The sequence below is a fragment of the Haladaptatus sp. SPP-AMP-3 genome (assembly GCF_049568665.1).
Taxonomy (GTDB): domain Archaea; phylum Halobacteriota; class Halobacteria; order Halobacteriales; family Haladaptataceae; genus Haladaptatus; species Haladaptatus paucihalophilus.
Map to the genome: position 1 here is coordinate 346029 of NZ_CP145902.1, position 57671 is coordinate 403699.

Annotated in this window: 50 protein-coding genes and 1 pseudogene (2 of these 51 cut by a window edge); 28 read left to right on the top strand and 23 right to left on the bottom strand. The window is 59.9% G+C overall.

Annotated elements, in window-relative coordinates; translation table 11 throughout:
- Nucleotides 1–2149: the 3' portion of a glycoside hydrolase family 3 N-terminal domain-containing protein gene (locus tag V5735_RS24500; RefSeq protein ID WP_423747353.1), read on the top strand. It extends 38 nt beyond the left edge of the window; the window shows 2149 of its 2187 coding nt (coding positions 39–2187); the start codon falls outside the window, past its left edge; the stop codon is at nucleotides 2147–2149.
- A 29-nt stretch (nucleotides 2150–2178) separates the two neighbouring features.
- Here V5735_RS24500 and V5735_RS24505 read toward each other — a convergent pair whose 3' ends face one another.
- Nucleotides 2179–3264 carry a TrmB family transcriptional regulator gene (locus V5735_RS24505; RefSeq protein ID WP_423747354.1) on the bottom strand — a complete coding sequence of 362 codons (1086 nt, stop codon included), beginning with the start codon at nucleotides 3262–3264 and terminating at the stop codon, nucleotides 2179–2181.
- Nucleotides 3265–3964: 700 nt separating this feature from the next.
- Here V5735_RS24505 and V5735_RS24510 point away from each other — a divergent pair.
- Nucleotides 3965–4348, top strand: coding sequence for a HalOD1 output domain-containing protein (locus V5735_RS24510; protein ID WP_423747355.1), 384 nt, complete (start codon nucleotides 3965–3967; stop codon nucleotides 4346–4348).
- Nucleotides 4349–4367: 19 nt separating this feature from the next.
- Here the strand turns inward: V5735_RS24510 and V5735_RS24515 are convergent, their stop codons facing one another.
- Nucleotides 4368–4601 (bottom strand): hypothetical protein, encoded by a 234-nt coding sequence (locus V5735_RS24515; protein WP_423747356.1) that lies wholly within the window; start codon nucleotides 4599–4601, stop codon nucleotides 4368–4370.
- 135 nt (nucleotides 4602–4736) lie between these two features.
- Here V5735_RS24515 and V5735_RS24520 point away from each other — a divergent pair, with 135 nt between their 5' ends.
- The 6 genes from V5735_RS24520 (at nucleotide 4737) to V5735_RS24545 (ending at nucleotide 11344) form a co-directional block, all read left to right on the top strand.
- Nucleotides 4737–5528: a hypothetical protein gene (locus V5735_RS24520; protein ID WP_423747357.1), complete on the top strand. Its 792-nt coding sequence runs from the start codon at nucleotides 4737–4739 to the stop codon at nucleotides 5526–5528.
- A gap of 330 nt (nucleotides 5529–5858) precedes the next feature.
- Nucleotides 5859–7043, top strand: a complete 1185-nt coding sequence (locus V5735_RS24525; RefSeq protein WP_423747358.1) for a cytochrome P450 — start codon at nucleotides 5859–5861, stop codon at nucleotides 7041–7043.
- Nucleotides 7044–7397: 354 nt separating this feature from the next.
- Nucleotides 7398–8003 carry a TetR/AcrR family transcriptional regulator gene (locus V5735_RS24530; protein WP_423747359.1) on the top strand — a complete coding sequence of 202 codons (606 nt, stop codon included), beginning with the start codon at nucleotides 7398–7400 and terminating at the stop codon, nucleotides 8001–8003.
- A gap of 169 nt (nucleotides 8004–8172) precedes the next feature.
- Nucleotides 8173–8412 (top strand): hypothetical protein, encoded by a 240-nt coding sequence (locus V5735_RS24535; RefSeq protein WP_423747360.1) that lies wholly within the window; start codon nucleotides 8173–8175, stop codon nucleotides 8410–8412.
- Nucleotides 8409–9182, top strand: a complete 774-nt coding sequence (locus V5735_RS24540; protein WP_423747361.1) for an SDR family NAD(P)-dependent oxidoreductase — start codon at nucleotides 8409–8411, stop codon at nucleotides 9180–9182. Before V5735_RS24535 ends, V5735_RS24540 begins: the two co-directional genes overlap by 4 nt.
- Before the next feature lie 305 nt (nucleotides 9183–9487).
- Nucleotides 9488–11344, top strand: a complete 1857-nt coding sequence (locus V5735_RS24545; protein WP_423747362.1) for a cation:proton antiporter — start codon at nucleotides 9488–9490, stop codon at nucleotides 11342–11344.
- Nucleotides 11345–11545: 201 nt separating this feature from the next.
- On the opposite strand, the gene V5735_RS24550 is transcribed toward V5735_RS24545, so the two are convergent.
- The 6 genes from V5735_RS24550 to V5735_RS24575 all read right to left on the bottom strand — a co-directional run bounded on the left by V5735_RS24550 (nucleotide 11546) and on the right by V5735_RS24575 (nucleotide 17679).
- Nucleotides 11546–11752: a hypothetical protein gene (locus tag V5735_RS24550; protein WP_423747363.1), complete on the bottom strand. Its 207-nt coding sequence runs from the start codon at nucleotides 11750–11752 to the stop codon at nucleotides 11546–11548.
- Entirely contained in the window at nucleotides 11749–12855 is a 1107-nt protein-coding gene (locus V5735_RS24555) for an ABC transporter ATP-binding protein (RefSeq protein ID WP_423747364.1), read from the bottom strand. Before V5735_RS24555 ends, V5735_RS24550 begins: the two co-directional genes overlap by 4 nt.
- Nucleotides 12848–13891 carry an ABC transporter ATP-binding protein gene (locus V5735_RS24560; protein WP_423747365.1) on the bottom strand — a complete coding sequence of 348 codons (1044 nt, stop codon included), beginning with the start codon at nucleotides 13889–13891 and terminating at the stop codon, nucleotides 12848–12850. Before V5735_RS24560 ends, V5735_RS24555 begins: the two co-directional genes overlap by 8 nt.
- A complete protein-coding gene (locus V5735_RS24565) occupies nucleotides 13888–14898 on the bottom strand; it encodes an ABC transporter permease (RefSeq protein WP_423747366.1) in 1011 nt (336 codons plus the stop codon). Before V5735_RS24565 ends, V5735_RS24560 begins: the two co-directional genes overlap by 4 nt.
- Before the next feature lies 1 nt (nucleotide 14899).
- Nucleotides 14900–15862 (bottom strand): ABC transporter permease, encoded by a 963-nt coding sequence (locus tag V5735_RS24570; protein ID WP_423747586.1) that lies wholly within the window; start codon nucleotides 15860–15862, stop codon nucleotides 14900–14902.
- Nucleotides 15863–15948: 86 nt separating this feature from the next.
- On the bottom strand, nucleotides 15949–17679 hold the full coding sequence (locus V5735_RS24575; protein WP_423747367.1) for an ABC transporter substrate-binding protein: 1731 nt from the start codon (nucleotides 17677–17679) through the stop codon (nucleotides 15949–15951).
- Between the two features lie 166 nt (nucleotides 17680–17845).
- Here V5735_RS24575 and V5735_RS24580 point away from each other — a divergent pair, with 166 nt between their 5' ends.
- The 6 genes from V5735_RS24580 (at nucleotide 17846) to V5735_RS24605 (ending at nucleotide 25631) form a co-directional block, all read left to right on the top strand.
- Nucleotides 17846–19114 (top strand): amidohydrolase, encoded by a 1269-nt coding sequence (locus V5735_RS24580; RefSeq protein ID WP_423747368.1) that lies wholly within the window; start codon nucleotides 17846–17848, stop codon nucleotides 19112–19114.
- A gap of 158 nt (nucleotides 19115–19272) precedes the next feature.
- Nucleotides 19273–20520 carry a M20 family metallo-hydrolase gene (locus V5735_RS24585; protein ID WP_423747369.1) on the top strand — a complete coding sequence of 416 codons (1248 nt, stop codon included), beginning with the start codon at nucleotides 19273–19275 and terminating at the stop codon, nucleotides 20518–20520.
- 333 nt (nucleotides 20521–20853) lie between these two features.
- Nucleotides 20854–21672 (top strand): IclR family transcriptional regulator, encoded by an 819-nt coding sequence (locus V5735_RS24590; protein WP_423747370.1) that lies wholly within the window; start codon nucleotides 20854–20856, stop codon nucleotides 21670–21672.
- Between the two features lie 745 nt (nucleotides 21673–22417).
- Nucleotides 22418–23389 carry a M48 family metallopeptidase gene (locus V5735_RS24595; protein ID WP_423747371.1) on the top strand — a complete coding sequence of 324 codons (972 nt, stop codon included), beginning with the start codon at nucleotides 22418–22420 and terminating at the stop codon, nucleotides 23387–23389.
- Between the two features lie 186 nt (nucleotides 23390–23575).
- Nucleotides 23576–24916 (top strand): M28 family peptidase, encoded by a 1341-nt coding sequence (locus tag V5735_RS24600; RefSeq protein ID WP_423747372.1) that lies wholly within the window; start codon nucleotides 23576–23578, stop codon nucleotides 24914–24916.
- 379 nt (nucleotides 24917–25295) lie between these two features.
- Nucleotides 25296–25631: a hypothetical protein gene (locus tag V5735_RS24605; RefSeq protein WP_423747373.1), complete on the top strand. Its 336-nt coding sequence runs from the start codon at nucleotides 25296–25298 to the stop codon at nucleotides 25629–25631.
- Between the two features lie 491 nt (nucleotides 25632–26122).
- Here V5735_RS24605 and V5735_RS24610 read toward each other — a convergent pair whose 3' ends face one another.
- Nucleotides 26123–27337 carry a cytochrome P450 gene (locus V5735_RS24610; protein WP_423747374.1) on the bottom strand — a complete coding sequence of 405 codons (1215 nt, stop codon included), beginning with the start codon at nucleotides 27335–27337 and terminating at the stop codon, nucleotides 26123–26125.
- 473 nt (nucleotides 27338–27810) lie between these two features.
- On the opposite strand from V5735_RS24610, the gene V5735_RS24615 reads away from it, so the two are divergent.
- The 3 genes from V5735_RS24615 (at nucleotide 27811) to V5735_RS24625 (ending at nucleotide 30863) form a co-directional block, all read left to right on the top strand.
- The gene (locus tag V5735_RS24615; protein ID WP_423747375.1) at nucleotides 27811–28422 is read left to right on the top strand and encodes a TetR/AcrR family transcriptional regulator; all 612 of its coding nucleotides are present in this window, start codon (nucleotides 27811–27813) and stop codon (nucleotides 28420–28422) included.
- A 352-nt stretch (nucleotides 28423–28774) separates the two neighbouring features.
- Nucleotides 28775–30193, top strand: coding sequence for a sugar porter family MFS transporter (locus tag V5735_RS24620; protein ID WP_423747376.1), 1419 nt, complete (start codon nucleotides 28775–28777; stop codon nucleotides 30191–30193).
- Between the two features lie 223 nt (nucleotides 30194–30416).
- A complete protein-coding gene (locus V5735_RS24625; RefSeq protein WP_423747377.1) occupies nucleotides 30417–30863 on the top strand; it encodes a universal stress protein in 447 nt (148 codons plus the stop codon).
- A gap of 122 nt (nucleotides 30864–30985) precedes the next feature.
- On the opposite strand, the gene V5735_RS24630 is transcribed toward V5735_RS24625, so the two are convergent.
- Nucleotides 30986–33517 (bottom strand): beta-glucosidase family protein, encoded by a 2532-nt coding sequence (locus tag V5735_RS24630; protein ID WP_423747378.1) that lies wholly within the window; start codon nucleotides 33515–33517, stop codon nucleotides 30986–30988.
- A 296-nt stretch (nucleotides 33518–33813) separates the two neighbouring features.
- Here V5735_RS24630 and V5735_RS24635 point away from each other — a divergent pair, with 296 nt between their 5' ends.
- Nucleotides 33814–35142 carry a PQQ-dependent sugar dehydrogenase gene (locus tag V5735_RS24635; RefSeq protein ID WP_423747379.1) on the top strand — a complete coding sequence of 443 codons (1329 nt, stop codon included), beginning with the start codon at nucleotides 33814–33816 and terminating at the stop codon, nucleotides 35140–35142.
- A gap of 510 nt (nucleotides 35143–35652) precedes the next feature.
- Here the strand turns inward: V5735_RS24635 and V5735_RS24640 are convergent.
- Nucleotides 35653–36075 carry a GtrA family protein gene (locus tag V5735_RS24640; protein ID WP_423747380.1) on the bottom strand — a complete coding sequence of 141 codons (423 nt, stop codon included), beginning with the start codon at nucleotides 36073–36075 and terminating at the stop codon, nucleotides 35653–35655.
- A gap of 154 nt (nucleotides 36076–36229) precedes the next feature.
- On the opposite strand from V5735_RS24640, the gene V5735_RS24645 reads away from it, so the two are divergent.
- Nucleotides 36230–36547 (top strand): thiamine-binding protein, encoded by a 318-nt coding sequence (locus V5735_RS24645; RefSeq protein ID WP_423747381.1) that lies wholly within the window; start codon nucleotides 36230–36232, stop codon nucleotides 36545–36547.
- 107 nt (nucleotides 36548–36654) lie between these two features.
- Nucleotides 36655–37512, top strand: a pseudogene (locus V5735_RS24650) (hypothetical protein).
- 219 nt (nucleotides 37513–37731) lie between these two features.
- On the opposite strand, the gene V5735_RS24655 reads toward V5735_RS24650, so the two are convergent.
- From V5735_RS24655 to V5735_RS24665, 3 genes are all read right to left on the bottom strand, one after another.
- Nucleotides 37732–38394, bottom strand: a complete 663-nt coding sequence (locus tag V5735_RS24655) for a hypothetical protein (RefSeq protein ID WP_423747382.1) — start codon at nucleotides 38392–38394, stop codon at nucleotides 37732–37734.
- Nucleotides 38391–38987, bottom strand: a complete 597-nt coding sequence (locus V5735_RS24660) for a hypothetical protein (protein WP_423747383.1) — start codon at nucleotides 38985–38987, stop codon at nucleotides 38391–38393. Before V5735_RS24660 ends, V5735_RS24655 begins: the two co-directional genes overlap by 4 nt.
- Before the next feature lie 435 nt (nucleotides 38988–39422).
- Nucleotides 39423–40973: an Ig-like domain-containing protein gene (locus tag V5735_RS24665; protein WP_423747384.1), complete on the bottom strand. Its 1551-nt coding sequence runs from the start codon at nucleotides 40971–40973 to the stop codon at nucleotides 39423–39425.
- 265 nt (nucleotides 40974–41238) lie between these two features.
- On the opposite strand from V5735_RS24665, the gene V5735_RS24670 reads away from it, so the two are divergent.
- Nucleotides 41239–41811 carry a hypothetical protein gene (locus V5735_RS24670; protein WP_423747385.1) on the top strand — a complete coding sequence of 191 codons (573 nt, stop codon included), beginning with the start codon at nucleotides 41239–41241 and terminating at the stop codon, nucleotides 41809–41811.
- 137 nt (nucleotides 41812–41948) lie between these two features.
- Here V5735_RS24670 and V5735_RS24675 read toward each other — a convergent pair whose 3' ends face one another.
- The 6 genes from V5735_RS24675 to V5735_RS24700 form a co-directional block, all read right to left on the bottom strand.
- Nucleotides 41949–42653 carry an ABC transporter ATP-binding protein gene (locus tag V5735_RS24675; RefSeq protein ID WP_423747386.1) on the bottom strand — a complete coding sequence of 235 codons (705 nt, stop codon included), beginning with the start codon at nucleotides 42651–42653 and terminating at the stop codon, nucleotides 41949–41951.
- Nucleotides 42650–43408 carry an ABC transporter ATP-binding protein gene (locus tag V5735_RS24680; protein WP_423747387.1) on the bottom strand — a complete coding sequence of 253 codons (759 nt, stop codon included), beginning with the start codon at nucleotides 43406–43408 and terminating at the stop codon, nucleotides 42650–42652. The genes V5735_RS24675 and V5735_RS24680 overlap by 4 nt, the downstream gene beginning before the upstream one ends.
- Nucleotides 43398–44540 carry a branched-chain amino acid ABC transporter permease gene (locus tag V5735_RS24685; protein ID WP_423747388.1) on the bottom strand — a complete coding sequence of 381 codons (1143 nt, stop codon included), beginning with the start codon at nucleotides 44538–44540 and terminating at the stop codon, nucleotides 43398–43400. Before V5735_RS24685 ends, V5735_RS24680 begins: the two co-directional genes overlap by 11 nt.
- A gap of 4 nt (nucleotides 44541–44544) precedes the next feature.
- Nucleotides 44545–45405, bottom strand: a complete 861-nt coding sequence (locus tag V5735_RS24690; protein WP_423747389.1) for a branched-chain amino acid ABC transporter permease — start codon at nucleotides 45403–45405, stop codon at nucleotides 44545–44547.
- Between the two features lie 9 nt (nucleotides 45406–45414).
- On the bottom strand, nucleotides 45415–46692 hold the full coding sequence (locus V5735_RS24695) for an ABC transporter substrate-binding protein (protein WP_423747390.1): 1278 nt from the start codon (nucleotides 46690–46692) through the stop codon (nucleotides 45415–45417).
- Between the two features lie 264 nt (nucleotides 46693–46956).
- Nucleotides 46957–47505, bottom strand: coding sequence for a hypothetical protein (locus V5735_RS24700; protein ID WP_423747391.1), 549 nt, complete (start codon nucleotides 47503–47505; stop codon nucleotides 46957–46959).
- 127 nt (nucleotides 47506–47632) lie between these two features.
- Between V5735_RS24700 and V5735_RS24705 the strand changes: the two genes are divergently transcribed.
- From V5735_RS24705 to V5735_RS24720, 4 genes are all read left to right on the top strand, one after another.
- Nucleotides 47633–48046, top strand: a complete 414-nt coding sequence (locus V5735_RS24705; protein WP_423747392.1) for a PadR family transcriptional regulator — start codon at nucleotides 47633–47635, stop codon at nucleotides 48044–48046.
- Nucleotides 48047–48244: 198 nt separating this feature from the next.
- Nucleotides 48245–49606, top strand: a complete 1362-nt coding sequence (locus tag V5735_RS24710) for an NAD-dependent succinate-semialdehyde dehydrogenase (RefSeq protein ID WP_423747393.1) — start codon at nucleotides 48245–48247, stop codon at nucleotides 49604–49606.
- 253 nt (nucleotides 49607–49859) lie between these two features.
- Nucleotides 49860–51242 (top strand): aspartate aminotransferase family protein, encoded by a 1383-nt coding sequence (locus tag V5735_RS24715; RefSeq protein ID WP_423747394.1) that lies wholly within the window; start codon nucleotides 49860–49862, stop codon nucleotides 51240–51242.
- Nucleotides 51243–51273: 31 nt separating this feature from the next.
- Nucleotides 51274–51663 (top strand): Rid family detoxifying hydrolase, encoded by a 390-nt coding sequence (locus tag V5735_RS24720; RefSeq protein ID WP_423747395.1) that lies wholly within the window; start codon nucleotides 51274–51276, stop codon nucleotides 51661–51663.
- A 68-nt stretch (nucleotides 51664–51731) separates the two neighbouring features.
- Here V5735_RS24720 and V5735_RS24725 read toward each other — a convergent pair whose 3' ends face one another.
- Both V5735_RS24725 and V5735_RS24730 read right to left on the bottom strand, forming a co-directional pair.
- Nucleotides 51732–52316 (bottom strand): hypothetical protein, encoded by a 585-nt coding sequence (locus V5735_RS24725; protein ID WP_423747396.1) that lies wholly within the window; start codon nucleotides 52314–52316, stop codon nucleotides 51732–51734.
- Between the two features lie 70 nt (nucleotides 52317–52386).
- A complete protein-coding gene (locus V5735_RS24730) occupies nucleotides 52387–53040 on the bottom strand; it encodes a hypothetical protein (protein WP_007980825.1) in 654 nt (217 codons plus the stop codon).
- Between the two features lie 387 nt (nucleotides 53041–53427).
- Between V5735_RS24730 and V5735_RS24735 the strand changes: the two genes are divergently transcribed.
- From V5735_RS24735 to V5735_RS24745, 3 genes are all read left to right on the top strand, one after another.
- Entirely contained in the window at nucleotides 53428–53571 is a 144-nt protein-coding gene (locus V5735_RS24735) for a hypothetical protein (protein ID WP_423747397.1), read from the top strand.
- On the top strand, nucleotides 53568–55202 hold the full coding sequence (locus V5735_RS24740) for a BCCT family transporter (RefSeq protein ID WP_423747398.1): 1635 nt from the start codon (nucleotides 53568–53570) through the stop codon (nucleotides 55200–55202). The genes V5735_RS24735 and V5735_RS24740 overlap by 4 nt, the downstream gene beginning before the upstream one ends.
- A 78-nt stretch (nucleotides 55203–55280) precedes the next feature.
- On the top strand, nucleotides 55281–56654 hold the full coding sequence (locus tag V5735_RS24745) for an aminotransferase class III-fold pyridoxal phosphate-dependent enzyme (protein WP_423747399.1): 1374 nt from the start codon (nucleotides 55281–55283) through the stop codon (nucleotides 56652–56654).
- 59 nt (nucleotides 56655–56713) lie between these two features.
- Here the strand turns inward: V5735_RS24745 and ilvA are convergent, their stop codons facing one another.
- A protein-coding gene (gene ilvA / locus V5735_RS24750; RefSeq protein ID WP_423747400.1) for a threonine ammonia-lyase crosses the window boundary here: on the bottom strand, nucleotides 56714–57671 show its 3' portion. 317 nt of this gene lie beyond the right edge of the window; only the last 958 of its 1275 coding nucleotides appear in the window; its start codon lies beyond the right edge, outside the window; it ends in the stop codon at nucleotides 56714–56716.

Here is a 57671-nt window from a genome sequence, read left to right on the forward strand (position 1 = left end):
GGAAATGACGCTCCACGAGAAGGCCGCCCAACTCGCCGGCACCTACGTCGGGACGATGGACGAAACCCGGACCGTCGACGACGCCGAAGAGATGGTCCGCGAGCACGGTATCGGATTCGTTACCCCGTTTGGGTACGGTGCATCACCACATCGAGACTCAGCGCGAGTCGTGGAAATCGCAAACGAACTCCAACGAGTCGCCCGCGAGGAAACCCGGCTGGGAATCCCGATTCTCATTCCTGTCGACGCCATCCACGGCCACGCCTACGTCGAGGACACCACCGTGTTCCCGCATAATATGGCCATCGCGGCCGCCCGTGACCGTGGTCTCGCAGAACAGGTCGGAACCGTCACCGCGACCGAAGTCGCCGCCACCGGGTCGAATCTTACCTACGGCCCCACCTGCGACGTCGCCCGCGACCCTCGTTGGGGACGGACGTTCGAGACCTTCGGTGAGTCACCGTACCTCACCGGCGAACTCGCGTCGGCGAAAGCCCGTGGTATCCACGACGCACCAGTGGATGTCGCCGCCATGGCGAAGCACTTCCCGGCCTACGGCGAACCGGAACGCGGCGAGGACGCGTCCCCGGTCGATAAATCGGTCTCATCGCTGTACCGCGACTTCCTCCCCCCGTTCGAGACGGTGCTTGCCGAAGGCGTCGAAGGGGTAATGCCGAGCTATAACTCCATCAACGGCGAGCCCTCACACGGCTCTCACTACTGGCTCTCGGAGGTTCTCCGAGACGAACTCGGTTTCGAGGGCTACGTCGCTTCCGACTGGAACGGCATCAACATGCTCCATCAGAACCACGGCGTCGCCGAAAACCAGAAGGATTCCGTCAAGCGGTCGTTCACCGCCGGCGTCGACGTCCACTCACTCGGCGAGGTCGACCATATCGACCACCTCGTCTCGCTCGTCGAATCAGGTGCAGTCGACGAGTCAGCCGTTGACGAGTCCGTCCGGCGCGTCCTCCAACTCAAGTCCGACCTTGGGCTGTTCGAGGACCCCTTCGTCGACGCCGAAGAGTCCGCAGAGACGCTCAACAGCGATAGACAACACGGAATTGCCCTCGACGCGGCTCGGGAGTCGATGACGCTTCTGAAGAACGACGGTGACTGCCTTCCGTTCGACCCAGATACCGATGAGATACTCATCACTGGTCCGAACGCCGACAGTCTCGTCAATCAGGTAGGTGGCTGGAGCCTCAAGGAGGAGCACGAACTTGACGGCACGACTGTCCGTGAGGGAATCGAAGGACTCGTCTCTGCCGGGACGACCGTGACCTACGAGCGTGGGTCGGGTATCGACGAACCGGACGACATCGACGCGGCAGTCGCCGCCGCGAGAGACGCCGACGAAGCCGTAGTTGTCCTCGGCGAAAACTGGTATCTCCACGAGTTCGGCCCGCAGGGCGTGAACGGCCCGACCGAGCGGTTTCCCAACCGAGCACAACTCTCCCTGCCGGACGCCCAGCGCAAGTTGCTCGAAGCCGTCTTGGAAACTGGGACACCGACGGCGCTCGTGCTCGTCACCGGCCGCCCGCTCGCGATTTCGTGGGCGGCCGAACACGTCGATGCCATCCTCCAGGCGTACTATCCCGGTGCTGAGGGCGGACAAGCCGTCGCCGAGACGCTCTTCGGCGAGCACAACCCCAGTGGGAAGCTCCCTATTTCGGTTCCGCGTTCGGAGGGCCAACTGCCAGTCCGTCACAACTACCTCCCGCATCCGTACCCCATCGGCCCCGACGAACACCTGCCGTCGTACGACCCGCTGTTCGCGTTCGGCCACGGGCTTAGTTATTCCCACTTCGAGTACCGTGACCTCTCGGTTGCCAGCGAAACAGTCCGCGAAGACTCCTCGGTGCGCGTCTCAGTGACGCTCGCCAACACCGGAGGTCGTACAGGAGAGGAGGTCGTCCAACTATTCGGCGGTCGAGATTACTCCTCGGTGGTCACGCCGGTCGAGGAACTCGTCGGGTTCCAGCGCGTCGCGCTCGACGAAGGCGAAGAGACGACCGTAGAGTTCGAGGTCTCGTCTGACGTCTTCGATGTCGTCCGTCCGGACGGGACCAGTCGCTTCGAGGCGGGCCCGATTTCGCTGCGGTGTGAGTTGCTGGAGACGTCGCTTGTCGCGGTCAACGGCAACTGAGTACACCATACACTTCTTTTTTCGAGCGGTCACTCGATGGGCGGCGTCTCCCCCGTCTGGAGACCGACCAGTGAGGCCGTTCGTAACTCGACATCCTCGAAGACGGCACCCCAGCCACCGACGACGACGGTTTCCTCGCCCATATCGAGCGTGACGGTTGCGTGCGACCCGAGGTCAGAGAGCGTTAGTCGCGTCGGCTGTCGCTCGTCACCGAGAAACGAGATATCCGTCACGGTTCCTTCGAGCGTCGTCTCTACCTCTGTCCCGAGATCGACTCCGTCAACGACCACCTGCAGATCGTAGCCATCCTCGTACAGCCGATAACAGTCGCGAATGAACTCTTCAATGGTGACGTAGGTAAACTGCTCCGATTCGTCGATGTAGATCCGGTGATAGGGGTTCCAGAGACAGGTGAGGTAATACCAGTGAAAAACGAACGGGAGAATACGATCGTTGACAAGGACGCCATACGCCTCGTCTGACCGCGTATTTGGTGCGAAACAAGTTCGGTGGCGATCGATGACGACGAGAAACGGTCCGGGGATAGAACAAACCCGAAGTTCAGAGAGCGCGCCGGTCGGGTCGAAGTCCTTCGGTGCCGTCTGTCCATCGTGGACGTAGGCGACAGCGCGGACGACAACGCCACGGTCGCGAGCCGCTTGAAATGTCGGAAGGAGTTGCTGTAGTTGTTCGTAGGTTCCCGCGACTTCGATGACGGTGTCGGCATCGTCGATAAGTATCTGGGCGTTCTCGACGGCAGTCTCCACGCGCTTCGTGACACCGATTCGAGCATCGACGCGTTTGGGCTGACGATATCGCTCACGTATCTCTTCGGCAGCATCGTGAAGGAGTTCGCCTCTGGCCTCCAAATCCGTCATCGATACGTCGGGGTCACAGGGACGGATATAGAGCTTCTCACGTTCGATCGTTTCGACGTACCCCTTCGACTCGAGGTCACGGAGGACTTCGTAGACCTGAGAGACAGGAACGCCACTCTCACGCCCGATTTCGATAGCCGGTGAGACACCCATCTCGAGTAGTGTGAGATAGGCATCCGCCTGGTAAGAGGTCAAATCCGCATATTCGAGTGCCTGTGTGAGTGTCTCACAGTCCATAGCCAGAAACAGAGGGTACAATTATTTGAATGTGTATGTGACGCGGTCGTGTATGAAAGTATACCATCTCGCGAAGGCCATCGACGCCCTCAAGGCGTTCGACGTCACCTACGAGACCACTCCGATGGGGACCATCCTGGAAGTCGACTGAAAGTAGGTGCGCATGCTCGAAGTCGTGCCGAAAACTTACGCGTTCATCAACGATAGCAACCCGGATAATGGCAGGATGGTCACCGAGAGCAGCACGTGCTGTCGAAAAAATCCCATCACCATGCATTGCCACAGAAGGTAGTTTCCCTCCGAGAAGACCGATTGCGACGATAGAATTCTTCATACTTTGTCTGCTTCCGATTCTACTATCCAAAAATCAGCACCTCCACCATAGAAACCACTGACCGAAGTAGCTAGGAGACAGGCGATGCGAAGAAAAATCGGGCGGAGTGCGGGGCGTGCGTTCACAGGCAGTCGGTATGGAAGGTTGTCTGTGTGATGGCGCCAGACAATGTGTGTCTGTGGGAGGCCGTGCGAACGCATCTAGACCAACGGTCGGGAGGATAAAGCAAGTACCGGAAGCACAAAAATTGATTTTAGTATTCGATCGATGCTCCCTTGGGTATCCAATTCGGGGCGATGAACCAGTCTCAAGCGGTTTTGAAGGTAAGCAGGTGTTACTCAAATAGGTCGAGCACGAATAGAAAGTATGTCGAGCAACCCAGCGCCCGTCGAAACGACACACTGGTTCGAAAACGAAAGCACATCTGTAGACTCAACTACTCCACCACAATACGCGTTGATAGCGACTCGGTCGATTGATCCAGAGCAATCGTTGACAGTGAGTTTGATCGAAACGATTGTTGATACGCTGAAGCCACCCGACGGCCAGACCTCACTCAGTCTGTACCAGCACGTGAATCCGGATGCGCTCGAAGAGATTATCGAGGCAAGTAAAACAAAAGAAAGTGGTGTCGAGGTCCGATTCACGATCGAAAACTATCTCGTTACCGTTCGCAGCAACAATACCGTCCTCGTTTACGAACCACTCGGACCACACCGCAACGGTAGTCGAAACCCCATCCGCAACTAGAGCGAAGACTATATCGTGTTCACTCTTCCTCGTAATCGGTGAGTCGGAGTTTCCCCTCGACTGAGTAAAGGTGGCCCTTACTGTACAGCCGTTCGATGATATCTTCGGTAGCAGGCCGCTCGAGGGCTTCTTTCGCAGCTAGAACGGCATACGCTTGCTCGGAGGCGGATTCATCACCGGTGGGATCGCTCCCGGGTGCTTCAAGTGCATCTTGCACAAGTGAGATGAGTGGCGACGTCTCGTCTGGACCCATTCGTACTATCAAATTTGGGACGCGATAGGTGAGACCAAGATTTCGCGCGATGTTCTGTATCATTCAGTGAATCTCATCCGGTCGTCGGAGCTCGATTCGCCCACCTATTTTATCCGCTAGACGTGAGACCTTCGTATGGACGAGAAGAAACAGGCCACGTTCGGCTCGGATGGGGAGTTGCGAACCGACGACGAAGCGACAAACGAGACTGACGACCGGACGGGAGCGACGACGAACGATTTCGGCGACGAGTGCGGCGAGAACGAGACCAAGTCCGGGGTGAACCGATATACCGTTTCCAGCTTGCTTCAGAAGGCGGTCAGACGTTCTGACGAGGAGACCGCGGCGTGGGCTGCCTGGGAGCTTGTGCGGTCCGGCTACGCATGGAATTTTTGGGATCGTATCAACTTGTACGTGGTCGAGGACCTACGGGCCGGTCACGAAGTGGCACTCACGATAGACCGGTACGAGGAATTGGCGCGTGAGCGCTGGACGGAAGATTCTTGGCGGGGGCGGCTGTGTGCGGTGCACGCTGCGCTAGCGGCGGCTAGGGCGACCTCTTCGCGCGAGTCCGCACATGTGGACGATTACTTTAGCGAGCTATCGGCCGAACGAGCCACCGCGTACGAAGAGGGACGCGAACCGCGATTTGACCATCCAGCGGACGATCTCGAAATAGATGGGAAGTACGACGTCGCGTTCGACCAGCATACGTACGAAGGAAAGAAACGGGGGCGCGGCGGTGCCTTCTTCAGAACGCACGGGGCCCGGGTCGGCCCTGAAGTGGAACCGGAACTCAGTCGCCGATGGCGTCTCCGGAGTATGAAGTTGGAGGATCACGACTATACTGACGAGCAACTGGCCCGTGCTATTGCTCCGGTCAAGGCCGAGGACAGGTGGTCGGACGGCGAATCTTGCAACGAGTGAAAGGCCTACCGGTCACCCCTAGGTGATGTGAGTCAAAATCCTGAAACTAATACAACACGAGGAGAAAAGAAGCTCAATTGTGTGTTATATTCGTCGCTCAGTGTGGCCACGACACCGTGACAGTAGAACTGTTTCACCGAGGTAGGACTGCGACGACGCCGTTTCTGAAGAGAATGCTCGTGTCCCACCACGAAAACCCGCAACCAGAGAGTAGAACTCGTTATGAACGGGTCGTCTGATCTACGTGTCCGGTAAATCGTCGCCCGATTAGTTAGTTAACTGTTAGATTAGCCAACAGATTAATATTCTACCGAACGTTCAGTAAATAATATGGCGTCCTCAGACCAAGACGGTGTGATTCAAGATCCACTACATCAGCCACTCCCCGAAGAACTGTCCACTGATGAGGCACAGCTCCATCGACCTAGTTGGTACGCCGAGATGCGTCGAGAGCAACCCGTGCGATACGATGAAGAGCGTAACCGATGGGATGTATTCCGCTACGAAGATGTCAACTCCATCCTTCGCGACCATGATACGTACACTACTACTTTTGGCAGTAACACTGAAGGGAAGTCGATGTTTACAGAGAACCCGCCCGAACACGGTCGTCTCCGCAATTTCGCGAGTAGTTGGTTCTCCCCTCGCACGCTGAGAGAAAAACGAACACGTTTCGAAGAAATCGCTGACAAACTTATCGACGATATCGAGCCGGGAAATGTCGATATTATCTCGGAGTTCGCGCACCCGTATCCAGTCACTGTTATCGCGGAGTCGCTTGGACTCCCTATAGAAGACTACGAACAGTTCATCGAATGGTCCGATGCTTCCTTGCGTGTACCTCCCCGAACTGAGGGGGAGGACGAGATAACTCCTGAAGAGCAGGAGACGGCGATCCGAGAGATGAACCAATATTTCTCGGAACTAATTACGGAACGTACCGACGGGGACGGTAACGACCTAATTACTATTGCCGCGACAAATGACGACCTGAGTCACAAAGAGAAAGTTACATTTTGCCATGGCATTCTCGTCGCGGGGAACGTCACGACGATCAACCTCATCACGAACGCCCTCTGGTGTTTCGAAGAGTTCGATCTATTCGATGATATCCGTTCGGGGGCAATTGATCGAAAACAAGCGATCGAGGAGGTCCTTCGCTACCGGTCGCCCGCACAGTCACTCACGCGAAGAACGACGCGACCCGTGGAGATCGGCGGCAAGGAAATCGGGGAAGGTGAAATGGTCGTCGCGTGGAACGGATCTGCAAATCATGACCCAGCAACGTTCGATGCACCTGAGGAGTTCCGCCCCGAGCGAAAACCGAACCGTCATATCGCATTCGGAGGGGGAATCCATATCTGCTTAGGGGCACCCCTCGCTCGGCTAGAAGCAGATATTGCACTCGAGAGGCTTCTTAATCGATTCGAAGTCATCGAACCGGATCTCTCGGATCTGTCTCCCCAAGCTACTCCGTTCGGTCTCAAATCCCTCCCCTGCTATCTCGAGAGATAGAACCTAACAGCGGGTTTGGAGACCTGTTACGCCAGTGTTCACTCGACACACTGTCGTTCAACTGATCCACGGCCGCTTGGAATTCGCATGTTGGATTCGGAATTCCGATTTTTCAGAGGTTATTTACCGAGCGTTCAGTGAAAGTGCCACCCGAAATCCGCTTTCAGCGTGCTGACAAACGCGGATACATCGTTGAATCGAACGGTACGGATTTCTCCTCGAGTTCATGAACAGCAGTTGCAGATCATCGATAAATAATCTCCCTCGCGCCCTTTCAGCGAAGTATTTTTGCCACCAAATGCCCATTCAGTAGATAGAGGAAAAAGTGATGCCGATGAAAGCGTGGGCGAAATGATGACAACGGATTCATCTGAAAGAGAGTGGAGTACATCCGAAGAACGAATTATGGAAGCAACGCACCGTGCACTCCTTCGATATGGATACGCACAGCTCTCTATTTCGCGGATAGCCTCCGAATTGGACCAGTCGAAAGCCTCTCTGTATTATCATTACGACTCGAAAGAGGATCTCTTGCTATCGTTTCTGGAGTACGTAACCGATCAGTTAGAATCGAACATCTATACGAATAATGACGAAGGCCCTAGCCAAGAGCTTGAACAATTCATAGAGACCCTTCTTCCGTTTCGACTTGGTGACGATGAAAGCCAGTTACGAGCCGCAATGGTTGAGCTTCGTTCACAAGCAGTGATGGACGAGAAGTTCCGTAAGCAGTTTACGGAAATCGATAACCGAATTGTAGACCACCTCGAAAGGATAATCAATCGAGGGATTGACGAAGGTGAGTTTCGGAACGTCGATTCTACGCGTGTTGCGGAACACATATTTGCTACTATTAGCGGCGTAATGTATAATCGGGCAACGACCAATCGAGAAAACGCACCCGCAGCAGTTCGCGTTGCATTATCTTCATACCTCAATACGGATCTGATGAAGCGATGATGGTAAACTGCATTGAGGGTTACGCCCTGTAACACTCGCCTTTTTTCCACCGATAGAGATACGCTCGCTCCGCGATCATTCCAGAGAATCGACATTACCGGCGCGAATGAACCAAAAAGCCTATAGCTTACCGAACGTTCATTCAACTATGTCGTTATCAGATTCGACCGTGGAAAATGGCAAGCTTCCGAAAGCGATGCCGAGCCAAAGCGGGCGACCGGAGCCGTTCGAACGGTACGTTGAAATGCGACACAACTCCCCCGTCCATTTCAACGAAGAGCGACAGCGTTGGGGCCTCTTTCGGGACGAGGACATCGATTGCGTGCTCGGCGACCACGAGGTGTTCACCTCGGATAGGGCCGCACTCGTGGACGATTCGTTCACGTCTAACTACGGAGGTGACCTATGAACGGATTAGACGGGAAAACGGCCGTCGTAACGGGGGCCGGGTCCGGAATCGGGCGCGCCTCGGCACGGCGTCTCGCGGAGGAGGGAGCAAACGTCGTTATCGCGGACGTGGTCGAAGAGACCGGACGTGAGACAGTCGATCTGATCGAAGACGATGGCGGTGACGCGACGTTTGTCGAAGTGGATGTCTCCGACGTCGAGTCAGTTGAGCAGATGGTCGATGTGGCGGTCGATACGTACGGCAGCCTCGACATCGCCCACAATAATGCGGGAATCCTCACCGGTTTCGTGGGAATAACCGACATCGAAGAGAAACACTGGGATAAACTCCTCGACATCAATCTAAAAGGCATTTGGGCGTGCATGAAAGCCGAACTTCCGGTCATGGAAGAACAGGGAAGCGGTGTAATCGTAAATACCGCTTCCGAGGCAGGGCTGGTTGGAATGGGCGGACTCGCTAGCTATTCTGCTAGCAAACACGGTGTCGTCGGGTTAACGAAAACAGCCGCCCTTGAGTATGCTACTCGAGGCATTCGAGTCAATGCGATTGCACCGGGTCCGACGAAAACGAACATTCAGGCCAACTCGGTGGAAAGCGGTAGTGACCCGACATCGATGCCGTTCGACACGTCAGCGATGACCGACGTTCCGATGGGACGGGTTGCAGAGCCAGAGGAGATGGCCAGCGTAGTGGCATTCCTCTGCTCGTCCGATGCTTCGTACATCACAGGATACACCCTCCCCGTCGATGGGGGCCAAGCAGCCGACTAAACACCGCCGATCCTGTAAATTAACGTGGATAGCGAAAGTGGCCAGAGCTTCTCCGGTGCGACTACACACCTTCTCGAAGCCACTATCGATATCTACATTCTAAAATCGCTCATGCTTACCGAACGACCATTCAGTACCATGCCCAATTAGAACCGGATTACTATGATGCTCTTATCGGAGACAACACCTGTCGTCAAGGCGGTACTCTCGAACAGCAACGATGTCCACTTCTTGACTGGAAATGCCATCATCGATTCGCGTTTCGCATTGTGTATCCAAGCATCACCGAGAGGGAGGTACTGACCGTGGCCTCGGAACTATTGCTGGTAGCGGCGCTCGTGATCGGCCTCGGTGTCGCCTCGAAGTTAATCGGTGATCGCTACAGCATCCCCAGCGTGGTATTTCTACTCGGTGCCGGTATTCTCTTTGGCCCTGAAGGGTTCGGACTGATAGATCCCCAACTGTTCGGCGGTTCGCTCTCGACACTCGTTTCCCTCTCCGTAGCGATAATCGTCTTTGAAGGAGCGTTCAACCTCGACGTCGATACGTTACGGCAAGCCCCCGCATCGACGCTTCGACTCGTGACTATCGGCTCCGCAATCACGCTCGTAGGGCTCGGCGTTGCAATACACATCTTCCTCGGCCTGCAGTGGAGTCTTTCGCTCGTTATTTCGGCCCTGCTTGTAGCAACTGGTCCGACGGTAATTACACCGATTCTCGACCAAGTGGACGTGCGGGAGAACGTTCGCGCAATTCTCGAAATCGAAGGTATCGTCAACGATGTCGTCGCGGCTGTTCTCGCGGCCGTACTGTTCGAGGTTGTGGCGCTTGGACACGGTTTCCCGCTAGTTGGAGGATCGGTTCAGCAGTCCGTCCTCACCGAGTTCCTCTCGCGAATCGGACTCGGTGTCATCGTCGGCACCGCCATAGCAGCGTTGTCAGCGTACGTGCTGCGCTATTTGAGTGAATCCCCACAACACTCCCGTATTACGGCATTGGCGACGGCTCTGCTATCATTCGCCATCGCTGACAGCCTCGCCTCGGAAGCAGGCATCGTGTCGGTCGCCGTTGCTGGAATCCTCCTTGGAAACGCAAACATCCCGTACCACGAGGCTGTTTCCGAGTTTAAAGACGACATCACAGTCGTCGTATTGGGGGTGGTCTACCTGTTGCTCGCTGCGCTGCTCACGATTGAGGATCTATTCGCGCTTGGCATCGGAGGATTAGCCGTGGTTCTCGTCACAGCGTACATCGTGCGCCCGCTCGGGGTCTGGCTCGCCACGCGGCGGGCATCGTTCACACCCAACGAACGGTTGTTCATCTCTTTCGTCGGGCCCCGTGGAATCGTCCCAGCATCCGTAGCAACGCTATTCTCGCTCGAGCTGGCAGCTGAGGGCGTTCCAAACGCGAGCAGTGTCGTCAGTGTTGTGTTCCTCGTCATCCTCGTGACTGTCGTCGTCCAAGCGGGGAGTGCTCGATTTCTTGCCGAACGTCTCGATATCATTCCAATGAAAATACTCATCATCGGTGGCGGCCGTACCGGCCGCACGTTAGCAGACAGACTCGAACAGCGCGGCGAAAACCCCGTCATTGTCGAACGCGATGATGCAACGGTTGCGGAGCTTCGGCGAGATGGCTACTCGGTAGTCCACGGCAACGGAACGAAAGCCGCCATCCTCAAGGAGGCGGGCATCGAGAACGCAACGAAAGTCGCTGCGACAACAGGTAGCGACGACCAGAACATCTTGACGTGCCAAACCGCCCGAACCCGGTTTGGGGTCGACGATCTCGTTGCACAGGTGAACGATCCCGAAAACCGTGACGCCTTCGAGGATCTCGGAGTTCGGACGGTTTCGCCGATTCTAGCGACGGCGTACACGATGGACAACATGATGATACGACCCGGGATGTTCCCGTGGCTGTCCGAGTTCGCCGACGACAGGGACGTCTCCGATGTGACTGTGAGCGATCAAGCGGCGATTGGAACTACCATCGCAGAGCTCGATCTACCCGAGGGATGTATTGTCGGACTGCTCAAGAAAAACGGAGAGCGACTCGTTCCGATGCCGGATACTACCCTCGAACGTGGTGATGTGGTAACCCTCCTTGGCCGAGTAGATGCGATTGATGAGGCTCGATCCCACCTCACTGAAGTCATATGATCGAGGGATTTTGTGTTGCAAACATAGCAAATACCACACTCGGAGCAGAATACCGAACTCGCGAACTTCCGTGAGAAACGAGTTCCGAGCCAGCGTTCGACGACGGGAACTATGCAGTGCCACTCGGACGGGATTTTCATCGTGTAAGTAGTAGCGCGACGATTTCCCCTGACCCGAACGGCCGTTCGGGTCTGTTTCCGGTCACTTCGCGTCGCGGCGGAACCGGAACGGTGACCAGTCGTCGTCCGCGAAGAGCGCCCGACTCACGACGAGCCACGTCGGGATGGCGAGCACGACGATGGCGATGAAACGAAGCCCGGCATCGAGTGGCGTGAGCAAGGCGCTGTAGAACCACACGATGGCGAACGTGACGGCGAGCCGAATCAACGGCTTCAGCGCGACGTTCATCCGTTATCCGACCGGCCGCCGTCCGCGACCGGTTCGTCGGCGTGGTCGAAACCTTCGATACTGAATCGCTCGTCCACGACCGCTTCCTCGGCGACGAATCCCGTTCCGTACTCGAACTCGTCGACGTGGATGCAGGCCGCTTCGTGGCCGTCGTTCGCCCCGGAGATCGCCTCCAGCGGCGGGTCAGTCGCCATGCACTCCTCGGTAGCGTTCGGACAGCGGGAGTGGAACGAACAGCCACTCGGGGGGTCGAGCGGCGAGGGGACCTCTCCCTCCAGTGCGGTTCGCGTGCGGGCGAGGGCCGGATCCGGTTCCGGAATCGCGCGAAGGAGCGATTTCGTGTACGGGTGTTGCGGACTCTCGAAGAGGTCCGCTCCGTCCGCCACCTCCACGATTTTGCCGAGGTACATGACCGCCACGCGGTCACAGAAGTGGCGGATGACGCTCAGGTCGTGGGCGATGAACAGGATGGTCAAGTCCAACTCGTCTTGGAGGTCCATCAGCAAGTTGAGTATCTGGGCCTGGATGGAGACGTCGAGCGCCGAAACGGGTTCGTCGGCGACGATGAACTCCGGGTCGACCGCGAGCGCGCGGGCGATACCGACGCGCTGGCGCTGACCGCCCGAGAACTCGTGCGGATACCGATTGGAGAACTGTGGCGGGAGACCGACCGTTTCCATCAGTTCGTCTACGCGCTCGTCGCGCTCGCCCTCGTACAGTCCGTGGATCTCCATCGGCTGTTTGAGGAGCTGCGAGATGGTCTTTCGACGGTTGAGACTCGACGCCGGGTCCTGAAACACCATCTGAATTCGCTTTCGCATCGCCTTCATTTCGCCCGCGGACAGCTCGGTGAGGTCGGTTCCGTCGTAGCGAACCGTCCCCGCCGTCGGCTCGTCGAGGCGCAGGAGCGACCGCGCCGTCGTGGACTTTCCGCTTCCGGATTCGCCGACGAGACCGAGCGTCTCGCCGCGTTCGATTTCGAAATCGACGCCATCGACGGCCTTGATGCGCTCCTCTGCGCCCATCAGGCGGTCGATAAGTCCGTCGTTCTGGACGAAGTGCTTGCGCAGGCCGCTCACTTCCACCAGCGGGGCGTCAGTCATCGATCACCCCTCCATCGGTGGCGGCCTCGGTACGTGGAGCGGTTCCCGTCTCTTTCGATATCGGGCCGTATCCGCGGGCGTGGATGCAGGCGGCCTCGCGGTTCGGTTCGACCGACCGCAGTTCCGGGTCGTACTCGCGACACGCGTCCGTCGCGTGCGGACATCGCGGATGGAACGAACACCCGGACGGCAGGGCGGCGAGGTTCGGCACGTCGCCCTTGACGGGGACCAGTCGGTCCATCTCTCCCCGCAGCGTCGGCAGCGAACGCATCAGCCCGCGCGTGTAGGGGTGACGCGGGTTCTCGAAGAGGTCGTCCACGTCCGCGCGCTCGACGATTCGACCGCCGTACGCGACCGCAACCCGGTCGCACGTCCCGGCGACGACGCCGAGGTCGTGCGTGATGAGGATGATGCTCATCCCGTACTTCTCCTGGAGGTCGTCGAGCACCTCGAATATCTGTGCCTCGATGGTCACGTCGAGCGCCGTCGTCGGTTCGTCCGCGATGAGTATGTCCGGTTCGCAGGAGATGGCCATCGCGAGCAGCGCGCGCTGGCGCATCCCGCCGGAGAACTGGTGCGGATAGCTGTCGACGCGAGCCTCCGGTTCCGGGATGCCCACGTCCGTCATGAGCGAGATGGTCCGCTCGTGTGCTTCTTGCTTCGAGACGTCCTGATGCCGCAGAATGACGCGACGGATCTGTTCGCCGATGGTGAACACCGGGTTCAAACTCGTCATCGGGTCCTGGAACATCATTGATATCTCGTTGCCGCGTATCGCGCGCATCTCCGCTTCGCTCTTCTCCAACAGGTCGTCGCCGTTGTAGCGGACGCTTCCGTTCTCGATGCGGCCGGGGTCGTCGATGAGTCGCATCACGGAGAGCGCGGTGACGCTCTTTCCGGACCCGCTCTCGCCGACGATGCCGAGGGTTTCGCCCTCGTGGAGGTCGAACGAGGAGCCGTCGACGGCTTTCACCGTTCCCTCGTCCGTGTAGAACCGAGTGACGAGGTTGCGAACCGATAGTATCGGGTCGCTCATTCTCTCGTCTCCTCCGTGTATCGCGGGTCGAGTGCGTCGCGGAGTCCGTCACCGAGCAGGTTGAAGCCGAGGATGGTGAGCACGATGACCGCACCCGGGAACACCGAGTACCACCACTCGCCGCTGTAGAGGTAGCCGCGGGCGTTCGACAGCATCAACCCGAGACTCGCCTTCGGGGGTTGGATACCGAGGCCGAGGAACGACAGCGCGGCGCTCGCCAGCACGGCCGTTCCCATGTACAGCGTGCCCTGGACGACGACGGTGGGCAGCGTGTTCACCGCGATGTCCTTCACGAGGATGTGTCGGTCGCTCGCCCCGAGCGCCTTGGCGGCGTCGATGTAATCCTCTTCCATCTCCTTGAGCACGGAGCCGCGCATGACGCGGGCGAAACTCGGAATGTAGACGACGCCGATGACGATGATTATCTTCAGCAGATTCGGGAGCACGAACGACCCGTACTCCGTCTCCCCGACGCCCAACACGCCCAGCACCGCGATGGCGAGGATGAGGCTCGGGAACGAGAAGAGGATATCCATGAACCGCATGATTATCTCGTCGATCCACGAGTTCCGGTAGTACCCGGCTATCGCACCCGCGCTCACGCCGATGAGCATGGCGAAGAAGACGACGCCGAGCGACACCGTCATCAGGGTACGCAAACCGTAGAGGATGCGCGACAGGATGTCGCGGCCGTGATGGTCCGTCCCGAGGTACGCGGTCATCGTTCCGACCGCGTCGCCGTTGTCGTTTTCGACGATCATCGTGGTACCCATCGGCATCGGGTTGTGCTCGCCCTCGGGGGCCTCGAACTGTACGGTCGGGTCGTGCGGGGCGACGTAGGGAGCGAACAACGCGAGGAGAACCATCGTGCCGATTATCGCACCGCCGATCATCGACAGCTTGTTGCGCCGAAACTCCTTCCAGAACATCTGGAACTGCGAGTGGTGCGTTCCGGGGGCCGACCCAGCGTCGAGCGTGTCCGTCTCTGCGTGGTCTTTCGTTGCCATATCAGTTCCTCCCGTCGTATCGGATTCGGGGGTCGAGGTAGGCGTACAGTACGTCGACCGCGAGGTTCGCGAAGACGAACACCATCGAGATGAACAGGATGAGCGCCTGGATGACGCGGTAATCCCGCCGGTCGATGGCGAGTATCAGGAGCTTTCCGACGCCCGGCAGATTGAACACGGTCTCCGTCAGAATCGCCCCGTTCATCAGCTGTCCGAGACCGACGCCGATGACGGTGACGACCGGGATGAGCGCGTTCTTGGAGGCGTCTTTCAGTATCACTTCGCGGCCGCTGATTCCCATTGCCTTCGCGGTTTTGATGTAGTCTTGGTTGAGCGTATCGAGCATCTCGGAGCGCATCATCCGCGCGATGAGCGCGGAGTAGGCCGTCCCGAGCGTGATAACGGGCAGTATCAACTGCTGAAGGTTCGCTACCGGGTCGACCCACGGCGGCGTCCACCCGCCCGTCGCCCACGGGAAGGAAAACTGGACCGCGAACACCATGATGAGGATGATCCCCAGCCAGAAATCGGGGATGGAGATGCCGGTCAACGCGGCGATGCGCGCCGCGTGGTCCTCGATTCGGTCCTGGCGAACGGCGCTGATGATGCCGGTCGGAATGGCGATGAGTATCGCCATTATCATGCTGAGTATCGACAGTTCGACCGTCAGCGGCAGTCGTTCCACGATGAGGTCCGTCACCGGCGCTCCCTGTTGGACGGTCCAGGACGTTCCGAAGTCTCCCTGTACGGCATCGACCATCCACAACCCGTACTGGACGTACACCGGTTTATCCAGTCCCATATCGTGTCGAATCTGGTTGACGAGCTTTTCGTTTTGGAGCGGCCCGAGCATCACGCGAACGGGGCCGCCCGGCGCGAGGTGAACCAGCGCGAACACCACGACGCTGACGCCGAGCAGGACTGGTATCGTCAGCAGCAGGCGTTTTGCGACGTAGCGTCCCATGCTCATCGCCCGATCACCTCCGTGGCAGTTCTATGTGGATTCATTCATTCACTTCCTCTGAATCGGATATCATGGTTGGTGTGCGTTTACTCGCCGACCTCGATGTTCCGGTACTCGTCGACGAACGTGCCGATGTCGTAGTTGCTGACCGAGTTGCGCCACGCTTCGAGCTTGTTCACGTACGCGATGTCGATCTGAATCGCGTGCTCGACGAGGTACTCCTGGAGCCGGTAGACGATCTCTTTCTGCGTTTCTTTGTCCGTCGCGGCCTGCGCCTCGCGCAGCTGTGCGACGTACCACTCGTGTCCGTTCGAGTAGTCGCCTTTGGCGTCCGCTGGCGGTTCGGGTCCGCTCGGAGCGTAGATGTCCATCAGGTCGTCCGACGGGTGGTGCCAGTTGTTGTGGTTGTGGTTGTTGTCCGCGTAGCCGGACTCCAGCCAGGACGTCACGACCGGAATCGACTGGCCCCAGTCTTCCATGGCGGCGTGCCACTTGTTCGTGCCGTAGACTTGGTCGAACAGGGTCGACTTGTCCACGGCGGTGACGCTCACGTCGATGCCGATGTTGGACAACTGCTCCTGGATGACGATCGCTTCGTCCTTGAACCACGAGCCCTTGGTGGCGATGATGTCCAACTCGAATCCGTCGGCGTTTCCGGCCTTCTCGAGTTCCGTGCGGGCCTTCTTCGGGTCGTAGAGCTCCATCTTCTTGAGCTTCGGCGACGTCCACTCGCTGTCGGGGTACCACGGCCCCTTCTGGACGACGCCCTGTCCGTGGAAGATTTCGTCCAGAATCTCGTCGCCGTCGATGCCGTACAGCACCGCGCGTCGGTTGTGGACGTTGCTCATCGGGTTGCCCTCCGCTTCCATGAGGTTCACGTAGAGCACCTGCGTGAGGTTGCCGGGAACCGACTCCGCCGTGATGTCGGGCTGGCCTTTCAGCCCCGAGAAGTCCTTCGGCGGAACCTTGTCCGTGAGGTCTATCGTGCCCGAGCGAAGGTTGGCGAGGCGCGTGGAGTTCTCTCCGATGAAGTTGAACTTGACCTCGTCGACCGACGGGATGCCGTCCTTCCAGTAGTTCTCGTTTTTCTTCAACAGGACGTGACTCCCGCTCTTCCACTCGACGAACTCGTACGGTCCAGTGCCCGCACCGCCCGGGTCGTTCGTGAGATTCGTCGAGAGACCGCTCGGACCCTTTCCGTCTTTGGTCTCGCCGCGCGACCCCTTCGGGACGATTCCTTCGAGACTCCGGGTGAGCCACCAGTTGAGCGTGCCGAACGATTTCGACGTGTTCAGCCTGAGCGTCCGGTCGCCGACGATTTCGCTGCTCTCCACGAACGGCATCCGGCTCTTGACCGGAGAGTTGTTATCGGGGTTCAGAATCCAATCGACGGAGTACTTGAAGTCCTCGATGGTCACGTCGTCACCGTTGTGGAACGTGACACCGTCGCGGAGCGTGTACTCGAACGCTTTCCCGCCGTTCTTCGGTTCCGGGACTTCCGTCACGAGGCCGGGCTTCAACTTCTCGTCGGGGGTCAGTTCGATGACCTCGTCGAAGATGAGGCCACCGACGGTGCTCGTGGCGGTGTCCGTCCAGAGCGCGGGGTCGAAGTTCCACACTTCCGCGGAGATGGCGACGTTCAACCGGGTCTTCTTGCCGTTGCCGCCACCGCCACCACCGCCACCACCGTCGCCGTCACCGCCGTCGTCGTCCGTCTTTCCGGAACATCCCGCTAGCGCCGTTCCAGCCAGTACGCCAGCGACGCCGACGAACTGCCGTCTGTTCAGATTGTATTCGATTATGTCGTCTTCTTCCATATCTACTCTTACCTGCTTCGAAACACACCTTTTGGTGTGGTCTACCTTAGCACATGGAGATATATTATATAACTGTTTTGTTGACGGCGACACTCGTGTTCCGGTACTTTCTGTTACGATTACCTGTTCCCATAGTAGTTTAATAGTCCACCTTTGTTGTAGGGCCATGGCAGACGCCAGACCGCTCACCCTACGAGAGCTACGCAGAGACTTACACGCGAATCCCGAATCGGGGTGGAAGGAGTTTCGCACGACAGCGCTCATCGCACACGAACTCGACGACCGCGACTACACCCTTCACCTCGGCGCGGACGCCGTTGACGAGGACGCTCGACTCGGCGTCCCGGACGAAGCCGACATCGCAAACGCGGTCGCTCGTGCCCGCGAGAAGGGTGCGCCGGAGTCGTACCTCGAACGGATGGACGACATCACCGGACTTGTCGCCGAAAAGACGTACGGAGACGGGACGGGACCGACCGTCGGCGTCCGGGTCGATATGGACGCGCTCGAACGCAGCGAGGCCACCGACGACGACCACCGCCCCGCACGGGACGGGTTCGGGAGCACGCACCCGAACGAGATGCACGCGTGCGGCCACGACGGCCACACCGCCATCGGCCTCGGTATCGCGCGTGAATTCGACGAGAACGGCGGTTTCGACGGGACGTTGAAGCTGTTCTTCCAACCCGCGGAGGAAGGAGGCCGGGGCGGGAAACCGATGAGCGAGACGGACCACCTCGCCGACGTCGAGTACTTCCTCGCGCTTCACCTCGGACTCGGTAACGAGACGGGAATGGTCGTCGCGGCGTACGAACACCCGCTGTCGAACGCGAAACTCGACGTGACGTTCGAGGGAGCCCCGAGTCACGCGGGGAACGCGCCGAACGAGGGACGAAACGCGTTACAGGCCGCGACGACGGCGATTCAGAACCTCTACGCCATCCCTCGCCACTCCGACGGCGCGACCCGAATCAACGTCGGGAAGGTCCACTCGCCGAATCCGCAGAACATCGTCGCCGAGGAGGTCCAGATGCGCGTCGAGGTTCGCGGCGGGTCCGCGGAGTTGAACGACTACATGCTCGAAAAAGCGCGCCGCGTCGTCGAGCACGCGGCCGGAATGCACGACGTAGAACTGCAAACCGGTCTCTACGGGAAGACGACGACGTTCACGGCCGACGATGTGATGGTCGACGCCGTTGCCGACGCTGCGGCCGACCTCGATGCCGTCTCAACCGTCGTCGACCGCGCCGATATGGGCGGGAGCGAGGACGCGTCGTACCTCATCCGCCGCGTGCAGGAGAACGGCGGTGAAGCGACCTATATCGGTATCGGCGCGAGCAACCCGTACGGCCACCACACGGCGCGGTTCGACATCGACGAGGACTCACTCGACATCGGGGTCGATGTCGTCGCTCGAACCGTTCGCACGCTCTAGTCGCGGCACTTAGATGCTCGATTTGCCGTCGATTGCGGGTTCAGAGCAGCTGTACCGTTAGCGAGGGGGTCACCGAGTCTCGATGGAAACCGACCGCTCGCGCTGTTTTTCCACCGATGCACTGCGTTTATTACCCCCCATTTCGATTGAGCGGAGGTATGCAGGTTGACCAGGAACGCCTTCGTCGCGACATCGAACGTAACGGCCAGTTCGGCGCCATCGACGTCGACGAAGGACACGGCAGGACAGTACTCACGGGAAGCGACGCGGACCGACGCGCGCGGGAATACTTCGTTTCGCGGCTCACGGACGCCGGACTCTCGGTGTCCGTCGACGCGGTTGGAAACATCGTCGGCCGGTGGACGCCGGAGGGGGCAAACCCCGACGCCGCACCCGTCGCGGCCGGGAGCCACCTCGATTCCGTTCCCGAGGGCGGCATCTTCGACGGGCCGCTCGGCGTCTACGCGGCGCTCGAAGCCGTCAGGACGCTGCAGGCTTCGGACGCGGACCTCAAGCGGCCGGTCGAGGTCGTCTCGTTCACCGAGGAAGAGGGTGCGCGGTTCTCGTTGGGGTTGCTCGGGTCGTCCGTCGCAACCGGCGTTCGGACGCCCGGGGAGGCGCTGTCGCTCACTGACAAGGAGGGACGCACGCTCGAGACGCATCTGCAGAACGTCGGTTTCGCGGGCGACGACGAAATTCGCGCGAGCGATTGGTCAGCGTGGGCGGAACTACACGTGGAACAGGGAACCACGTTAGAATCGGCGGAAACGCAAGTCGGCGTCGTGGACGCCATCACCGGCATCACGAACTGCAGGGTCGAGGTCGTCGGTGAGGCGGACCACGCAGGTGCGACGCCCATGTACCAACGGTCCGACGCGTTCACGACCGCGAGCGAGTTCGTGGTCGACTTTCGTCGCGCCGCGGAAGACGTGGTCACCTCGATCAGTCCGACGGCTGTCGGAACGGTGGGGCGGTGCGACGTCACGCCGAACGCTCGCAACATCGTACCCGGACACGTCGAACTCCACATGGACATCCGCGACGTCGAGTACGAGTCGATGAACGTGCTCGCGGACCGCGCCCGTCAGTCGCTCTCGCGCCTCGAACGCGATGCGCCGGTTCGAACCGAATTCGACCGGTACCGCGACCAGCAACCCAGTCGGATGGCCGACCGATGTGTCGAAGCGGCGGTGGGTGCAGCAGAGGCGTGTGATATCATCCCGCAGAAGATGCACTCCGCTGCAATGCACGATACTGCAAACGTCTCGTCCGTGACCGACACCGTGCTCCTGTTCGCCCCCTCTCGGAACGGCCTGTCGCACAACCCGCTCGAATGGACCGACTGGGACGATTGCGCCGCAGCGACCGACGTGCTTGCGACGACGCTCGCGCGGTTGGCTAGCTAATACTCGCGCAAACGAACGTCGTATCCGACGACGGGTGCCACATCGGACGGCTGTAAATGGTTGCAATCGGTGTCGAGACGGGACGAACCGGGTCGTTTCACCAGGTGGCTCCCTAATTCAATCGTTCGCGTTCGAGACCGGTACGCCGACCGGCCCCGCGGCGGCGCTGAAGGTCGCGCTCCTTTCATCACGGGTCGTCCCCAGAGTTCGGTATCGCCGCTCGATAATGGGATGACCGAACGACCAAGTGCTAGTGAACACGCCACGTACGGCCCTTGTCGACAAATTGCAAGATATACAAACAATTATAACGGTCGTTTGCACAGGAGGAGTATGAGCAAGCTACCGAATCAGGGGTCGCCGTCGCGGACGTTGAGTACCGTCGTGACGGCGGTGAACGTGATACGGGCTCTGGAGGAGTTAGGCAACGCGACCGTCGACGATCTCGTGGACCACCTCGACGTCTCCAAGACCACGATGTACAACCATCTTGCAACACTTCGACAAACGGGTCTCGTCGTCAAGAACGGCAACGCGTACGAACTCAGTCTCCAGTTCCTGCTCCTCGGTGAGTTCGTCCGCAACCAGCACATTCTCTACGAAGCGGGGAAGAAAGAAATCGAGAAGTTGGCCAAACAGACCAACGAGTACGCCCACCTCTCGACCGAGCAACACGGTCTTCGAATCAGCTTGTTCAAAGTACGGGGAGAGAAGGCAGTCGGAGATAAGTACCAGACGTCGAAGTTACAGAAGCCTGACTATCTACACTCCTCGGCAACGGGAAAGGCGATACTGTCGCAACTCCCGCCGGAGAGAACCGCGGAGATAATCGACTTTCACGGGCTACCGGGCAAGACGGGGAACACCATCACCGACCGGGACGAACTCCGTGAGGAACTCGCCGAGACGCGCGAGCGAGGCTACTCCTACAACGACGAGGAGGAAGTCGAGGGACTGCGGGCGGTCGGTGCGCCGATAAAGGACCGCGACGGGAGCGTCCTCGGGGCGTTGAGCGTCTCCGCACCGACGAGTCGGATGAAAGGAACGCAGTTCCAGGAGACGATTCCGGAGATGGTCACGAGCACCGCCAACGTCATCGAGGTGAACATCAACATGGCGGATCGGAGTTCTGACACGCCGAATTTGGGATAATTCCCGTAGCAGGTCGGACGAGTCGACACCGGGACTCGCTCGGCGTGCGTTTCTGTTTCCGTATCGATGTCGACGAACCAGCTACTGTTCGGTCTACAGCCACCGAATCGCCTCCTCGACCCGTCCAGTCGTCGGACGCGAGTTTTCACGAAACATTCCATTACAACACTATATTTGTAATATTCTGGCCGCTTCGTGCGGTGATTCCGCGTGCCGTCCGTTTTACCGGTCGTCCCCGTTGCGACTTCCCAATTCGACGCCCACTAGCGTCGATTCAACAATTGCGTATGTCGTTATCGAACCACCGATATTGGATTATATGCACAATTCTGCCCCATCAAGGTGATCCAACATCAACCATCTATATTTTAAATACAAGAACTATTTTGGTATGAAACCAGTAAGATTACTATTTTTCAATCATATTATGTTAATTATCGCAAATAAATTCTTAATTACAGTGGTTTCGCAATATTACGCAGATGAGTCGATGTTTTGAGGACGCATTTCGAAGATAACAGGATAGTGTATGGCATCTATTGGACTCACCCAGTACAAACAATTCTATACCGGAAGAATTTCACCGCCCTTAATAGTGTACAAATTTCACAATATTAAGTCAGTGTTGACCGATCACTCCGGAAGCGTTCGGTACCCGCTTACGCCACCGCTGGTCGCCCGTCCAAGACGGTACACGTGCGTATTTTCCGACAACCGTTTTGCGTGTGCAACACCTATAGAAGCTATGTCAGTCTCATCTCGTCGGCCGCGAGGACTCGCGATTCTGGTTGGAGTGTGGCTGCTCGTTCTCGCTGGCGTCACCGTCCTCTTCGGCTCTCGGATGGTCGGTGTGCTCCTCTCCAGTACGTCTCTCCCGTCAGTGCTGCTCTTTGCGGGAGGGAGTGCGCTCGTTTTCGGCTACGTGAGCTATCGGATGAGCACCAAGCGTCTCCTCGTGGGTCTGAATACGACTCCGCTTTCGGACGTCCATGCTCCGAACATTCACGCGAGCATCGAGCGGCTGACTCGCAGGATGAGTATCGACCGACCGGAGGTCTACATCGCGCGGCTCGGCCAGCCCAACGCGTTCGCGCTCGGGAGTCGGACGCTCGTGATCGATTACTCGCTCGTCCGGTTGCTGACGCCCGCGGAACTCGAAGGGGTCCTCGCTCACGAGCTCGCCCATCTCGAAGGCTACGATAGCCTCCTGCAGACGCTGGCCATGAGTCTCCTGCGAATGGTAGCGAGCCTCGCTCTCGTGGTGGTTCTCCCGCTCGTGATGGTTACCTCGTTGGCTTGCTGGGGACTTTCGCTAATCATGGGTCGGCCGGTGCGAGGCCCCGACAGCGTTGGAAGTGGCGTGCGACGTGGACTAACGGGGTTAGTGGTGGGTTTGCTCGTCGCTCCGACGGTCGTACTCCAAGCCTACTCCCGCCGCCGCGAATACGCAGCGGACCGGCGAGCCGTGTCGGTCCTCGATGAGCCGCTGTCGTTCGCTCGTGCGCTCGAAAAGATTCAGCGCGCGAACGAGCCGGGAGGGGGACTGTTCTCCTGGTTCTTCCCGGTTCGTGACCGTCGCACGGAACTGACGCCGCTGGAACGAGCGTTCGCGAGTCACCCGCCGACTGACGAACGCGTGCGCCGCGTTCGTGAGGCCGCGAAGGCCGCCGAGACGAGTCAGGAGGCAGGTCAGTGGCACCGCGTCGAAATCAACTGATTCCATCGGGCCATCGTCCTGCTCTCCGCCCGTCCTCTCTCGTCCTCCCCCGTCTTCCCCCCGCTCCCGCCTAGTCGGGAGTCCGCCGTCGGTCGGAGTGCGGTCGCGTACAGCTGGGGTCGATCGGCCACAACGCTATTTTCCGAGATACATACGTTTTTGGACTATCACCACACGACTGGAGTCATGACTCGCCTCACAGACGCCATCGTCGGAGACGCCTACCAGAGCGATTTCTCGTGGCAGGTTCTCGAAGATCTCGTCGACCTAGAAACGCGGATGGCCGGACAGAAAGAGGAGAAAGCGGGAGCGAAAATACTCGAAGACTATTTCGAAGAGATAGGATTGCGGGACGTCCACCTCGACGAATTCGACATCGACGGCTGGTGGCGAGGGTCCTCTTCTATCGAGACCGCGGGCAGCCAGGACCGGCGATACGAGAAGGACTATCAGGTCATCGCGCTCCCGGGGACGCCCGCCGGAACCGTCGAAGGCGAATTGGTCGACGTGGGGTACGGTCGTCCGGAGGACTTCGAGGCGGTCGACTGCGAGGGCAAAATTCTGATAGCCTCCAGCGATACGCCGGACGATTACGGCCGCTGGATTCACCGGATGGAAAAGTACGTCAGCGCCGCGAACGCCGGTGCGGTCGGCTTCGTCTTCAGGAATCACATCGCTGGCTGTCTCCCTCCGACGGGTGAGGTCGGCTACGATAACCGGCCCGGTCCGATTCCGGCGGTGGGCGTTTCGAAGGAACTCGGCGAGCGTCTCGTCCGTCACGCCGAGGACGACGACCTCTCGGTGACGGTCGATGTCGACTGTCGAAACGAACCTTCGACGTCCGTCAACGTCGGCGGCGATATCGGACCCGACACCGACGAGATGGTTCTGTTGACGGCGCACGTGGACACGCACGACATCGCCGAGGGCGCGAACGACAACGGTGCAGGAAGCGTGCTGGCAACCGAAGTCGGTCGCCTGCTCGCGCAAATAGCGGACGAACTCGAAACGCGCGTTCGCGTACTCGTATTCGGGTCGGAAGAAATCGGCCTCAAAGGAGCGTATCACGCCATGGAGACGTACGACCTCGACGACGTGAAATGCATCGTCAACATCGACGGTGCTGGCCGAGACCGAACCCTCTCGATAAACGCGAACGAGTTCGACGAGATTCTCGACGCCTTCGAAGAAGTGACGGACGAACGCTCGATTCCGCTCGTCTCCAGCAACACCGTCTCTCCGCACGGAGACCAGTGGGCGTTCGTACAGGAGGGCGTCCCGGGCGCGATGGTCTCCTCGACGAACCCCGACAAGAGCGGTCGCGGGTGGGGGCACACGCACGCCGATACGCTCGATAAAATCGATATTCGGGACCTTCGAGAGCACGCCGTCACCATCACGAACGCCGTCTGCGCACTGAGCGAGACCGACCGCGACGTGCCGAGTCGCTCCCGCGAAGACACACGCGACCTGATCGACCCCGGGTACGAGCAGGAACTCAAACTCGGCGGCCGCTGGTCGTATTGAGTTCCGGTTTCTGATTCGGAGTGGGTCAGAGAAATAGGTACAATAGGTACCTCATGTGGCTGTTCTCGTGTTCGCTTCACTATCGGTTGTTCGTCGGACTCGGAGAGCAGTACGTATTAGTGCACTTTGTCACCCATCCGTTTGGAGTCCCAACAATGGTCGTCCATCTGACTGTCTTATTTTCGAACAGTTGCACAAAGCATTTACCGAGGGGCACGAAGGACCAAGTGTGGCGCGGTTGCCTCTGACACCCTGAATGGGTCGCCCACCGTGGGTCTGGCGCCATCACTCCCGACCCGCCCCCCTGCCCCGCCACACCCTCCTCCCTGCTCGCACGCGTGCCATGGTGTGCCTCTGAGCAGGGAAATTTGCTTCAGACATGAACCGAACGAAGCTAGCACCGGTTTTCGTTACGTACTCCGTCATCGGTGGTGGAGTGACGGTCATCCCACTCGCCTACCTCTATGGTCGTGCCATCGTTCTTCTCTTGATCGCGTCTCTGTTCGTCGTGTCGCTCCTCCACGCTCGCGCCGGAACCGGGCCGACGATGACGATGGAAGGAGGCGGTGGAGAAAGCGACTACACCGAATTAGATGCCTCTCAATCGATAGTCAGCACGTCGTATTCCATCCCGGGCAGCGGCCGGGCAGCGCTGACGTTCTACTTGATAGGGCTTATCCTGTGGAGTCTCGGTACAGTCCCGTTCGTCATCTAACGTCGAAGCAGGTATCCACATCCCATCCTCGACTAGGCTATTGCCAATACAAGATAAACCGGATGCTCCCGCCGCGTCAGACGGAACATCGTGTCGAGTAGAACGCTTTCGAGCGGTGAGCACCGAACGGTCCCGCAGACTTTTCCGGCACCACGGATAGTGTCTATTACTACCATGGGACTCGTGAGCAAGCTCAAACGGTTCGTTACCACGAAGAGTGATGCACGGTTCGAATGCCAGATGTGTGGTGAACCCTTCGACACCGCGATAGGAGTTTGCCCCGAATGCGGTGGACAAGTCACGGAACGGGAGTGACTGGGACGAGTGAATCGATAGCGGACGACGGGTGGAACTGCCGTCTGCGGGTAGTTGACGGCCGTTATCTCACCGTGCGCCGAACCACCGGTGGGATAAGTGATGTGTGTCGGTTTGGAGTGTCGAAGCTATGAGACAAACTGGCAAATGCCGGTTGACCCGACGAATCGAGGCGCTCAGTACCCCGTTTCAAGACGGCAGGGGAAGGATTTGGCGCCGTAAAGGAACGTCTGAGGGGACAAATCGGAGAGGTCGGGTTTGATAACTTCAAACCGATCCAAAAGTTTCTCGAGAGCGATGTCCGCTTCCAATCGAGCTAGTTGCGCACCCAAACAGAAGTGAATGCCACCGCCGAACGCGATGTGTGGATTCGGAGACCGTTCGGGTCGGAATTCCTCCGGCGAATCGAACCGAGCGGGGTCCCGGTTCGCCGATCCGATCCTCGCTAAAACCAACTCACCCGCATCGATTCGTCGCCCGCCCAGTTCGACCGGTTTCGTCGTCACGCGTCGGACGGTCTGGGCCGGTGACCGGTACCGAAGGACCTCTTCTATCACTTTCTTCCGACTGACTGCTCCCGTCCGAACCGCGTCGAACAAGTCGTTCTCTTCGAAGCACCAAAGGGCGTTCGTAATGAGATTGACCGTCGTAACGTTGCCAGCGATGAGCAGTGTCAAGCAAAAGCTGATCTTCTCCTCGTGGGTCAGTTCATCGTTCATCGCGGCGAGCGTGATCAGATCGTCACCGGTTCCAGTGGCACGTTCGGAGATCTGATTCGAGAAGTACTCCCTCATTTCACGTTGCACGCGTGCACGGCGTCGCTTGTTGGATTCGATGGCTTTCTCGTCGCCCGTCAAAGATAGCTCGGTAGCCGCTTTCGACCACGTGAGGAACTGATCGTAATCGTCGCGCGGGAGACCGAGCAGGTCCGCAATAATCGTCACGGGATACGGGTGTGAGAATTTGTCGATGATGTCGACGTTCGCCCCCGATTCGATATCGTCCAACAAGTCATCGGCGATTTGCTCGAATCGCGCCCGGTGTTCCGCTATCGACCCGGGCTGAAATCGACTGTTAGCGAAATTCCGGAGACGCCCATGGGCTGGCGGGTCGGCCCGAATCATGGATGGCGCTCTATCCGTATCGAAGTCTCGATCGACCAGATGAATGTCCGTACTGGCGACATCGGAGGCGTACGTTTCATGGTCGCTCACGATCTGCTTGACGTCTTCATATTTGAACACGTCCCATCGTCCACGCTGGTCGTCGTATCTCACGGGGTGTTCCCGCCGCATCTCGGCATACCAATCGAACGGGTTGAGTTGTGCTTGTTCGCTGGCCAGTGCTTCTGGGGGGGTACGAAAGGCGACACCTTGGTTCGATGAGACCATAATTTAACGACCGTTTAGTAAATCATAGGTCTTTTGTCTACCGATCGTAAGCGAATACCCGAATAATAGCGTCCAATGGCCCACACAAGAGTCAGTTCGAGTCGCACACCGCCCGTTAGCGGCCTTTAATCACGTGTTTTTCACACAAACACACATTATAAATAATTATAATTAAGTCCGGTTGTTTTCGAATATTGCATTTTTATAGCCACATACGTACGATATCACCGAAATCAGCCTGTTCTAACGAACGTTAACAGAAGCGAGCGCCGTTCCAGCCGTAGACGGGATCGACCAGTGGAGTTCGACCAGGGTCGGACAAAGGAATTATACTTACTGAACGGATAGTAACCGATGTGACAGAACCGGTGTCTCGGACAGAGCGTCCGAGTGTCACCTTACCCCATACGTAACTTAGTTCCGAGGTGTAGACGCCCTCAACACTCTGGCTTTAATACCATCGACACAATACAATGACGTCTTCTGATTCATCCGGCAAAAAATGGACCTCCGCCGAAGAGGAGATCATGCAGGCAACGTATCGAGCGTTGCTTTCGCACGGCTACGCCAACCTCTCGATGTCCCGCATTGCTGAAGAGCTCGACAAATCGAAAGCTGCACCGTACTACTATTACGATTCGAAAGATGAACTCTTAGTCTCGTTTCTCGACTATTCCGTCGATCAGTTCGAGGAGACCATCGATACTCGTGAGAGCGACGACCCGAAGGAAACGCTCGATCGCGTCATCGAGAAACTCCTCCCCCTTCAACCGGACGAAACGGAACAGCAACTTCAGACGGTGCTGGTTGAACTGCGCGCCCAAGCGGTAACCAATGAGGCGTTTCGTGAACAGTTCACCCGACTCGACGAAAAAATCGTAACCGCGATTCACGAGATAATCCAGCGGGGTATCGACGACGGCGTGTTCCGTGATGTCGATTCGACGCGTGTCGCCGAGCACATTCTCGCCACCATTACCGGTACAAGGTATTGCCATGCGACGACGAACCGTCAGACCGCGATCGCTGTGACCCGTGTCTCACTATCATCGTACATCGATTCCGAACTGAGAAAGCGTCCGTAAGCGGCGAGAAGTGCCGCCTCGAAGCGAACTTCGAAAACAGATTCCGTTTCAGTTGCGTCAGTCCCCGTATCAATCCGGAAACGATGCGGGTTCGCACGGTCGATTGACATCCTCGCGCTCGATTCCGATATCCTCGATAAAAGATTAGAATACCCACCACATCACGTCAGAGTATTCACAATCACGAGACGGTCGGCGGAGGACACCGGCCGAGCTTCCGGGCACCGGGAGAAAATAAACATATGAACAGTATCATAATGATTAAAACCCCATATGTGTATAACGGACTTTTTACGGAGAAATTTCGAAACTTTTCTAACTGAAAACAGGACAACACTGTATACACCCTCCCATGGCTACAGTTGACAAAGAAGAGATACAATCGAATGGAAGCAATCGGTTTATCTATCTCACTGCTGCGTTAGCCGCACTCAACGGATTGTTGTTCGGATTCGACACGGGGATAATTTCCGGTGCGTTCCTGTACATCAATGACACCTTCGCCATGTCTCCACTCGTCGAAGGAATCGTCATGTCCGGGGCGATGGCTGGCGCCGCACTCGGTGCTGCTACTGGTGGGAAGTTGGCCGATAAGATCGGTCGTCGCCGACTCATCTTTCTCGGGGCCATCGTGTTCTTCATCGGGTCGCTAACGATGGCAATCGCGCCGAATGTACCCGTGTTGGTCGCGGGTCGTCTCATCGATGGTGTCGGGATCGGATTCGCGTCCATCGTCGGCCCGCTGTATATCTCCGAAATAGCCCCCCCAAAGATTCGAGGAGCACTGACCTCGCTGAATCAGCTCATGGTAACGCTCGGCATCCTCATCTCGTACTTCGTTAACTACGCTTTCGCCGATACCGGCGATTGGCGGATGATGCTCGGTACCGGAATGATTCCGGCCGTCGTCCTCGCTATCGGCATGGTGAAGATGCCCGAAAGCCCCCGCTGGCTCTACGAAAACGGTCGGACGGACGATGCCCGGAAGGTTCTTAAACGGACTCGAAAAACCGGCGTCGATGCCGAACTTGCCGAAATAGAGAAAACGGTCGAAAAGCAATCCGACAGTGGTTTCGCCGACCTGCTCGAGCCCTGGCTGCGCCCAGCATTGATCGTCGGGCTCGGGCTCGCCGTCTTCCAGCAGATTACCGGAATCAACGCCGTCATGTACTATGCGCCGACGATTCTCGAATCGACCGGATTCGGAAGCGCGACGTCGATTCTCGCGACCACCGGAATCGGCGTCATCAACGTCGTCATGACGATCGTCGCCATCGCGCTTATCGACCGCGTGGGTCGGCGGAAGCTGTTGTTGGTCGGGACTGGTGGGATGATTGTCACGCTTAGCATCCTCGGCGTCGTCTTCTACGTCCCCGGCTTCGGCGGGATTCTCGGATGGGTCGCGACCGGCAGTTTGATGCTGTTCGTGGCGTTCTTCGCCATCGGGCTCGGACCGGTCTTTTGGCTGCTCATCTCCGAAATCTATCCGCTCTCCGTTCGTGGGAGTGCGATGGGGACGGTTACCGTCGCCAATTGGGGTGCAAATTTGCTCGTGTCGCTGGCGTTCCCGATGCTGACGGCAAATATCGGGGAATCGTTCACGTTCTGGCTGTTCGGTATCTGTAGCCTCATGGCGTTCGTGTTCGCTCACAGACTCGTTCCGGAGACGAAAGGCAGGTCGCTCGAGGAGATCGAAGCCGATCTTCGTGAGAACGTCACCGACCCGGTCGCCGGAACCGGAGAGGGAGCGTCCGCGTCCTCTCGCGAGTAGAAGTCGGCTCGCTCCGTCAGTACGGGACTTCTGCGTGACTCTCCCACCACGGCGACACCAGTCCGAGATATCGTTTCGAACCACCGAGCCGATTTGGGAGCGTCCCACCCATGAAAATACGCAACTATAGTGATATAGGGAATTTTTCACCACATGTGACCTATTTTTCCGGATTTTGGAGAATGAACGACAACTTTATCGGGGGAGATTCGTACCTAGCGATATGGACCGATTACTTGCAGTGGTTGATACGACGGAGACAGCGAAGCGAGTAGTGAGTGAAGCAGGAGAAATAGCCGAGGGTTTAGATGCGGACTTGCTTCTCATCTGCGTCACTAACGCGTTGGAGTATAGCTCCCAGTTCGAATCCATGAAGTCGTTGACGAGCGATTCGGAACGGTACACGCGCAACGAAGCCCGGGAGGGTGCGACGAAGTTCGCCCGGGATATCGGTATGGAAGTCCTATCGGAATTGGATATCGAGTACGAGGCGAAGGGTTATCTCGGCGATAAAGCCGAGAAAATCTTGGAAGTCGCCGATCGATACGACTGTGATCACATCTTCCTCCCGGGACGTCGTCGGTCACCAACTGGGAAGGCCCTTTTTGGCGACGTGACGCAGCGAGTCATTCTCGACTTCGACGGGCTTGCCACGGTCATCACAGATTGATCGAGTTCGAGGAAATCGACGGATACGGACGCGGATCGGCTACCACGAACGCCTCGGCGTTCACTCGTTGCCGACCCCCGCGGGCGAACGGACCGCGGTGGCGCCCGTGAGAACGAGGAGCGTTACTCCCCCTTCGAAAGTCTGTAGATTTCGAGAACGTCCGAGACGGTGAGCTCGCCGTCACCGTCGGCGTCGAATCGACCGGGGAGGTGACGCACGCAACCCACACTTCGGGTATTCCGAACGGTAAGCGTGTCCGTCACGTCGCCGTCCGTCCCGACGGTCAGCTCGTACTCGCCAGCCTCGACGACTTTCGGGCCCAGTGCTGGGACATCGCCCGGAACGACCGCCAAGGCGTCCATATCGACTTCGACCTCGACGGGTTTTCTCTCGCCGGAATCGAGGTGGACGCGCTCGTAGCCGACGACTCGGCGGTCACGGGTGATGACCGAACCGTAGAATTCGGTGTTGAACACCTCCACGACGTGATCACCCGCCGTACCACCCGTGTTCGTAACATCGACAGTAGCGGTCACCGTTCGGCGAGCGGACGGATTGCCGACGTTCGACGGCGAAACCGAGAGGTCGGAGTACTCGAAGTTCGTATAGCTCAGCCCGTGACCGTAGGGGTACAGCGGTTCGTGCCGACTCGACGGCCACGCGTTGTGGTAGTTCAGAACGTGGCCGACCTGCTTCGGCCACGTGAATCCGAGCCTCCCGGATGGATTGTTTTCTCCGAGGAGCGTCTCGACGACGGCTTTGCCGCCGCCGCTTCCGGGTTCACCGGCGAACAGCAGTGCGTCGAGATGCTGGAAGGTCTCGTCGTTGCCGCGCGGACTGCCCGCGTACTCCACGCCGACGATGGTCGTGTCGTCGCTGGTGTTCTCGACGACGGTCTGGAGAATTTCCCGCTGCGTCTCCGGGAGTCGGAGGGTGTCGCGGTCGCCGAACCCTTCGTTGTGTGGACCTTCGCCGAGGACGACGACGGCGACGTCGGCGTCAGGAGCCGCACTCTCGACGGCACTGCGCTGCTCGTCGGTGAAGCCGTATTCACCGTTTTCGTTGGTCGAATCCTCGGGGATCGACCACCATTGCGAGCGGTCGAAGTTCGTCGGGACGTGCGTGAGTTGGCCCCTGCCGAGTGCGTTCTCCAGTTCCGCTACCATCGTCGTACCGGTCGGACGAGGACCGCCGTCCGTGAGCGAGCCGCCTTCGATTCCCTGCCAACCGAGGGTCCAACCGCCGTACTGCATCAGGATACGGTTCTCGATACCCGTCTCGGGGTCGACGCCCGGTCCCGTGACCAGGACGTTTTCGGTGCCAGAAAGCGGCAGCGCCGAGGAACCACCCTCCGTCACCGGGTCGTTTTTCAGCAGGACCATCGACTCGCGGGCGAGGTCGGTTGCCGTCTCCATCGACTCGTCGTTGCCGACGAGGGAGGTGAGATCCGACGAATCGGCGTACGGATTCTCGAACAGCCCGAGACTCCGCTTGAGCCGAAGGATTCGTCTGACGGACTGGTCGATGCGCTTCTCGGAGAGGTCGCCGTCGGAGACGAGGGTCCGAACGTGAGCGATGAACTCGGGTGGGGTGAGACCGCCGCCGCCGAGCATTACCATGTCCAATCCCGCCTCGATAGCGGCCTCGACCGCACTCCGTCGACCGTCCTCCGTGTTCGGGAAGTACTGATGGCGGTCTATCATTCGGAAGAGGTCGTTCCAGTCGGAGATGACGACGCCATCGAAGTCGTACTCATCCCGGAGGACGTCGGTCAACAGCCATCGCGAGGCGTGCGCCGGGATACCGTTCACGGACCCGCTGTTGACCATGACCATTCCGGGACCCTCCTCGATGGCGACCTCGAACGGCGGGAGCAGCGTTTCCCGAAGGTCGCGCATCGAGACGTTGGCCGCCGCCCGGTCGTTGCCGTTGTGGGGGACTTCGTATCCCGCGAAGTGTTTGACCGTAGACGTCACGCGGTCGTTGCTTTCGAGGGCCCGAGTCCGGGCCGCCGAGATATCCGAAAGCACCTTCGGGTCCTCGCTGATTCCCTCGAAAAATCGCCCCCAGCGCGGGTCGCGCTGGAGTTCGATAGTCGGAGCGAACGTCTCGTGACAGCTGGTGGCTTCGAGCACCGCCGCCGTGTGTCGTTCGGCCCGTTCGATGGTTTCGGGGTCACGCGTCGCACCCATGTTGAGCCGGTTCGGGAACACGGTCGCACCGTCGAGGTAACAGGCCCCGTGGACGGCATCGACGCCGTAGAAGAACGGAATCCCGTGCGGGGAGTTGTCGATCATGTACTCCTGAAGCGCGTTGACCTTTTCGACGAGTTCCTGTGGGTCCGTCGTCGGCGGGAGCGACCCGCCGGAGAGCAACGACCCGGCGGCGACCTCCGAGATGAGGTCTCCGATTTCGGAGACGTCCTGGAAGGTCGAATCCGCCTCCGGGTCGAGACTGTTGACCACGGGCTGAATCATCTGTCCGGCTTTCTCGGCGACGGACATATCGTTCAGCATCGCGCCGACCGTGTGTTCATCTGCCGCCACGCCCTGTGCGGTCAGACCGACCGTAGTCGCGGCAGTTGCAGCACCGGTCGCTTTCATAAACGTCCGGCGAGAATGACCTTCACTACTATTATTGTTAGTTTCTCGCATCCGTGTCCATCATATGGGTGAATATTAATTAATATTGCTCAAATTATAATAATTAATTTATATTCTAATTATATTATGGATTCTAGTAGTACTCTCCGATATCGATACGGTCTCCGTTCGGGATCAGCGAATCGTATCCATCGCGGAAATCGCAATCTGGTCCGTGATTGGAGCGATAGCAATGTTTTCGAAGGGGTGAAACGATTCACGTCCGGGAGGGGAAGATAGCCTTGCCTACGACGGAAAACGATGAACTACCCGGTTTTCTTTTTGCATCGGAACTCTAATTGGCCGTCATGAAGCGGCGACGGTTTCTCAAAGCGGTGCTCGCCGGTTCGACGACTGGACTGGCTGGCTGCGGACGACCGCCCGGACGCGACGGTCAACCGAACACGACCGACGCATCCGAGACAGCGACGACGGGGGGAACCCTCCCGAATACGGTCGGCCTTCAGACGCTGGCCAGCGGCATGCAAGCGCCGCTGGACGTGGCCTTCGCACCCGACGCCGACCGTCGCTACATCGCCGAGCAGACCGGTCGCATCCATCTCCACGGACCGAACGGCCTCCGAGAGAAGCCGTTTCTCGACCTACGGAATACCGTCGAAGCCGGGGGAGAGAAGGGACTGCTGGGAATCGCGCTCCACCCGAACTTCGCCGAGAACCGCCGCTTGTTCGTTCGATACAGCGCTCCGCTACGGTCCGGAGCGCCAGCCAACTACAGCCACACGTTTGTCCTCTCGGAGTTCGTGGCAACCGAAGACGGCGGACGGGCGAAGCGCGACTCGGAACGCGTCGTCTTGGAAATCCCGGAGCCACAGAGCAACCACAACGCCGGGGACATCACGTTCGGAGCGGACGGGTACCTCTACGTGGCGGTGGGCGACGGTGGGGGTGGAGGCGACCAAGGAACGGGGCACGTCTCCGACTGGTACGGCGCAGTCGACGGCGGCAACGGACAGGACGTGACCGAGAACCTCCTCGGGAGCATCCTTCGTATCGACGTCGATACTCGGGCGAACGGGAAGGGCTACGGTATCCCCGACGATAACCCGCTGGTCGGTACCGACGGTCTCGACGAACACTACGCGTGGGGGTTCCGGAACCCGTGGCGGTTTTCCTTCGACCGCGGAGAGTTCTTCGTCAGCGACGTCGGACAGAGCAGTTACGAGGAAGTGAGTCTGGTTCAAAAGGGTGGCAACTACGGGTGGAACGTCGAGGAGGGAACGCACTGCTACGAGGCGGATGACTGCCCCGACGGGACGCCCGGAAGCGTCCGAGGCGGCGAACCGCTCACCTCGCCCATCATCGAATATCCCCATTCGGGCGATTCCGTCAGCGGAATCTCGGTTATCGGCGGCTACGTCTACCGCGGGTCGGCGCTTCAGGCGATGGAAGGAGCGTACATCTTCGGCGATCTGCAGGCTGGCGGGCGACTGTTCGCCGCGACGCGACCCGACGGGGACGGTCGGTGGCCGACGCGGGTCGTCACGGTGGCTGGCGACGGCGGACGGAAGATAGAGCAACTCTTCTCGTTCGGCCGTGACGACGCCGGGGAACTGTACGTCCTCGGCAGCGGGGGCGATGGCGACGGCGGGCTTCATCGTATCGTCCCCGCCGGATGAGGAGTTTTCGGTGGGAGCAGCGCTCAACGGGTGGCGAACTCACAGGAGCGCGATTAGTTCGCGAGTGAGAGGTCAAGGAAGTCGATCCGAACGTAATCGTCGTGCAGAAGAGTCCGCTCTTCGGAAGGAGAGAATCCGGATGAGGACGTGGGCCTGCTACTGGGGAGAAGTCCGAACCGTAGGACCCCCACAACCAGCCAAGTGCGGCAGCGTCGCATAGCTGACTTCGGGGAAACACTGTGACCGGTTGTGAGAGTACATCTGAATCATCAGACGGGAGGTTAAAACTCGTTTCGGTAGCACAAAAACTAATTGTAGTTATCCACATGCGAAAGATGGTACCACGCGTCAAATGTCTTGTGAGATAGTGATTCGACCGCGGTCCCGTCGTCCGTTTCACCCGCATTCTCGTCCACCCGCACGACACGAACTGGCTGTCCGGTCACACCGGTCCGCTCTCGGGCAGAATCGGTCCCGAGGCGTCGAATGCAGCGCTCGCTTCCTCCTCGTTCATCCCCACGTCCAGCGGGCATCGAGAACGTACCGATAGACGCCGCTGATAGCGATGGCAACCGCATTGGCGAGGAGATACAGGATATCCCCCATGTTCACGAGGACGTAGAGGATGCCGAGTTGAATCGGAATGGCCGACCCACGGACGACGTTCGTTTTGAACAATCCAGTGAGATAGTCGCTCGTCGTGGAGTTTCGGGACGCGTGGAACGTCCACGCGTTGTTGAGCGTGTACTGAAATAGAATCGTGATTTCGATGGCTATCAACGCGCCAAACAGGTAATTGAGACCGGCTCTATCGACGAACATCCAGAGGAGGACCATCTGCACGCCCGCAGCGACGCTGCCGACGATCACGAAGCGTCGTAACTGGGGGAACAGTGTGCCGCGCCGGAGATCACGAAGGAACTCCCGAAGCATCTCTACATACACCAGTGGTTCAGACGGTGTATCCCTATCGCTTCTCACCCGGGCGTTTCGGTCCGTGAAAACGGCGGCGAATCGGCTATCACAGTGGACCAGTCCGATTCGACCATCACTCGATTATATTACTCGGGGGTTCGAACGTCGAACTATGACCGTTACGGCAATGCTCACCGTCGCGCCGCTCGACGACGCGGCCGTGGATTTCGACGCGGAAATCGCGAAGGCCATCGACGCGCTGGACGACTTCGACGTTCGGTACGAGACGCACCCGATGGAAACGACGATTCAGGCCGACGAACTGTCGGAGGTGTTCGCCGCCGCCCGGGCGGCGACGGAGGCCGTCGATGCGTCACGGACGCTGACGACGTTGAAGATAGACCACTTCCGAGAGGAGACGCTCGACGTAGACGAAAAGGTAGAACGCGTCGAGCAACACCTGCAACGGCCCGCACGAAGCGACCGCTAAGCGGCGGGAATCTGAGAGTTTGTTTCGACCACCGAACTGGCCCGACGTTTCGAGGGAATCGTGATGCGGATCAGAAAATATTCACGACGTTACTTATCAATATATGTATGAGGCGCCGCCAGTTCCTCGCAAACGGAGCCGCCGTTCTCTCCGTCTTCGTCGCCGGATGTGGCCATCCACCCGTCGTTCTGGATATGGACGACGCGACGGCGAACGATATCGCCGACGAAGTTTCGACGGCCCCCGAGCCCGATTCCGAAGAATATACGCTCGTCACGTCGGCTCGCGAGAACGGATCGGCAACACGGAGCGGGCCGTACGAGCTGTTCGGCTCCACCAACACCGTCCGGATTGGAGACGCCTTCTACGAGGTTTCGGAGACGCGGCTCGAAAGCGACGAGGCGACCGTTTACGATGTCCGCATCGATTTCGACCCGGACGATTCGACGCCGGAACTCGGTGCGGTCGAATACGACGACCTGCCAGCCGTGGACCGCAACCGCCTCGATTCCATCCCGTCCGAGGAAAACACGTCCGACCGAGAGCGACGCGATATCGGTATCCACTACGGGACCGCAGAGGAAGTGGGAAACGAATCTGTCTTCGTTCCGAGGCAACGGTACGACATCATCATCCGCGGTGAGAATCGATATCGGGTTACAGTCGACACTCGAACGGTAACCGAAGCGGAGTAACGGTACGAGGTGACGGAGGTCGCACCTGACGTCGATACGTTCGCCGACCGAATTCGGGAGCGGTACTCGTTCGAACTTACGGACCTCTCCGACGCCGAGCGTGCGGTCGTCGAGGAAGCGACCGACGGAGGGTACTTCGAAGACGACGACGCCTTCCGGTCGGTGGTCGACCGCATCAGGGGGCACGAGGGGATAGACGTGGCAGATACCTTTGGAACGTGGCTCGTCGAGTACGAACGCGCCGAGTATATCACCTACGCCGAATGGTGACGACCATCCTCGGCGATTTCGAGGCGAACGTGCCGACACCGGATATCAGTGCGGAAGGTTCGAACGGACGTGTGCCGTTCGGCGGAGAGTCGCGCAATCGGCTACTGTGTCGTTCGTCCCTGTAGTCCCGCTCGGTTCGTAGGAAGGACGATACCCATCGAGTATCACCGACCCGTCGTGGAACCACGACGATTCGAATCGGGACGAGAGCGGCACCCGCTATCGATTCGGGGATTCGAACTTCGCTCGAAGTTGGTCGGAGAGGTCCGTCAGATGGGCGGTTCCGAAGAGCGCGACGAGGAGTCCGCCGATGGTATTGTAGAACAGGTCGAGAATCGTATCGTCCAACCCGTACTGGGTGAGCACCTTTCCGATGCCGACGAGGTTCGAGACGACGGCGACGTAGAACTCGATGAGTTCCCAGATGACGCCGAACGCCATCACGAACAGCAACAGATAGACGAACATGAACGTCGATGGCATCGAGATGTACTCCGTGTGCTCTTCGAGCGCTCGCGTCACCGCGTATGCCACGCCAGCGACGAGCGACGACGACAGCGCGTGCGTCATGTGGTCCCACCACCACGTCGACTTGTAGGGACTGATGAAACCCAACGCGGGCAGCGATAGCGTCCCGAGCGCGTGCAGGAACATCGCGAGCGTAATCCAGAGGACGATGCCGCCGTTCATCGTGATGCTATAGTTCCGGTCGAAAAACGCCGGGAGAAACGTGACGAGGAGTCCGACGCTCGCATTCACGGCGATACCGGCGTTCCCTTGCCAGAGGCCGACCGCTAAGATGCCGATTATCGCCGCTTGGAGGAGTCGAACCAACTGACTCTCCCGGTGCTCCGAGAGGCTGACGGGTGTGTGGAAACTCATGCGCCACTCTCCCGTGGTCGTTCGACGTTCGCGGCGAGCCGACGCCGGAAGTACAACCAGAAGAGCACGCCAGCGGCGACGCCCGCAACGAACGTCGCGGTGAATATCGTCATGAGTTCGGTGTTCGTCTCGATGAACCTCGTCCCGAGATACGTCGCCGAGGCCGCCGACCCGACCGCCCAGAACCCGGCAGTCGCGAGCGTCACGATGACGGTGAAGACGACCGCGAACTGCGGCGTCATTCGGACCGCCGTCGTCAGTTCGAGTGCGACGACGACGAGCATCGCGAGGGTCGCAACGCTGATGCCGGTCACGATATCGTCGAAGAACACCGGCCGAGCAGTTGCAACAAAGAGCGGGAGCGATGCGACGAGGAGCAGTGGCCACGGAACCGTTCGGGTCCACGACCGGTAGACGACCGCGGGTGAAATAGCGACGAACGCCGCAATCGCGGCCATCGTCGCCTCGACGAACAGGATATTCAAGAAGCTCACGACGGCGATCGCAACGAAGACGACCGCGAGAACCCACGCAATCGTCGCGTTCACGCGCGTATCTCTGATAAACCATTCTTCCGGAAGTGATTGACTCATCCCTCATCCCCCAAGAGACCACACGGCGATGAGTTCAGTGCCGTAGTGGTTCCGCCGTTATAGACGACCCGCATCGACTTATCTGTTGTACCGACTGGGGGGAAACAGACAGGGAGGTCTGTTTAATCGGCAGGTTTAGTTCCATATCGAACCCATCGTAATCCGTCCCGAAAGGGACGAGAACGTTTGTCAATCGCCGTGATGCGTCTGAAGACAGTGTGAAGCCGGACGAGATAACTCTCCACACTGTCTCTATCGCACAGTGCGTGCCTCGTGGTCACAGACGGTGAGACGCATCGGTCATCGGTTCGGGCGTCGTATCGACTCCGGTTGTCATCTATTTTGACACGGACGCGGCTTCTACCCCGAGAATCGGGAACGAAACCGGTAGTCCCCTTTGGCTCACGACATCGACGGACGCTTGCGAGGGACTGACTACTCCCGTCGCCGGAGGTCCAGATAGACCAGCAACGCCAGTACCACCGCCGCCAGTCCCGCCGCGGTGAAGCCGGGTCCGGTCCCGTCAGTCGTGGCTGTCGTCGGTATTGCGGTTGTGGTCGTCGTGGCTGTCGTCGTTGCCACACCTGTCGGTTCGGACGTCGGCGTGACACGACCGTCGGTGTCGGTCTGCGCGGGAGGCGCGTCCGAAGCGGGCGGTGAGGCGATAGCGAACGTCGAGAGGCCCGGCGAGTCGGCCCGGAAAACGTAACCGCCGTCCTCGTTTCGGACGAGGCGGGTCGGAAGTTCGGTCCATGCGCCGTCGTGGTAGCGATAAAGGGCGACGTCGTCCGGGGCCACGCCGAGTTCGGTGAACCGGTCGCGCGAGACGAAGAACTCCAAGGTGACGCCGGAGATGTCTTCGTCCGGGACCGAGTGGTCGATACGAAGGTAGCCGAACGCCTCCCCGCCGACCGACGCGTGGAAGTCCGTGGTGTTCTCCGACGGTTCGTCCTCGGCGGTCACGTTGAAGGTCATCGAACGGTCGACGTCGGTGATGACGTTCACGCCAAGCAGTCGGGCGTCGGAGTCGTTTCCGGCGTCGTCGGACGTTCGGTCGCCGTCGGCGAACGTGACGTTCACGTGACCGTTCCGGTTCGACCCGTCGACGCTAACGTTCGTCCAGTCGCCGTTTCGACGGACTGTGACGGACGAGCGGTTGGAATCGGTCCCGTCGGTACCGCTGTCGGTCGGTGAGGAGCCACCGGATTCGCCCCCCGAGCCGGTTCCACCTCCGTCCTCGCCCGCTTCGCCGGTCGCGGTGAGCGGTATCCAGACGATTCGTCGGTCGGCGTCGGTCGTGGAGAGAACGAGCCTCGCGGTGCGGTCGCCAGCGCCGGTCGGCGCGGCCCGGACCATCACCGTGTGCGACTCGGCAGTGGATAGCGACGCCGCTGTACCGCCTGCGACCACGGCGAACGCGTCGGCGTCGGGGCCGTCGATGCGGACGTCCGAAATCGCGAGGTCGGCCCCGCCGACGTTCGTCACGGAGACGGCGGCCGCGTCAGTTGACCCCGACTCGACCGCGCCGAAGTCGACGCGGTCGGGCGAAGTTGCCGCGTCCGCCTGCCCTGACGGGTCGACGACGGTCACGGTCACCGTCGTCGGTGCGGTCGTGGCACCCCGGCCGTCGGCGACGCGGTAAGTGAATGAGTCGACGCCGACGAAGCCCGGGTCGGGCGTGTAGACGAAACTCCCGTCGGAGAGCGAGGCGGTGCCGTTCGTGGCCTGAACGTAGACGCCGATGTCGAGCGTACCGCCGTCGGGGTCGTAGTCGTTCCCCAGAATCCCCGGGTCGTCGACCGAGAGCGACTCGTCCTCGAACGTGTAGTAGGTGTCCGGCGCGGTCACCGGGTCGCGGTACGGCGTCGCCAGCACGTCGACCCCGACCGTCGCGGCGCCGGTCGGCAGGCTCGTCGGCGACGGTCCGCAGGATGGCGAGGCGATTGGGCGAGCGAGAAAGGCCACATCGTCGACCGCTAGGTCCATGTACCGCCATTCATCACCTCGCGTATAATTCTAGGGAATCTCACCTCCCGAGGACTCGACCGACCCGGCGAGTCCGTTCGTCGCAATCTTCACCGGCGACACGAATCCGTTCGAAGGGCGGGCGCGAACCGAGAACGGGGAGACGACCCTGTGCGTCGTGCGGGACCGCTCGGAACCGGTCGAGTCGCGTCGTCCGTACCGACCATATCGCACAGCAGAGGGCATGGTATTTGTGTGACGAAGCCGTCACTCGTGATCGAGACTCGTGGACGGGAACAACCACCACCCGGTGGCCCGGGAGACGGAGCGAGGAGTCCGGTACGCGATTCTTGCCGCGTTCGTCGTCGGCCTCCGCCGACGGAATCCCGGCGCAATCGTCAACGCGCTGGTCGCGTTCGCAGCGACGTATCTCCCCGACGCCATCGAACGCGAGTACGACATCGCCTTCGGACCGTGGCAGCGCGTCTATTCGGACGCCGCGATGCTGACCCACACCGTCGGAATGCTCGGTCCGTACGACGACGTGTGGTGGTGGGACCATCTCACTCACACGCATTCCGCGACACTCCTTGGTGGTCTCGTCTTCGTTACCGCTCGCCACAACGGACGCGACCCCCGTCCGCGCGTCCTGGCAGTCGTCGTCGGTCTCGGGGTCGTGTGGGAACTCGTGGAGTATACGATTCACGCCGTCGCCGACCGCTTCGGTCTCGAACCCATTCTCGTTTCCTACGGCAGATCGGATATCCTCCTCGACCTCCTGTTCGATCTCGTGGGCGCGGTGCTCGTCCTCGTATTTGGAGACCGCTTTCTTCGAAACCTCTATCGACATGCAGAGTAAAGCGAGCCACCTCGTCGAGTCCACCGATTCACGCGCGTAACCGACGATTCTCGGAGGGTATCAGGGGGGGGGGTTCTACGAATCTCACGCGCGCCGATTCGATTACTACGAGTCATCCGAACGACGCACGCCGTCGCTTACTCCCCGAGGTACGCCGTTCGAATATACTCGTCTCCCTGGAGAGCGTCGGGCTCGCCCTCGCGCTCTATCGTGCCGTTCTCCAGCAAGTAAACGCGGTCAGCGTGGTTCATCGTGAACGTCACGTTCTGTTCAGCGAGCAGTACGGTCACACCCGAGTTCCGAATGGCCTCGAGTCCCGCGCTGATGTCTTGGAGAATGACCGGCGCGAGGCCGAGCGTCGGTTCGTCGAGGATGAGCGCGTCGGGGTCGCCCATGAGCGCTCGACCGATAGCGAGCATCTGTTGCTCGCCGCCGCTCATCGTCCGTGCGTTTTGGTCGGCGCGGTCGGCGAGCGTCGGGAAGAGGTCGTAGACGAATTCGAGACGGCCTGCGACGTCGTCCCGACGACGATACGCGCCGAGTTCGAGGTTGTCCTCGACCGAGAGATACCCGAAGAGGTCACGACTCTCGGTGCAGTGGACGAGACCGGTCGCGACGAGGTCGGACGGTGACGTCCCAGCGACCTCCTGTCCGCGATACCCGACGTGCCCGGTGTAGTCGTGGAACCCTGAAATCGTCTCGACGAGGGTGGTCTTCCCGGCACCGTTCGGTCCGATGACGCCGACGATTTCTCCCTCGGCAACGGTCGCGGAGATACCGCGAAGAGCGGCGACTTCGCCGTAGGAGACGTGAACGTCGTCGACGGAAATGAGGGAACTCACACCTCTTCCCTCCCGAGATAGGCTTCCTGAACGGTTTCGTTCTCGCGAATCTCGTCGGGCGTTCCCTCGGCGATCTTCGAACCGAACTGGATGACCACCGCTCGGTCGATGAGCGAGAGCAGGCCGCGCATGTTGTGGTCGACGACCACGAGCGTGGTACCCTCGTCCCGGAGGGACCGAAGAAGGGTGGACAGGTCGGCGACTTCCCCGCTCGAGAGACCCGCGAAGGGTTCGTCCACGAGGAGGAGATCCGGTTCGGTCGCGAGCGCTCGCGCGAGTTCGAGTCGGAGGAGACCGGCGTGCGGAAGTTCGTCGGGGAACTGTTCAGTACGGTCGTCAAGACCGACACGAGCACAGATCTCGGACGCGCGGGTGAGCGTCTGGCCGCGGAGGCCCGACAGCGAGAAGATTCGGTCGGGAGCGAGCGCAAGGGCGACGTTCTCCCGAACCGTCCGGTCCTCGAGCGGCCGGAACGATTGGAACGTGCGCGCCATGCCTCGCTTTACCATCTCGAAGGCCGGTTCACCGGTCACGTCTTCGCCGCGAAACCAGACGGTCCCGCTGGTCGGCGAGTACGTCCCGGTGACGCAGTTGAACGTGGTGGACTTCCCGGCACCGTTCGGTCCGATGAATCCCAGTATCTCACCTTCCTCGACGGCGACGGAAAGGTCGTCGACGGCCGTGAGGCCGCCGAACTCCTTGCGAAGGTTTTCGAGAACGAGGATGCCGTCCGAGGGTGCGTACTCAGCGGTCATCGTCCCCACCTCCGATGGCATCGAACGCGTCCCGATAGGCGTCGAGCGTTCGTTCGAGCGGCGTTCTTCCGCCGTCGGCAACGGGTTTCGGCCCGTCGCCCACGATGTTTCGTCCCTGTTCGAGTCCCCATCGAAGGAAACCGCCGGGGAGGAAGAACAGGAGGGCGAGTGTGACGAGGGAAAACAGGAGAAGGTCCAGGGACGCGACCTGAACGTTCGCCACTGGAACGACCGCCGTGACGCCGGAGAGCCACTCGCGAAAGAGACTGAAGAACAGGCCGCCGATGGCAGCACCCGTGATGGTACCCATCCCGCCGATGATGCTCGCGATGATGACTTCGACGCTGACGCTCATCACGAGCAGTTGACTCGGTTGGGGCTTCCCCACGGTGTGGACGAAGACGCCGCCCGCGAGGCCGCCAACCGCCGCGGAGAGCACGAACGCGAATATTTTGAACTTCGACGGATTGATTCCGGCGGCCGCCACGGCATCTTCGTCTTCGCGAACGGCGGTGAACACCGAACCGGCATCCGAACGCGTGACAGCGAGCAAGACGCCGAGGATGAGAACGAACACGCCGAACGCAACGTAAAAGTCCGCGATGGTTTGACCGGTAAAACCCGATACCGGTAGCAGTGGGTCCGGACTCGGAAGTCCGAGTTCGCCGCCGAACGTTCCGCTGAACACGATGAATACCTGGAGAAGGATGAGGGGTGCAACGAGCGTAACGAGCGAGAGGTACGGCCCTTCGAGACGGAGCGCGGGGACGCCGACGAGTATCCCGGCGAGCGCCGCGAGGACGGTCCCCAACAGTACCGCCGCAATCGGAGGCACTCCCAGTTCGAGGTTCAACAGGGCGGAACCGTAGCCGCCAATCCCGAAGAAGAGAGCGTGGCCGAAGCTGATTTGCCCCGTGTAGCCCGAAACGACGTCCCAACTCATCGCAAACATGGCGAAAAAGAGCGCCGTCGTCACGCTGACGACCGCGAGGAGACCCCGCCCCTCACCGAGGAGACCCCGGAGCCAGAACGGTGCGAGTGCCAACGCGACTAGTGCGCCGACCCCGAGTTTGTATCGAGGGGCGAACGAAACCATATCGAACCGGTTCGAACGTCGAACGTCTTCGCTCATGGTATCACTCCACCAACTCCCGGCCGAAGAGGCCCTCGGGTTTCACGAGCAGGATGACGACGAGGACGACGAGCGACGCCAGACCGCTGAGACTCGAATCCACGTACGAAACCGTGAATACCTCCAAGAAACCGATGATGTACGCGCCGATGAGACTGCCCCGAATGGAGCCGATACCACCCAGAACGACGATGGAGAACGAGAGGACGAGCGGCCCCCTGCCCATCGCCCACCCGGCGGTCTGTATCGACCCGAGGAATACCCCCGCGAGTCCGGCGAGCGCACCGGCGATTACCCACGTATAGAGGTACATCCGGTTCGTTTCGATACCGACGAGCGACGCCCCGCGCGTGGACATGCTGGTCGCGATTATCGCCTTGCCCGTTCGGGAGTAGTTCACGGTCACGAAGAGCGCACCGATGACGACCCACGAGAGCGCGAAGGCGAACACCCGATTCAGTTGAATCCCCCCCATCACCGCGAGATAACCGCCAAGGAGCGACGGGATAGCCCGCGGTTGCGTTCCGACGAGAACCTTGACGGCCTCCTCGACGACGATGGCCGTCACGAGGGTGAGAATCATCACCGTGATGGGGTCGTGTTGCACGCGTCGTATCAGCACGAAGTAGAGCACGGCCGCGAACGCCCCCGAGACGACCAGCGCGGCGAGCGTAGCGACCCAAATGTTGGCACCGAGTACTCCCGTGACGAAGTACGCCATGAACGCACCGATGGTAATTATCGCACCGTGACTGAGGTTGAGAACGCCGCCGACTCCGAAGATAAGCGTGAAGCCGATAGCGACGAGGGCGTAGAGCGCGCTGATGAGAGTCGCGTTGACGACGGTGTTGAGTAGTCCGGACATGGCGACGAATCACATCCATGGCGGTTTCTTGTACGACCCCGTAGCGGTGTCGGACGGCCAGATCGCTTGTTGGACACCGTTTCCGCTCTTTTCTTGCCACTGGAGCCAGACCGGCCACACGGTGTCTTTTCCGTACACCACGTCGTGCGGATACGTCTCGTCCTTTCCGTAGTATTTCAGCGTGCCCGTTGTCCCCGTGAACGTCGACGATTCGATCTCGGGGATGACGTCGCTGGCCGTCCGCGAACCGGCGGATTCGACCGCGGCCGCGTACTGCTTGATCGCGTCGAACGTGATGTATCCCGTGTACACGGGGTACTTCCCGTTCGCTTCCTTGTAGCTCTCGGAGAACGGGACCGTCTTCTTCGTAATCTTCGATTTCGGAGTTGCCGAGTTTTGCGTGAGTGCATACTGACAGGCACCGTTCACCGAGCCGTAGTAGGACGGAAACTGCATCGGGACGTGGATACCGCCGAACTCGAACGGACGCTGTTGTTTTGCCCACTGGACGACCGCGGCCGTCCCGGTGTGTGCCATGACGACGAACGCGGCGTCGGCACCGGAACTCTCGATGTCGTCGTAGATGGGCGAGAAGTCCTTGGTTCCGCTGGCGTACCGTTTGCTGACCGGAACGTCGACTCCGGTTCCCGAGAGCTGTTCCGTGAGAACTTTGGTGACGGGTTTGGTCCACGCGTAATCCTCCGCGAGCACGGTCACGGACTCCCACCCCATCGAATCGAACTTCGATTTCGCGAAATCGACCATGTTCACGCCGAGATAGTGTGAATTCACCGGGCCGGTTCGGAAGAAGTATTTGTACGTCTCATAATCGTCCTTAACCATCGTGGTCGCCTCCGGCGTGGCCGCGCCGGACCCCATATGAACGGTCTCCTGCTCCGCAATGGAGTCCATGATGTTTAAGAGAACCTCGCTGGTGAACACGCCGGTCGTGAAATCGACGCTTTCGCCGACGGTGAGCTCCTGATATTTCGATTTTCCGGTCGACGGGTCCTCCTTCGTGTCCTTGATTACGACCTTTACGTCCTCGCCGTTCACACCACCGTTCTCGTTCAGTTGCGTTTCGGCCAGTTTGGCCCCACCTGCGATGGACGCACCGATGGGATTCTTCGTCGGTTCGGGTGCGAGCACTCCGATCTTCACCGTCCCCGAGGGACCACCACCGCTGCTTCCCAAACATCCGGCGAGACCGGCGACCCCAACGACGCCCGTCGCCTTCAACACCGTCCGCCGCGTCGACGAGTTAGTTCCATCAATTGTTTTGCTCAATTGCTTTTCGTCTTTACTCTGGGTTTGGTTTTGTGGGTTTTGATTACCATCGTTAAACATGGTGTGTCCGAACTATCGAAAAGGCCCATATTAAATGTGAGGGTCGGTACCATGCGGCAAAACAGCGAGGAACGTACTTCGAACGATTCACCGAGGTGGGTGGTGGGGACGGATACAGGTCGAGAGAGCAACAACGAGACGAAAGACAGTCACACTGCACCGAACACCGCCGTTGTTTCGGGTCGATTCCCGGTTTCGTGGTATTCACGGAAGCGACTCGGCCGCTTCGAGGAGTTCCTCGTCCGTCCGCCACCGATACAACCGTCCCTCTTTTTCGAAGAGGTCGAAGACACCATCTTGCATCCATCCGAATGGACGCGTTTCGTCGTCGTACTCCCGTTTGAGAACGTGACTCTTCGAGAAGAACTCCGTGGTGCCGACGAGTAGGCCCTGTTCGACGAGGAAATCGCTCGGGTCCTTCTCTGCGACACCGACGAGGTGCGTAACGAGGTCGGCGATGAGGCAGAATTTCTGGATGCTGTTGTCCCATTCGCCGCGAATATCGACCATCCGGAACGCGTAGGCGTCCCCCCGACGATTCAGACGGTCGGTGACGAGGTTCAACCGTCGAATCGGTTCTCGGTCGTAGTTTCCGAGGACGAAGTACGAGCGGTCGTTTTCGTAAACGGGTGTGAGTTCGGCCAGCGTCCGGACGATTTCTTCGTTGTCGGCCAGCGAAATCTCGTCCCGGTCGAGTCGAGCAGTTGCGCTCGTGAGAATACCCTCCGGAACCGGCGACTCTTCATCGGACATAGTACACGCACGTCGCGTGTTCAGCATAATATTTGCGAAGAGATTTACCGAGTAAGATGTTCGAATTTACTCTGGAGTGATTTACTCCAGGGTAAACTACTTGTCGTGCCGGTGCGTAGCTTGCGGTATGAGCACCGATTTGGGAACGAGTGAGAGCACGGAGGCCCGTGAGTTGGTCCACTTCGTGACCCAACGAACCCGGTTCGCACTGGTCACGAATATCCTGCAGCACCCACGGCAACTCCCGTCGATGTACGAGCTCGAACAGCTCAACCCGAGCATCAGCGAGGCCACGGTGTACAAGCACGTTCAAAAGTTGATCGACGCGGGAATCGTAACGGAGGTCTCGCTGCCGGACGCACAGCGCCGCCAAGGCTATCCCTGGAAGTTCTACGGTCTGACCGACGAGGGCCGTGCGTTCCTCGAACAACACAACCTCCTCGAAGCCGAGGAGACGCTCCAACGCATCTACGAGACGATTACCGACAAACCCGACAAGATGGTCAAGTACGAAAACGCCCCGCGACCCGACGACGGGTGATCGAACGCGGAACGCCGCGCGTTTTCGTCCGGAATACCTCGAACGAATTCCGTCGGTGTGGCGATTTACTATCTTCGTCCGTCACGTATCGACCGCGATGGCACTGATGGACGGCTCCGAGTACCGACCCGTCCCGGCGGTAGCTTTATGCCAGTCACGAACACAGTATTTGTAGACGCCATCAACGAAAAAAGGACTATGAACGTCATTAATCCCGCAACCGGAAACCAGATAGAAACGTACGAAGACGAGGACATCACCGAGGCCAAGGAGGCGCTCGACACCGCGACGGACGCGTTCGATTCGTGGCGAACCCGTCCGCTTCGGGAGCGCGAGGAACTCCTCTCGGACGTCGCGGATATCCTCGGCGAACGAAAGCAAAAGTACGCGGAGTTGATGACGCGGGAGATGGGAAAGCCCATCTCGCAGGCGAAAGCGGAGGTCGAGAAGTGCGAGTGGCTCTGTAACCACTACGCGGAACACGCGGACGCGTACCTCGCCGACGAGTACCACCCGAGTCCGGCCGGTTCCGCCGTGAAAACGTCGTACGAGTCGTTGGGCACCGTTCTCGCGGTGATGCCGTGGAACTTCCCGTTCTGGCAGGTGTTCCGCTTCGCGGCCCCGTACCTCACCGCGGGGAACGTCGGGATTCTGAAGCACGCCTCGAACGTGCCGGGGTGTGCGCTGGCCATCGAAGAGATATTCCGCGACGCGGGGTATCCCGAGGGCGTCTTCCAGTCCCTGCTCCTCCCCTCGTCGTCCGTCGAGGATTTGCTCGCCGACAACCGGGTGAAGGCGGCGACCCTCACCGGGAGCGGCCCCGCGGGTCGAGCCATCGCGTCGACGGCCGGGGAACACCTCAAAAAGACCGTTCTCGAACTCGGCGGCAGCGACCCGTTCGTCGTGCTCGACGACGCGGACTTGGACGCCGCGGCGGAAACCGGCGCGTGGGCGCGCAATCAAAACGGCGGCCAGTCGTGTATCGCGGGGAAGCGCTTCATCGTCCACGAGGCGATATACGACGAGTTTGTCGACCGACTCATCGACGAGTTCGACGCGCTGACGGTCGGCGATCCGATGGACGAAGACACCGACATCGGCCCGCAGGCCCGCGAGGACCTGATGGAGGAACTCCACGAGCAGGTCGAACAGAGCGTGGACGCGGGCGCGACCGTCGAACTCGGCGGCGAACCGCTCGACCGCGAAGGTGCGTTCTATCCGCCGACGATTCTCACCGACGTTCCGGAGGGCTGTCCCGCGGACGCGGAAGAACTGTTCGGCCCCGTGGCCTCCGTCTACCGCGCCGCCGACGAGGAGGACGCGATAACGAAGGCGAACGACACGGAGTTCGGCCTCGGCGCGAGCATCTGGACGGAAGACCGGGAGCGCGGCGAACGACTCACCCACGAGATCGACGCGGGCTGCGTGTACGTCAACCAACTCGTGAAATCCGACCCGCGGGTTCCGTTCGGCGGCGTCAAGGAATCCGGCTACGGGCGCGAACTCTCCGAAATCGGCATTCAGGAGTTCGTCAACCGGAAGACCATCTGGGTCGAATAACGAATCCCATCTTTTTCGTCGGGTCGTCGCCCGAACGGTCGTTCCGCTCCCGAACGGTAGTCGGACGAGCAGTGTCGCCGCTCGCTCACGCTACCGCCACGACGAGCGGGAGACTCCGCGGTAACTGTCGATGACGCGCCACTATCCCCACGAAATACGAAAACCGTGTACGGAACCCGAATTCAAATTTCGTTTATGCCGCATATAGAAATCGTGGACAACTTATTTATAATTCTTCCACATGGTATCCCATATGACGGCGAGTCCACCGATAGACGAACTCCATTTCGAGGACGCACCGGACGTCGGGACCGTTCCGGGCCCGAACACGCGGGAACTGCTGGACAAACAGCGCGACATCGACAGCAGCGCGGTTTCGTACCCGGAGGACATTCCGATAGCCTTCGAATCGGGCAAGGGTGCGACGGTTCGCGACGCGGACGGGAACACGTACATCGACATGTTCGCCGGAATCGGCGTGCTGAACGTGGGACACGCCAACCCGTACGTTCTCGATGCGGTGCACGAACAGGCGGACAAACTCGTCCACACCGTGGACTTTCCGAGCGAGGCGCGCCTCGACCTCATCGAGAAGCTCGACGAAATCGCGCCCGGGGCGCTTCAGGGCAACAACAAGTTCGTCTTCGGCGGCCCGACCGGAAGCGACGCCATCGAAGCCGCGATAAAACTCGCCAAGTACAACACGGGCGGCGACGGCCTCATCGCGTTTCGGGGGGCGTACCACGGCGCGACCAGCGGCGCGATGAGCCTCACCGGGAACAAGGGTTTCAAGGGCGATTACACCCCCCTCCTCTCGGACGTCGTTCACGCGCCCTATCCCCATCCGTTCGGACAGGACAAAACGCCGGAGGAAGCGGTCGACCACGCGCTCGAAGAGGTTCGGGCCATCCTCGAAGACCCCTACGGCGGACTGGCGAACCCGGCGGGTATCTTCGTCGAACCGATTCAGGGCGAGGGCGGCATCATTACGCCGCCGAAAGGGTTCCTCACCGGCCTTCGAGAAATCGCCGACGACAACGACGTGGTGCTCGTGTTCGACGAGATTCAGAGCGGCCTCGGCCGCACCGGGCAGTGGTGGGCGAGCGAGTGGTACGACGTCACGCCGGACGTGATGACGACGGCCAAGGCGCTCGGCGGCGTCGGGTTCCCGCTCTCGGGGACGATGTACCACGAGGACCTCGACACGTGGGGGTCGGGCGACCACGCGGGTACCTACCGCGGACACGTCGTGGCGATGCGGGCCGGAACGCGCGCCATCGAGTACATTCAAGACCACGACCTGCTGGCGCACGGCCGCGACCTCGGCGAGTACGTCCGCGGGCGACTGAACGAGACCGCGACCGAGACCGGCAGTATCGGCGAGGTTCGTGGAAAAGGGCTGTTCGTCGGCGCGGAGTTCGTGGACGCGGACGGAAACCCGGACGGTGAAACCGTCGACGCGATTCAACAGTACTGCTACGAACAGGGCGTTCTCGTGTGGAAGGCCGGACGCCACGGCAACGTCCTCCGCCTCCTCCCGCCGCTGGTTCTTACCGAGGAATTGGCCGAAATCGCGATGGACGTCATCGGCGAGGCCGTCCGGGAAGTGACCGCGGAACGGCAGGCGACCGCGTAGAACGAACCTTCGAACGACTCTTCGAACCACCATGAGCGACACCGACCGAATCACCACGGACGAGGCACCGCGCAACGAGAATCCGTATTCGCAAGGCGTTCACGCGGGCGACACGCTGTACGTCTCCGGGTACGGTCCCGTCGACCCCGAAACCGGTGACGATATCGAGGGCGACATCCGAACCCAAACCGACCGGGTTCTGGACAACATCGCCGCCGTCGTCGATGAGGCGGGCGGCGACGGCCTCGACGATGTCGTGAAAGTGACCGTCTATCTGACCGACCTCGACGACTACGATGCGGTCAACGACGCGTACGGCGCACGGGTTACCGGCACCCCACCGGCGCGAGTATGCGTCGAAGTCGCGCGGCTTCCGGGGGACGTGCGGGTCGAAATGGACGCTATCGCGTACCTCGGCTGAGCATCCCGCGCACGCCGACTCGAACAGCAGCGTCACGCCTCGACGCGCCACAGTGCGTCGAGTCCTCACTACGTTCCCGCCGTCGCCGACTCTGCACCGGCTTTAATTCGAGCGAGTGCCCGGCCCATCAGGAAACCGGCGGACGGACCGATGACTGACCAGTACAACCGGAACCGTCGCCGCGCCGCCGCGTCGGTTGTCGCGGTCCGCGCCTCGTAGGTGAGGAGGGCGCGGTCGGTGCCGTACGGTCGGACGGAAAACCCGATGGCGAGTTTCGCGTACCCCGGTCGGTCGAACTCGGCGAACTCGTCCGGTTCTATCTCGACCCACTCGATGCTGGGTCGCCAGAACTTCCCGACCGCACCGAACACGAACTCTTCACCCGGTTCTTCGGCCAGTTGCACCCACTCGTCGCTCTCGGCGACGTCGTTCATCGTCACCGACTCGGGCGTCTCGGGTTGGGCGGTTCCGGCGAGTGCCGCCGCGATACGTTCGGGCAGGCGACGCAGTTCGCCGAGTGCTTCGACGACTGGACCCATCCGGGCGAAGTCGAGGGATTTCATCGCCGCGTAGGTCGTCTCGGGCGACGCATCCACGACGACATGGCGACGCTCGGTTACGTCGAACCTCGGTAGTTGACCGTCGAGACGCATCGGTCGAGGAGTTTCGAGAGTCACGGACACCGATAGCGGATGGAACGTCGTCCGTGTTACGGACGTGAACTCAGTCGTTCAGTTCTTCGACGCGCTGGTCGCGCTGTTCCGCCGCGGCGTTGACCTTCTCGATGAACGAGTGCATCTGTTCTTTCATCTCCGAGCGCATGGACGTAGCGGAGAACTCGTCGGATTCGGTGAGGAGGCGGATGAACGCGCGGAGTTCCTCGTCGGTTATCTCCTCGAAGTCGCCGAATTCGAGTTTGTCGATGACCTCGTCCACGTCTATTTGGCCGACCGGTTCGACGTTGAAATCCACCGTGACCATGCGGTAGTCCGACCCCGCCAGTTCCTGTTCGGCCTCGTTGACGCCTTGGGCGAGCATGTCCTTGAACGGGGTGTAGTAGCCCATCGTCCCGAGATGGAGGAACGCGAGCATGTCGGTGATTCCCTGCGTGTAGGCGTCCCTCGCGTCGTCGTCGGGGTTGAAGACAGTTTCCCGGTCACGATCTTCGAGGTGTTCGAAGAGAAGAGTAAAGTCGAGAATGGCGTTCCGGAGGCGACGGCGAATCCGATTTCGCTTCTGCTTTTTGGAGTGCTCCGTGTAGTCGGACTTTCGCCCGATAAGGAACTCCCTGTCGCTCGGCGTGAGGATGCCTCGGTCCCGATCTGCGGAGTAGGCGAGGTCGTATCTCGCCTCGCGCTCGGATGGTTCATCACTCATAAACGGAAATTGTGTACGACAGCGATTAAGGGTTACGAAGGTGCGGTTTTCGGGCCCCGATTCGGAACGGCGAGAAAACCGGCTTTATCCCCGGTAAGTACGAGAGTAACCCCGATTAGCTCTTCACCACCGCGAGTTTCGAACGGGAATGGCCCCGTTGTCGAATTCCTTCTGGGAGAACGGCCACCAACCAGTTTCCATAAAGCACGTTACACCATCACATATCTTATAACTGTTGTAGTCGTACACAGATAACGTTCTTACGTCAATCTTATAAACATATACTGTATGCGCTAGCATCAATATCCGTAATATTTATCACCGTCATTCACGATGCATGCTATGTATGCCACCATACACCATGGCTATTGCCATCAATTATCATCCATGAGACACAAATCACACGGCCGTTACGGGAAGGACGGATTGACCATCGTGGACGGCGGAATGACCGTTCGGCGACCGAAGACGACGAATACCGGGCCGAAAACACAGCCGTCGGCCCGACGGCTGGGGGGTGGGTTCGAATGAGCAACTCCGACGACCAAGGTGCAATCGCCGAGTTCCGGGAGGAAATCGAACCGACCATCTTCGGGGCCGGTGCGGCGGTCACGCTCGTCTTCGTCGCCGCGTTCGTGTTGAACCCGGCTGACTCGTACGAGTTCGTCGAGGGAATACAGTTCTGGATTCTGGAGTACTTCAACTGGTACTTCCTCATCGTGATGTTGGCCTTCGTCCTCTTCCTCGCGTTCCTCATCTTCGGCCCGTGGGGAAAACTCCGGTTAGGCGACGAAGACCCAGAATACAGCTATCTCTCGTACTTCGCCATGATGTATTCGGCCGGACTCGCGGCGGGCATCGTCTTTTGGGGTCCGGCGGAGGCGCTCACGCACTACGGGAGCGTGCCGCCGCTATACGACGTACCTGACAAGTCGGCGGCCGCGATGCCCGTCGCGGTGCAGTACGCCATCTTCCACTGGAGTCTCACCCAGTGGTCGTGTTTCACCGTGATGGGACTCGCCATCGGCTACTTCGTCTATAACTACGACGCCCCGCTCAGGGTGTCGGCGGTGTTGACGCCGATACTCGGTGCCGACAACGTCGACGGACCGATAGGGAAGGCCGTCGACATCCTCGCCGTCTTCGCAACGCTGGGCGGCGTCGCCACGTCGTTGGGGTTCGTCGGAAGCCAATTCATCACGGGGCTGAGCTTCCAATGGGGCATCGAACTCGGTGACGTGGGGACCATCTTGGTTATCACGGGCATGACCGTGGTCTTCACCACCTCGCTCGTCCTCGGGGTCAACAAGGGTATCAGGTGGCTGTCGAACTTCAACATGGTGTTGTTCTTCCTCGTGATGGTCGCCACCCTCGTCTTCGGCCCGACGTTCCGCATCCTCGAACTCGGGTCACAGGCGTTCGGTCGGTTCGTGACCGATTTCTTCAGGATGAGTCTCTTCACCGAAGCGGCCCAACCACCCACCTACGACAAGTGGGTGAACAAGTGGACCGTCTTCTACTGGTTGTGGCCCCTCGCGTGGTCGCCGTTCGCTGGGCTGTTCATCGCCCGCATCTCGCGCGGTCGGAGCGTCCGCGAAGTCGCGTTCGCCGGAATCGGGGCGACGTCGATGGCCACCGTTCCGTGGTTCATCATCGTCGGCGGGACGGCCGTCACGATGCAGAACACGGGCGTTGCACAAATCCTCGGACCCATCGCACAGTACGATGAGTCGGTCGCCGGGTTCGTCCTGTTCAACGCGGTTCCGGTCATCGGGCCGCTCCTCCTCGCCGCGTTCCTCATCCTCGTGACGACGTTCTTCGTCACCTCCGCCGACTCCTCGACGCTGGCGGTGTCGATGATAACGACCGGCGGAAAGGAACACCCCTCCTCTATCAACCGCATCTTCTGGGCGGTGCTTCAGGGGACAGTCGCGTCCATTCTCATGGTGGTCGGTGGTGTCGATGCGCTCCAATCCGCGTCCATCATCACAGGTGCACCCTTCGCCGTCGTCTGTCTGCTCGCCATGCTCGGACTCGTGAAAACGTTCCAGGAGGAATCCGGTGGCATCCTCCTCCAGGACCGCACGAAACTCATCGGCGCGCCGACGGTACGGGAGGAATCGACGGACGGGGCGAATGTGGCCGGTCAAGACGACGACTGACCGGCCACCCGACCGACAACCATCGTCCAATCCTGCAACGACAACAAGTTTTAATAACGCAATATACGAACATTGTGTATGGATAGGGACACGGCGAATCCCAAGGTGGCCACGCTCCCCGGTCCGAACGCACAGCAGTGGATCGACTTTCATCACGAGCACTCCGCGCCGAGCGAGTTCTCACACGAGTTCGTCTGGGACGTGACGGGCGAGGCGGACGGCCCGTTTGTCACCGACGTCGACGGCAACGTCCTGCTCGATTTTACCTGCCACATCGGCGCGGCACCGCTCGGCTACAACAACGAGAAGATTCTGGACAGACTGCGCGAGTTCTCGCTCGTCGAACCGATGAAGGTCGCCGGACAGGACATGTACTTCGGCGCTGGACCGGACCCGGAAACGGCGGAGTTCCCCGCGTCGAGTCACCTCGTCGAGAAACTCGTCGACGTCTCCAGTCAGTACGGCATGGACACCGTCTTCCTCTCGAACTCCGGGGCCGAGGCCATGGAGAACGCGATGAAGATAACTCACGACCACAAGCCCGCCGCCAAGTACGCCTACACGTTCGACGGGAGTTTTCACGGACGAACGCTCGGGACCCTCTCGTTGACTCGTTCCAACGAGGTGTACACGCGCCACTACCCGGAAATCGGCGGCGTTCGGATGGTCCCGTTCTGCGAGGCGTCCGGCGACACCGACGACAGCGACGACGCCTGTGGCTGTGGCTTTTTCACCGAGAACGGCTCACAGCTACGGAACGCGCTCCAACCGGAAGGCGGCCACGTCAACCCCGACGAAGTGGCGTTCGTCACCATCGAACCGATTCAGGGAGTGGGGGGCTACCGGTTCCCGAACACAGAATTCATGGCCGAGATCGACGACGTGTGTGAGACGTACGACATCCCGCTCGTCGTCGACGAAATCCAGTCCGGCGTGGGTCGCACGGGGGAGATGTGGGCGTCCGACCACTACCCCATCGAACCCGACGTCATCGCCAGCGCGAAGGCGCTTCGAACCGGCGCGACCATCTCGCGGTCGGACCTCTTCCCGTCCGAGAAGAACCGTCTGGGGTCGACGTTCGGCGGCGGCGACCTCCTCGCGTCGATGCAGGGCGCGTTCACGCTCGAAGCCATCGAGGAGTACGACCTGCTCGACAACGCGACCGAACGCGGCAGGCAAGCCAAGGAGTTGCTCCGCGATGGCGCACCGGCACACGTCGATGACGTGCGCGGCAAGGGACTCATGCTCGCCGTGGAGTTTGATTCCGCGGACCGCCGAGACGAGGTTGTCCGCGAGGCGCTGAAACGCGGCCTGCTCACCCTCGGCTGTGGGTCGAAGACAATCCGGCTCCTTCCGCCGCTGGACTCGACGGAGCGCGAAATCGAACTCGGCGTCGGCATCCTGAACGAAGCCATCGAGGCGGCGGGAACGCCGTCCGCGAAACCGGCCTGAAAAATTCGAACCGAGTTCCGGCGGTCGAATCGCCGCCCGACGACGATTTGCGACCGACTTCACCCGTCCAACGAACCGTTCTCCACCGCGATACCGTCCCGGTCGTGCAGCGCGTCGAACACCGTCGAAAGGTGGTCCCGTCCGCCTCCCGCCACGCCGACTGTCACCGGCGTTCGGTTCGGGTCGTCCGCGTCGGTTCGGCGCGCACGCTCCAACTCCTCCAATTCCGCGCCGTGTCGTTCGAGGGTTTCCGTGAGCGCGTCGAGTCCGCTCGGCCAGTCGGTAATCGAGAGGCGGGCCTCCGCGTACCGGCCGAGTCGCATCAAACCGGCGCGGGTACACTCGGCGTGGTCGGAGAGGTTCACGTTCCCCCCGGAGACGATTACCGCGACGTGTTCGTCCGTGACGTCCACCGCGCCGGAGAGCAGCGCCGCGAGCGGTGCTGCGCCAGCGGGTTCGGCCACAGTTTTCGCCCGCTCTGCGAGGAGCGCGACGGCGACGCTCATCTCGCGGTCGCCGACGCTCACCACGTCGTCCACCCGTTCGCGGATGACGGCGAAGGTCTTGTCGAGCAGTCGAGTGTCGGCGATGCCCTCGGCCACGGTGTCCACGCCCGACAGTTCGTGGATTTCGTCGCGTTCGAGTGACGGCTTGGCGTGGAACGCGCCCTCCGGTTGCACGCCGACGACACGGATGTCCGGGTCGTGCGCCTTGAGAACGGTTGCGATACCCGAAATCAGGCCGCCGCCGCCGATGGAAACGAGGACGGTATCCAGTTCCGGATACTGGTCGAGCAGTTCGAGGCCGACGGTTCCCTGTCCCGCGATTATCTCCTCGTCGTTGAACGGGTGGACGAACTGCGACCCCTCCTCGTCCGAGAGTTCGAGGGCGTGCTCGTAGGACCGTTCGTAGATATCGCCTTCGACGAGGACTTCCGCGCCGTACCCCCTGGTCGCTTCTATCTTCGCGGAGGGGGTCACTTCGGGAACGACGATGGTCGTGTCGATGTCGAGCAAT

What these genes read in the sequence shown, in the direction of transcription:
- V5735_RS24645 (WP_423747381.1), top strand. Translation starts at nt 36,230, where the DNA reads ATGACCGTTACGGCAATGCTCACCGTCGCGCCGCTCGACGACGCGGCC.
- V5735_RS24530 (WP_423747359.1), top strand. Translation starts at nt 7,398, where the DNA reads ATGACAACGGATTCATCTGAAAGAGAGTGGAGTACATCCGAAGAACGA.
- V5735_RS24735 (WP_423747397.1), top strand. Translation starts at nt 53,428, where the DNA reads ATGAGACACAAATCACACGGCCGTTACGGGAAGGACGGATTGACCATC.
- V5735_RS24610 (WP_423747374.1), bottom strand. Translation starts at nt 27,337, where the DNA reads ATGGTCTCATCGAACCAAGGTGTCGCCTTTCGTACCCCCCCAGAAGCA.
- V5735_RS24505 (WP_423747354.1), bottom strand. Translation starts at nt 3,264, where the DNA reads ATGGACTGTGAGACACTCACACAGGCACTCGAATATGCGGATTTGACC.
- V5735_RS24520 (WP_423747357.1), top strand. Translation starts at nt 4,737, where the DNA reads ATGGACGAGAAGAAACAGGCCACGTTCGGCTCGGATGGGGAGTTGCGA.
- V5735_RS24725 (WP_423747396.1), bottom strand. Translation starts at nt 52,316, where the DNA reads ATGCGTCTCGACGGTCAACTACCGAGGTTCGACGTAACCGAGCGTCGC.
- V5735_RS24730 (WP_007980825.1), bottom strand. Translation starts at nt 53,040, where the DNA reads ATGAGTGATGAACCATCCGAGCGCGAGGCGAGATACGACCTCGCCTAC.
- V5735_RS24555 (WP_423747364.1), bottom strand. Translation starts at nt 12,855, where the DNA reads ATGACTGACGCCCCGCTGGTGGAAGTGAGCGGCCTGCGCAAGCACTTC.
- V5735_RS24620 (WP_423747376.1), top strand. Translation starts at nt 28,775, where the DNA reads ATGGCTACAGTTGACAAAGAAGAGATACAATCGAATGGAAGCAATCGG.
- V5735_RS24565 (WP_423747366.1), bottom strand. Translation starts at nt 14,898, where the DNA reads ATGGCAACGAAAGACCACGCAGAGACGGACACGCTCGACGCTGGGTCG.
- V5735_RS24630 (WP_423747378.1), bottom strand. Translation starts at nt 33,517, where the DNA reads ATGCGAGAAACTAACAATAATAGTAGTGAAGGTCATTCTCGCCGGACG.
- V5735_RS24660 (WP_423747383.1), bottom strand. Translation starts at nt 38,987, where the DNA reads ATGAGTCAATCACTTCCGGAAGAATGGTTTATCAGAGATACGCGCGTG.
- V5735_RS24605 (WP_423747373.1), top strand. Translation starts at nt 25,296, where the DNA reads ATGAACCGAACGAAGCTAGCACCGGTTTTCGTTACGTACTCCGTCATC.
- V5735_RS24665 (WP_423747384.1), bottom strand. Translation starts at nt 40,973, where the DNA reads ATGGACCTAGCGGTCGACGATGTGGCCTTTCTCGCTCGCCCAATCGCC.
- V5735_RS24720 (WP_423747395.1), top strand. Translation starts at nt 51,274, where the DNA reads ATGAGCGACACCGACCGAATCACCACGGACGAGGCACCGCGCAACGAG.
- V5735_RS24525 (WP_423747358.1), top strand. Translation starts at nt 5,859, where the DNA reads ATGGCGTCCTCAGACCAAGACGGTGTGATTCAAGATCCACTACATCAG.
- V5735_RS24625 (WP_423747377.1), top strand. Translation starts at nt 30,417, where the DNA reads ATGGACCGATTACTTGCAGTGGTTGATACGACGGAGACAGCGAAGCGA.
- V5735_RS24710 (WP_423747393.1), top strand. Translation starts at nt 48,245, where the DNA reads ATGAACGTCATTAATCCCGCAACCGGAAACCAGATAGAAACGTACGAA.
- V5735_RS24590 (WP_423747370.1), top strand. Translation starts at nt 20,854, where the DNA reads ATGAGCAAGCTACCGAATCAGGGGTCGCCGTCGCGGACGTTGAGTACC.
- V5735_RS24745 (WP_423747399.1), top strand. Translation starts at nt 55,281, where the DNA reads ATGGATAGGGACACGGCGAATCCCAAGGTGGCCACGCTCCCCGGTCCG.
- V5735_RS24585 (WP_423747369.1), top strand. Translation starts at nt 19,273, where the DNA reads ATGCAGGTTGACCAGGAACGCCTTCGTCGCGACATCGAACGTAACGGC.
- V5735_RS24680 (WP_423747387.1), bottom strand. Translation starts at nt 43,408, where the DNA reads ATGACCGCTGAGTACGCACCCTCGGACGGCATCCTCGTTCTCGAAAAC.
- V5735_RS24540 (WP_423747361.1), top strand. Translation starts at nt 8,409, where the DNA reads ATGAACGGATTAGACGGGAAAACGGCCGTCGTAACGGGGGCCGGGTCC.
- V5735_RS24575 (WP_423747367.1), bottom strand. Translation starts at nt 17,679, where the DNA reads ATGGAAGAAGACGACATAATCGAATACAATCTGAACAGACGGCAGTTC.
- V5735_RS24570 (WP_423747586.1), bottom strand. Translation starts at nt 15,862, where the DNA reads ATGGGACGCTACGTCGCAAAACGCCTGCTGCTGACGATACCAGTCCTG.
- V5735_RS24685 (WP_423747388.1), bottom strand. Translation starts at nt 44,540, where the DNA reads ATGAGCGAAGACGTTCGACGTTCGAACCGGTTCGATATGGTTTCGTTC.
- V5735_RS24580 (WP_423747368.1), top strand. Translation starts at nt 17,846, where the DNA reads ATGGCAGACGCCAGACCGCTCACCCTACGAGAGCTACGCAGAGACTTA.
- V5735_RS24515 (WP_423747356.1), bottom strand. Translation starts at nt 4,601, where the DNA reads ATGGGTCCAGACGAGACGTCGCCACTCATCTCACTTGTGCAAGATGCA.
- V5735_RS24635 (WP_423747379.1), top strand. Translation starts at nt 33,814, where the DNA reads ATGAAGCGGCGACGGTTTCTCAAAGCGGTGCTCGCCGGTTCGACGACT.
- V5735_RS24700 (WP_423747391.1), bottom strand. Translation starts at nt 47,505, where the DNA reads ATGTCCGATGAAGAGTCGCCGGTTCCGGAGGGTATTCTCACGAGCGCA.
- V5735_RS24600 (WP_423747372.1), top strand. Translation starts at nt 23,576, where the DNA reads ATGACTCGCCTCACAGACGCCATCGTCGGAGACGCCTACCAGAGCGAT.
- V5735_RS24740 (WP_423747398.1), top strand. Translation starts at nt 53,568, where the DNA reads ATGAGCAACTCCGACGACCAAGGTGCAATCGCCGAGTTCCGGGAGGAA.
- V5735_RS24690 (WP_423747389.1), bottom strand. Translation starts at nt 45,405, where the DNA reads ATGTCCGGACTACTCAACACCGTCGTCAACGCGACTCTCATCAGCGCG.
- V5735_RS24595 (WP_423747371.1), top strand. Translation starts at nt 22,418, where the DNA reads ATGTCAGTCTCATCTCGTCGGCCGCGAGGACTCGCGATTCTGGTTGGA.
- V5735_RS24615 (WP_423747375.1), top strand. Translation starts at nt 27,811, where the DNA reads ATGACGTCTTCTGATTCATCCGGCAAAAAATGGACCTCCGCCGAAGAG.
- V5735_RS24560 (WP_423747365.1), bottom strand. Translation starts at nt 13,891, where the DNA reads ATGAGCGACCCGATACTATCGGTTCGCAACCTCGTCACTCGGTTCTAC.
- V5735_RS24715 (WP_423747394.1), top strand. Translation starts at nt 49,860, where the DNA reads ATGACGGCGAGTCCACCGATAGACGAACTCCATTTCGAGGACGCACCG.
- V5735_RS24705 (WP_423747392.1), top strand. Translation starts at nt 47,633, where the DNA reads ATGAGCACCGATTTGGGAACGAGTGAGAGCACGGAGGCCCGTGAGTTG.
- V5735_RS24550 (WP_423747363.1), bottom strand. Translation starts at nt 11,752, where the DNA reads ATGAACGTCGCGCTGAAGCCGTTGATTCGGCTCGCCGTCACGTTCGCC.
- V5735_RS24640 (WP_423747380.1), bottom strand. Translation starts at nt 36,075, where the DNA reads ATGCTTCGGGAGTTCCTTCGTGATCTCCGGCGCGGCACACTGTTCCCC.
- V5735_RS24655 (WP_423747382.1), bottom strand. Translation starts at nt 38,394, where the DNA reads ATGAGTTTCCACACACCCGTCAGCCTCTCGGAGCACCGGGAGAGTCAG.
- V5735_RS24510 (WP_423747355.1), top strand. Translation starts at nt 3,965, where the DNA reads ATGTCGAGCAACCCAGCGCCCGTCGAAACGACACACTGGTTCGAAAAC.